Origin of the sequence: Frigoribacterium sp. PhB107 (assembly GCF_003751515.1) — a bacterium.
GTDB lineage: Bacteria > Actinomycetota > Actinomycetes > Actinomycetales > Microbacteriaceae > Frigoribacterium.
Genome location: NZ_RJKU01000002.1, coordinates 624,358 through 679,902 on the forward strand (window position 1 = coordinate 624,358; position 55,545 = coordinate 679,902).

Annotated in this window: 54 protein-coding genes, 1 tRNA gene and 1 pseudogene (2 of these 56 cut by a window edge); 30 read left to right on the top strand and 26 right to left on the bottom strand. The window is 72.8% G+C overall.

Annotated elements, in window-relative coordinates:
* The 3 genes and pseudogenes from ispF to rlmB all read left to right on the top strand — a co-directional run.
* A pseudogene (ispF, locus tag EDF18_RS11150) lies at window positions 1-430 on the top strand (2-C-methyl-D-erythritol 2,4-cyclodiphosphate synthase) (its annotated part extends 896 nt beyond the left edge of the window); the annotation flags it as partial.
* Window positions 431-564: 134 nt separating this feature from the next.
* A complete protein-coding gene (gene cysS, locus EDF18_RS11155) occupies window positions 565-1,983 on the top strand; it encodes a cysteine--tRNA ligase (RefSeq protein ID WP_123547865.1) in 1,419 nt (472 codons plus the stop codon).
* Window positions 1,980-3,020: a 23S rRNA (guanosine(2251)-2'-O)-methyltransferase RlmB gene (rlmB, locus tag EDF18_RS11160; protein WP_123547866.1), complete on the top strand. Its 1,041-nt coding sequence runs from the start codon at window positions 1,980-1,982 to the stop codon at window positions 3,018-3,020. The genes cysS and rlmB overlap by 4 nt, the downstream gene beginning before the upstream one ends.
* 111 nt (window positions 3,021-3,131) lie before the next feature.
* Here the strand turns inward: rlmB and EDF18_RS11165 are convergent, their stop codons facing one another.
* Window positions 3,132-4,448 (bottom strand): DUF4032 domain-containing protein, encoded by a 1,317-nt coding sequence (locus tag EDF18_RS11165; protein ID WP_123547867.1) that lies wholly within the window; start codon window positions 4,446-4,448, stop codon window positions 3,132-3,134.
* Window positions 4,449-4,651: 203 nt separating this feature from the next.
* Window positions 4,652-5,752, bottom strand: a complete 1,101-nt coding sequence (locus tag EDF18_RS11170) for an ABC transporter ATP-binding protein (protein ID WP_123547868.1) — start codon at window positions 5,750-5,752, stop codon at window positions 4,652-4,654.
* A gap of 276 nt (window positions 5,753-6,028) precedes the next feature.
* Here EDF18_RS11170 and EDF18_RS11175 point away from each other — a divergent pair, with 276 nt between their 5' ends.
* Window positions 6,029-7,003, top strand: a complete 975-nt coding sequence (locus EDF18_RS11175) for a thioredoxin domain-containing protein (protein WP_123547869.1) — start codon at window positions 6,029-6,031, stop codon at window positions 7,001-7,003.
* Here the strand turns inward: EDF18_RS11175 and EDF18_RS11180 are convergent.
* Window positions 7,000-7,551 (bottom strand): metallophosphoesterase, encoded by a 552-nt coding sequence (locus EDF18_RS11180; RefSeq protein WP_123547870.1) that lies wholly within the window; start codon window positions 7,549-7,551, stop codon window positions 7,000-7,002. The genes EDF18_RS11175 and EDF18_RS11180 overlap by 4 nt on opposite strands.
* A 31-nt stretch (window positions 7,552-7,582) precedes the next feature.
* Here EDF18_RS11180 and EDF18_RS11185 point away from each other — a divergent pair, with 31 nt between their 5' ends.
* The 4 genes from EDF18_RS11185 to EDF18_RS11200 all read left to right on the top strand — a co-directional run bounded on the left by EDF18_RS11185 (window position 7,583) and on the right by EDF18_RS11200 (window position 12,352).
* Entirely contained in the window at window positions 7,583-8,392 is an 810-nt protein-coding gene (locus EDF18_RS11185; RefSeq protein ID WP_233569100.1) for a glycosyltransferase family 2 protein, read from the top strand.
* An 83-nt stretch (window positions 8,393-8,475) separates the two neighbouring features.
* Window positions 8,476-9,618 carry an AI-2E family transporter gene (locus tag EDF18_RS11190; protein ID WP_123547872.1) on the top strand — a complete coding sequence of 381 codons (1,143 nt, stop codon included), beginning with the start codon at window positions 8,476-8,478 and terminating at the stop codon, window positions 9,616-9,618.
* Between the two features lie 282 nt (window positions 9,619-9,900).
* A complete protein-coding gene (locus EDF18_RS11195) occupies window positions 9,901-11,832 on the top strand; it encodes an MDR family MFS transporter (RefSeq protein ID WP_123548301.1) in 1,932 nt (643 codons plus the stop codon).
* A complete protein-coding gene (locus EDF18_RS11200; protein WP_123547873.1) occupies window positions 11,813-12,352 on the top strand; it encodes a MarR family winged helix-turn-helix transcriptional regulator in 540 nt (179 codons plus the stop codon). Before EDF18_RS11195 ends, EDF18_RS11200 begins: the two co-directional genes overlap by 20 nt.
* 219 nt (window positions 12,353-12,571) lie before the next feature.
* On the opposite strand, the gene EDF18_RS11205 is transcribed toward EDF18_RS11200, so the two are convergent.
* Together EDF18_RS11205 and EDF18_RS11210 are read right to left on the bottom strand one after the other, a co-directional pair.
* The gene (locus tag EDF18_RS11205; protein WP_123547874.1) at window positions 12,572-13,615 is read right to left on the bottom strand and encodes an NAD(P)-dependent alcohol dehydrogenase; all 1,044 of its coding nucleotides are present in this window, start codon (window positions 13,613-13,615) and stop codon (window positions 12,572-12,574) included.
* Between the two features lie 274 nt (window positions 13,616-13,889).
* A complete protein-coding gene (locus EDF18_RS11210) occupies window positions 13,890-14,879 on the bottom strand; it encodes an ROK family protein (protein WP_123547875.1) in 990 nt (329 codons plus the stop codon).
* A 140-nt stretch (window positions 14,880-15,019) separates the two neighbouring features.
* Between EDF18_RS11210 and EDF18_RS11215 the strand changes: the two genes are divergently transcribed.
* Window positions 15,020-15,910: a carbohydrate kinase family protein gene (locus EDF18_RS11215; protein ID WP_123547876.1), complete on the top strand. Its 891-nt coding sequence runs from the start codon at window positions 15,020-15,022 to the stop codon at window positions 15,908-15,910.
* A gap of 23 nt (window positions 15,911-15,933) precedes the next feature.
* Here EDF18_RS11215 and EDF18_RS11220 read toward each other — a convergent pair whose 3' ends face one another.
* From EDF18_RS11220 to EDF18_RS11230, 3 genes are all read right to left on the bottom strand, one after another.
* Window positions 15,934-16,935: an NADP-dependent oxidoreductase gene (locus tag EDF18_RS11220; protein WP_123547877.1), complete on the bottom strand. Its 1,002-nt coding sequence runs from the start codon at window positions 16,933-16,935 to the stop codon at window positions 15,934-15,936.
* A 191-nt stretch (window positions 16,936-17,126) separates the two neighbouring features.
* Window positions 17,127-18,023 (bottom strand): neutral zinc metallopeptidase, encoded by an 897-nt coding sequence (locus EDF18_RS11225; protein WP_123547878.1) that lies wholly within the window; start codon window positions 18,021-18,023, stop codon window positions 17,127-17,129.
* Window positions 18,024-18,141: 118 nt separating this feature from the next.
* A complete protein-coding gene (locus EDF18_RS11230; protein WP_123547879.1) occupies window positions 18,142-18,591 on the bottom strand; it encodes a DUF5997 family protein in 450 nt (149 codons plus the stop codon).
* A 136-nt stretch (window positions 18,592-18,727) separates the two neighbouring features.
* On the opposite strand from EDF18_RS11230, the gene EDF18_RS11235 reads away from it, so the two are divergent.
* The 8 genes from EDF18_RS11235 to EDF18_RS11270 all read left to right on the top strand — a co-directional run bounded on the left by EDF18_RS11235 (window position 18,728) and on the right by EDF18_RS11270 (window position 22,837).
* A complete protein-coding gene (locus tag EDF18_RS11235; protein ID WP_123547880.1) occupies window positions 18,728-19,501 on the top strand; it encodes a LysR family transcriptional regulator substrate-binding protein in 774 nt (257 codons plus the stop codon).
* 209 nt (window positions 19,502-19,710) lie between these two features.
* Window positions 19,711-19,953, top strand: coding sequence for a hypothetical protein (locus tag EDF18_RS11240; RefSeq protein ID WP_148050088.1), 243 nt, complete (start codon window positions 19,711-19,713; stop codon window positions 19,951-19,953).
* Window positions 19,954-19,970: 17 nt separating this feature from the next.
* Window positions 19,971-20,294: a hypothetical protein gene (locus EDF18_RS11245; protein WP_123547882.1), complete on the top strand. Its 324-nt coding sequence runs from the start codon at window positions 19,971-19,973 to the stop codon at window positions 20,292-20,294.
* A gap of 74 nt (window positions 20,295-20,368) precedes the next feature.
* Window positions 20,369-20,773 (top strand): SRPBCC family protein, encoded by a 405-nt coding sequence (locus EDF18_RS11250; protein ID WP_123548302.1) that lies wholly within the window; start codon window positions 20,369-20,371, stop codon window positions 20,771-20,773.
* 109 nt (window positions 20,774-20,882) lie between these two features.
* Window positions 20,883-21,647 (top strand): SDR family oxidoreductase, encoded by a 765-nt coding sequence (locus tag EDF18_RS11255; RefSeq protein ID WP_199732424.1) that lies wholly within the window; start codon window positions 20,883-20,885, stop codon window positions 21,645-21,647.
* Between the two features lie 146 nt (window positions 21,648-21,793).
* Complete coding sequence (locus EDF18_RS11260; RefSeq protein WP_233569101.1) at window positions 21,794-22,276, top strand: YdeI/OmpD-associated family protein; 483 nt, start codon at window positions 21,794-21,796, stop codon at window positions 22,274-22,276.
* Window positions 22,277-22,382: 106 nt separating this feature from the next.
* Window positions 22,383-22,589 (top strand): DUF2945 domain-containing protein, encoded by a 207-nt coding sequence (locus EDF18_RS11265; protein ID WP_123547883.1) that lies wholly within the window; start codon window positions 22,383-22,385, stop codon window positions 22,587-22,589.
* 11 nt (window positions 22,590-22,600) lie between these two features.
* Window positions 22,601-22,837 carry a hypothetical protein gene (locus tag EDF18_RS11270; protein WP_123547884.1) on the top strand — a complete coding sequence of 79 codons (237 nt, stop codon included), beginning with the start codon at window positions 22,601-22,603 and terminating at the stop codon, window positions 22,835-22,837.
* Here the strand turns inward: EDF18_RS11270 and EDF18_RS11275 are convergent.
* Window positions 22,828-24,138 (bottom strand): MFS transporter, encoded by a 1,311-nt coding sequence (locus EDF18_RS11275; protein WP_123547885.1) that lies wholly within the window; start codon window positions 24,136-24,138, stop codon window positions 22,828-22,830. The two genes, EDF18_RS11270 and EDF18_RS11275, sit on opposite strands and share 10 nt — an antisense overlap.
* Before the next feature lie 76 nt (window positions 24,139-24,214).
* On the opposite strand from EDF18_RS11275, the gene EDF18_RS11280 reads away from it, so the two are divergent.
* Window positions 24,215-24,907 carry a TetR/AcrR family transcriptional regulator gene (locus tag EDF18_RS11280; RefSeq protein ID WP_158614667.1) on the top strand — a complete coding sequence of 231 codons (693 nt, stop codon included), beginning with the start codon at window positions 24,215-24,217 and terminating at the stop codon, window positions 24,905-24,907.
* Window positions 24,908-24,919: 12 nt separating this feature from the next.
* On the opposite strand, the gene EDF18_RS11285 is transcribed toward EDF18_RS11280, so the two are convergent.
* Together EDF18_RS11285 and EDF18_RS11290 are read right to left on the bottom strand one after the other, a co-directional pair.
* Window positions 24,920-25,768 (bottom strand): ABC transporter permease, encoded by an 849-nt coding sequence (locus EDF18_RS11285; protein ID WP_123547887.1) that lies wholly within the window; start codon window positions 25,766-25,768, stop codon window positions 24,920-24,922.
* Window positions 25,765-26,793, bottom strand: coding sequence for an ATP-binding cassette domain-containing protein (locus tag EDF18_RS11290; protein ID WP_123547888.1), 1,029 nt, complete (start codon window positions 26,791-26,793; stop codon window positions 25,765-25,767). Before EDF18_RS11290 ends, EDF18_RS11285 begins: the two co-directional genes overlap by 4 nt.
* A gap of 216 nt (window positions 26,794-27,009) precedes the next feature.
* On the opposite strand from EDF18_RS11290, the gene EDF18_RS11295 reads away from it, so the two are divergent.
* On the top strand, window positions 27,010-30,498 hold the full coding sequence (locus tag EDF18_RS11295; protein ID WP_123547889.1) for a bifunctional proline dehydrogenase/L-glutamate gamma-semialdehyde dehydrogenase: 3,489 nt from the start codon (window positions 27,010-27,012) through the stop codon (window positions 30,496-30,498).
* Window positions 30,499-30,580: 82 nt separating this feature from the next.
* Here the strand turns inward: EDF18_RS11295 and EDF18_RS11300 are convergent, their stop codons facing one another.
* The 4 genes from EDF18_RS11300 to EDF18_RS11315 form a co-directional block, all read right to left on the bottom strand.
* Entirely contained in the window at window positions 30,581-31,564 is a 984-nt protein-coding gene (locus tag EDF18_RS11300) for an NAD-dependent epimerase/dehydratase family protein (RefSeq protein WP_123548305.1), read from the bottom strand.
* A 151-nt stretch (window positions 31,565-31,715) separates the two neighbouring features.
* Window positions 31,716-34,565 (bottom strand): alpha/beta fold hydrolase, encoded by a 2,850-nt coding sequence (locus EDF18_RS11305; protein ID WP_123548306.1) that lies wholly within the window; start codon window positions 34,563-34,565, stop codon window positions 31,716-31,718.
* A 5-nt stretch (window positions 34,566-34,570) separates the two neighbouring features.
* Window positions 34,571-35,533 (bottom strand): 3-oxoacyl-ACP synthase III, encoded by a 963-nt coding sequence (locus EDF18_RS11310; RefSeq protein WP_194614453.1) that lies wholly within the window; start codon window positions 35,531-35,533, stop codon window positions 34,571-34,573.
* Window positions 35,534-35,935: 402 nt separating this feature from the next.
* Window positions 35,936-36,217, bottom strand: a complete 282-nt coding sequence (locus EDF18_RS11315; RefSeq protein ID WP_133738362.1) for a hypothetical protein — start codon at window positions 36,215-36,217, stop codon at window positions 35,936-35,938.
* Window positions 36,218-36,307: 90 nt separating this feature from the next.
* Here EDF18_RS11315 and EDF18_RS11320 point away from each other — a divergent pair, with 90 nt between their 5' ends.
* Window positions 36,308-36,559: a hypothetical protein gene (locus EDF18_RS11320; protein ID WP_123547892.1), complete on the top strand. Its 252-nt coding sequence runs from the start codon at window positions 36,308-36,310 to the stop codon at window positions 36,557-36,559.
* On the opposite strand, the gene EDF18_RS11325 is transcribed toward EDF18_RS11320, so the two are convergent.
* The gene (locus EDF18_RS11325) at window positions 36,556-37,653 is read right to left on the bottom strand and encodes an FUSC family protein (RefSeq protein ID WP_148050089.1); all 1,098 of its coding nucleotides are present in this window, start codon (window positions 37,651-37,653) and stop codon (window positions 36,556-36,558) included. The two genes, EDF18_RS11320 and EDF18_RS11325, sit on opposite strands and share 4 nt — an antisense overlap.
* Before the next feature lie 123 nt (window positions 37,654-37,776).
* Window positions 37,777-37,850, bottom strand: a tRNA-Thr gene (locus tag EDF18_RS11330).
* A gap of 205 nt (window positions 37,851-38,055) precedes the next feature.
* Here EDF18_RS11330 and EDF18_RS11335 point away from each other — a divergent pair.
* Window positions 38,056-38,238, top strand: a complete 183-nt coding sequence (locus EDF18_RS11335; RefSeq protein WP_123547894.1) for a hypothetical protein — start codon at window positions 38,056-38,058, stop codon at window positions 38,236-38,238.
* Window positions 38,239-38,316: 78 nt separating this feature from the next.
* On the opposite strand, the gene EDF18_RS11340 is transcribed toward EDF18_RS11335, so the two are convergent.
* Window positions 38,317-38,877, bottom strand: a complete 561-nt coding sequence (locus tag EDF18_RS11340) for a nitroreductase family protein (RefSeq protein WP_123547895.1) — start codon at window positions 38,875-38,877, stop codon at window positions 38,317-38,319.
* Complete coding sequence (msrB, locus tag EDF18_RS11345) at window positions 38,877-39,305, bottom strand: peptide-methionine (R)-S-oxide reductase MsrB (protein WP_123548307.1); 429 nt, start codon at window positions 39,303-39,305, stop codon at window positions 38,877-38,879. The genes EDF18_RS11340 and msrB overlap by 1 nt, the downstream gene beginning before the upstream one ends.
* Window positions 39,306-39,462: 157 nt before the next feature.
* On the opposite strand from msrB, the gene EDF18_RS11350 reads away from it, so the two are divergent.
* From EDF18_RS11350 to groL, 5 genes are all read left to right on the top strand, one after another.
* The gene (locus EDF18_RS11350; protein WP_158614668.1) at window positions 39,463-40,425 is read left to right on the top strand and encodes a DUF2332 domain-containing protein; all 963 of its coding nucleotides are present in this window, start codon (window positions 39,463-39,465) and stop codon (window positions 40,423-40,425) included.
* Between the two features lie 91 nt (window positions 40,426-40,516).
* Window positions 40,517-40,810 (top strand): DUF3263 domain-containing protein, encoded by a 294-nt coding sequence (locus EDF18_RS11355; RefSeq protein ID WP_123547897.1) that lies wholly within the window; start codon window positions 40,517-40,519, stop codon window positions 40,808-40,810.
* A 26-nt stretch (window positions 40,811-40,836) separates the two neighbouring features.
* Entirely contained in the window at window positions 40,837-41,427 is a 591-nt protein-coding gene (locus tag EDF18_RS11360) for a LytR C-terminal domain-containing protein (protein WP_123547898.1), read from the top strand.
* A 192-nt stretch (window positions 41,428-41,619) separates the two neighbouring features.
* Window positions 41,620-41,823: a cold-shock protein gene (locus EDF18_RS11365; RefSeq protein WP_123547899.1), complete on the top strand. Its 204-nt coding sequence runs from the start codon at window positions 41,620-41,622 to the stop codon at window positions 41,821-41,823.
* Between the two features lie 134 nt (window positions 41,824-41,957).
* Window positions 41,958-43,577, top strand: a complete 1,620-nt coding sequence (gene groL, locus EDF18_RS11370) for a chaperonin GroEL (protein WP_123547900.1) — start codon at window positions 41,958-41,960, stop codon at window positions 43,575-43,577.
* 538 nt (window positions 43,578-44,115) lie between these two features.
* Here groL and EDF18_RS11375 read toward each other — a convergent pair.
* From EDF18_RS11375 to EDF18_RS11400, 6 genes are all read right to left on the bottom strand, one after another.
* On the bottom strand, window positions 44,116-45,876 hold the full coding sequence (locus EDF18_RS11375) for a HAMP domain-containing sensor histidine kinase (protein WP_123547901.1): 1,761 nt from the start codon (window positions 45,874-45,876) through the stop codon (window positions 44,116-44,118).
* 67 nt (window positions 45,877-45,943) lie between these two features.
* On the bottom strand, window positions 45,944-46,636 hold the full coding sequence (locus EDF18_RS11380) for a response regulator transcription factor (RefSeq protein ID WP_123355366.1): 693 nt from the start codon (window positions 46,634-46,636) through the stop codon (window positions 45,944-45,946).
* Between the two features lie 102 nt (window positions 46,637-46,738).
* A complete protein-coding gene (locus EDF18_RS16360; RefSeq protein WP_158614669.1) occupies window positions 46,739-47,308 on the bottom strand; it encodes a hypothetical protein in 570 nt (189 codons plus the stop codon).
* Window positions 47,305-48,939: a DNA repair helicase XPB gene (locus EDF18_RS11390; protein WP_123547902.1), complete on the bottom strand. Its 1,635-nt coding sequence runs from the start codon at window positions 48,937-48,939 to the stop codon at window positions 47,305-47,307. The genes EDF18_RS16360 and EDF18_RS11390 overlap by 4 nt, the downstream gene beginning before the upstream one ends.
* Before the next feature lie 37 nt (window positions 48,940-48,976).
* Window positions 48,977-50,836, bottom strand: coding sequence for a helicase-associated domain-containing protein (locus EDF18_RS11395; protein ID WP_123547903.1), 1,860 nt, complete (start codon window positions 50,834-50,836; stop codon window positions 48,977-48,979).
* 39 nt (window positions 50,837-50,875) lie between these two features.
* Complete coding sequence (locus tag EDF18_RS11400) at window positions 50,876-51,154, bottom strand: hypothetical protein (protein WP_148050090.1); 279 nt, start codon at window positions 51,152-51,154, stop codon at window positions 50,876-50,878.
* Window positions 51,155-51,246: 92 nt separating this feature from the next.
* Between EDF18_RS11400 and EDF18_RS11405 the strand changes: the two genes are divergently transcribed.
* Entirely contained in the window at window positions 51,247-51,624 is a 378-nt protein-coding gene (locus EDF18_RS11405; RefSeq protein WP_123547905.1) for a cold-shock protein, read from the top strand.
* Window positions 51,617-52,381 carry a DUF3027 domain-containing protein gene (locus tag EDF18_RS11410; RefSeq protein WP_123547906.1) on the top strand — a complete coding sequence of 255 codons (765 nt, stop codon included), beginning with the start codon at window positions 51,617-51,619 and terminating at the stop codon, window positions 52,379-52,381. The genes EDF18_RS11405 and EDF18_RS11410 overlap by 8 nt, the downstream gene beginning before the upstream one ends.
* A 116-nt stretch (window positions 52,382-52,497) precedes the next feature.
* On the opposite strand, the gene serC is transcribed toward EDF18_RS11410, so the two are convergent.
* Entirely contained in the window at window positions 52,498-53,610 is a 1,113-nt protein-coding gene (gene serC / locus EDF18_RS11415) for a phosphoserine transaminase (protein WP_123547907.1), read from the bottom strand.
* Between the two features lie 87 nt (window positions 53,611-53,697).
* Here serC and EDF18_RS11420 point away from each other — a divergent pair, with 87 nt between their 5' ends.
* Both EDF18_RS11420 and EDF18_RS11425 read left to right on the top strand, forming a co-directional pair.
* Window positions 53,698-54,390: a metal-dependent transcriptional regulator gene (locus tag EDF18_RS11420; protein ID WP_123547908.1), complete on the top strand. Its 693-nt coding sequence runs from the start codon at window positions 53,698-53,700 to the stop codon at window positions 54,388-54,390.
* 264 nt (window positions 54,391-54,654) lie between these two features.
* A protein-coding gene (locus EDF18_RS11425) for a C40 family peptidase (RefSeq protein ID WP_148050091.1) crosses the window boundary here: on the top strand, window positions 54,655-55,545 show its 5' portion. The gene runs 120 nt beyond the window's last position; 891 of the gene's 1,011 nt are visible here — the first part of the coding sequence; its start codon is at window positions 54,655-54,657; the stop codon falls past the right edge of the window.

A 55,545-nucleotide genomic window follows, 5' to 3' on the forward strand; every position in this document is an offset into this window, starting at 1 on the left:
CGTGCACGCCTTCGACGCGGACGAGCCGCTGCACCTCGGCCTCCTGCACTTCCCCGGCGAGACGGGCCTCGCCGGCCACAGCGACGGCGACGCCGTCGCGCACGCCGTGGTCGACGCCCTGCTCTCCGCCGCGGGCCTCGGCGACATCGGCTCCGTCTTCGGCACCTCCGACCCCCGCTTCGCCGGGGCGAGCGGCGAGGTGTTCCTCACCGCGGCGCTCGAGCGTCTCACGCACGCGGGCTTCGACGTCGTGAACGTCGCGGTCCAGGTCATCGGCAACCGTCCGCGGATCGGCGCCCGCCGCCTCGAGATGGAGGCGCGCCTCATCGAGGTCGTCGGCGCGCCCGTCAGCGTCTCGGCGACCACCACCGACGGGCTCGGCTTCACCGGTCGCGGCGAGGGCGTGACCGCGATCGCGACCGCGCTGGTGTCGGTGGTCGAGCCTCGGGAGCGGACCGCGCCTCCTCGGGGCACCTCGACGGCGGGCACCGGCGACCAGCGAGACCAGCCCGACCAGAGCGACCAGCCTGACCAGACCGACACCACCGAAACGGACCGATCCGCGTGACCATCCGCCTCTACGACTCGCGCGAGCAGGCGCTCGTCGACTTCGTCCCCCTCGTCCCCGGCAAGGTCGGGCTGTACGTCTGCGGGCCGACGGTCCAGTCGTCGCCGCACATCGGCCACCTCCGGAGCGCCCTCGTCTACGACCTGTGGCGCCGGTGGTTCACCTACCGCGGGCTCGACGTGACGCTCGTGCGCAACGTCACCGACGTCGACGACAAGATCCTCGCGCTGTCGAGCGGCACCGACGAAGAATGGTGGGCGCGCGCCTACCGCTACGAGCTCGAGTTCACGGCCGGGTACCAGGCGCTGGGCGTGCTCGCCCCGACCTACGAGCCGCGCGCGACCGCGAGCGTCACCGAGATGCAGCAGCTCGTCACGACGCTGATCGAGAAGGGCCACGCGTACGTCGCGCCCGACGACTCGGGAGACGTGTACTTCGACACGGCCAGCTGGCCGACCTACGGCGCCTTGACGAACCAGGGCCTCGACGACATGGCGCCGGCCGCCGACGCCGATCCCCGCGGCAAGCGCGACCCGCGCGACTTCGCCCTGTGGAAGGGCGCGAAGGCCGACGAGCCCGCGTCCGCCGTGTGGTCGTCGCCGTGGGGCGACGGGCGTCCCGGCTGGCACATCGAGTGCTCGGCCATGTCGCGCCGCTACCTCGGCACCGCCTTCGACATCCACGGCGGCGGTCTCGACCTGCGGTTCCCGCACCACGAGAACGAGCTGGCGCAGTCGACGGCCGCCGGCGACGCCTTCGCGTCCCACTGGCTGCACAACGGCCTCGTCGCGGTCGACGGACAGAAGATGTCGAAGTCGCTCGGCAACTCGATCTTCGCGAGCGAGTTCCTCGCCGCGGCCCGTCCGGTCGTCGTCCGCTGGTTCCTCAGCTCGGCGCACTACCGGTCGACGATCGACTACCACGACGGCGCGCTGCTCGAGGCCGAGGCGGCCCTCGACCGGATCGAGACTTTCCTCTCCCGTGCCGGTCGCCGCCTCGCCGGCACCCGCTTCGCCGGCGTCGGTGCGCGCGTCGTCCCCGACGACTTCGCCGAGGCGATGGACGACGACCTCAACGTGCCGCAGGCGCTGGCGGTGCTGCACGACGCCGTGCGCACCGGCAACTCCGCGCTCGACGACGGAGACCTCGACGCAGCAGCCCGCGAGTGGCAGCACGTGCAGGCCATGGTCGCGGTGCTCGGCGTCGACCCGCTCGCGCCCGAGTGGCGCGGAGCCGACGAGGGCGACGCGCACCGCGCGCTCGGTACCATCGTCGAGACCCTCCTCGCACAGCGTCAGCAAGCCAGGGCCGCGCGCGACTTCGCGCAGGCCGACCGCGTACGCGAGATGCTGGCGTCCGCCGGCATCACCATCGAAGACACCCCCAGCGGGTCGCATTGGAGCCTCGAACAGTGAAGAACACCAGCGGAGCGAACAAGGGGCGGCCGAGCAGCAGCGCCGTCCGCAAGGGCAGCAAGGGCAAGCAGGTCGGCAGCGGCGGCCAGGGGCGCCAGGCGCTCGAGGGCAAGAAGCCCACGCCCGCCGCGGAGGACCGCCCGTACCACCCCGCAGGCAAGGCGAAGGCGGCGCGCGAGCGCCTCGACGCCGCCCGCGGCCGCGCCGGCAACGGCCCGCGCGCCGGGTCGGCCGTGGCCGGCCGGGGCGGGCAGGAGGCGCCCCGTCGTCGCCCGAAGACGGCGGACGACAGCGAGATGGTCACCGGTCGCAACTCGGTGCTCGAGGCGCTGCGCACGCGCATCCCCGCCTCGACTCTCTACATCGCCGCGCGCATCGAGATGGACGACCGCACCAAGGAGATCCTCACGCTGGCGACCCGTCGCGGGCTGCCCGTGCTCGAGGTCATGCGCCCCGAGCTCGACCGCCTGACCGGTCCCGACTCCGTGCACCAGGGCGTGGCCCTCAAGGTGCCGCCGTACCAGTACGCGCACCCGATCGACCTGCTCGAGGCCTCGGTCAAGCGCCAGCAGACCCCGCTCTTCGTGGCGCTCGACGGCATCACCGACCCCCGCAACCTCGGCGCGATCATCCGCTCCGTGGGCGCCTTCGGCGGCCAGGGCGTCATCATCCCGCAGCGTCGCTCGGTCGGCCTCACCGCCTCCGCCTGGAAGACCTCGGCCGGTGCCGCAGCCCGCGTCCCCGTCGCGATGGCGGCGAACCTCACCCAGACGCTCAAGTCGTTCAAAGAACAAGGGGTCTTCGTGCTCGGCCTCGACGGCGGCGGCGACGTGATGCTGCCCGGCCTCGAGCTCGCCGACCGCCCGCTCGTCGTCGTCGTCGGCAGCGAGGGCAAGGGCCTCTCGCGCATCGTCGCCGAGACCTGCGACGCGGTGGTCTCCATCCCGATCACGACGGCCGTCGAGTCGCTCAACGCCGGCATGGCCGCGAGCGTGACGCTCTACGAGATCTCGAAGCTGCGCGCCGAGCGCAAGTAGCGCCTCCTCGGCGTCGTCCTGCTGCGAACACCCCGCAGTGGACGAAGCACCCCGTCGATGCGGGGTGTTCCGTCCACTCCGGGGTGTTCGGCTGTCCGGTGGCCGGCGGCGTCAGACCTTCGCGCGCCAGTCCTCGAGCTCGTCGTCCTCGGCCTCGGCCTCGTCGTCGTCCCCGTCGAGCTCGTCGTCGGGCAACCGGATCGACTCGGTCGCCGGCGCGATCACGGTCCGCTCGTCGCGGCGGTGGCGCAGCACGTCGTTGATGTACGAGGTCAGCGCCTCGGCGATCGGCACGTCGCGGCCCTCCTGCTGCGACTGGTACCAGCGGTGCTCGAGCAGCTGGTGGAACACCTCGGCGGGCTCGAGCCGGCCGCGCATCTCGCGCGGGATCGATCGCACGACGGGCTCGAAGACGCGGGCGGCCCACTCGTGCGCCACCATCTCCTCGTCGGCGTCGATCTGGCCGGTGCGCAGGCGGTAGGCGTCGAGGTCGTTCAGCAGGCGGCGGGCCTGGTTCTCCTCCACGTCGAGTCCCGTGAGGCGCAGCAGACGGCGCGAGTGGTGCCCGGCGTCGACGACCTTGGGCTGGATCCGCACTTGTGTGCCGCCTTCGGTGGTCTTGATCGCCAGCTCCTCGATGTCGAAGCCGAGGTCGTTCAGCCGCTCGACGCGGTCGTTGATGCGCCAGCGCTCCGAGCTGTCGAAGGTCTCGCTGCCGGTGAGCTCCGTCCACAGGCTGCGGTACTTGGCGACGATCCCGTTGCTCACGTCGACGGCGTCCAGGTTGTCGTCGAGGCGGCCGCCGGCCTCGAGGTCGAGCAGCTCGCCGGCGATGTTGACACGGGCGACCTCGAGGTCGTTCTCGCGCTGTCCGTTCGACAGGCCGCCCGGGTAGAGCTTGCCGGTCTCGGCGTCGACGAGGTACGCGGCGAAGGCCCCGGCGTCACGGCGGAAGAGCGTGTTCGAGAGCGACACGTCGCCCCAGTAGAAGCCGATCACGTGCAGGCGCACGAGCAGCAGGGCGAGCGCGTCGACGAGGCGCGTCGCCGTCTCGGGCCGCAGCGTCTGCGAGTAGAGCGCCCGGTAGGGCAGCGAGAACTTGAGGTGCCGGGTGACGAGCACGGGATTCAGCAGGCTGCCGTCGACGTCGTGCCGGTTCGTGATGACGGCGAGCGGGTCGACGCAGGGGATGTCCATCCGCTGCAGGGTGCGGAGCATCTCGTACTCCCCACGGGCCATCTCGCCCGAGGTCTCCTTGATCGCGATGACGTAGCCGCTGAGGTGCGCGAAGCGGACCAGGTGCCGCGAGATGCCCTTCGGCAGGGTCGCGATCGCGTCGTCGGGCCACTCGTCGAGGGGCAGGGCCCAGGGCAGGTCGAGGAGGGCAGGGTCGGCCGTGGCGGACGTGATGTTGAGGGAGTCGCTCATGGTCGCTTTCAGGGGGTGGCGGGACCGGGGGAGTGCGGGCGAGGAGGCCCGCCGTCCGGACGGGCGGCGGGCACGGGTGGGGCCAGTGTCGCAGGAGGCGCGGGCCGAGTCACGCAGGAGCTGCGGCCGCGGACAGCCGAACGGCCCGCCGAGGCGTGCGGAGCGCTGCTCCGGACGGTCTCGACGGGCCGATCAGGGTGTCGCTAGGCGCTGACGACGGCCTTGTCGCCGAGGCGCTCGCCGGACTCCGTGTCGAAGACGTGCACGTGGTGCGCCTGGGGCGTGATGTGGATGGTCTCGCCCAGCTTGGGGTGGTTGCGACCGTCGACGCGCACGACGATGTCGACGCGCTGGCCGCTCACCTCGGTGTGGCCGTAGAGGTAGCCGTCCGCGCCCAGTTCCTCGACGACGTCGACGGTGACCGCGAGGCCCTCGCCGGCGGTGTTGACGACGACGTCCTCGGGACGGACGCCGATGGTGACGCTCGTGCCGTTGGCCTGGCCGACGGTGTCGCGGTCGACGGCGGTGACCGCGGTGCCGAACTGGATGCCGCCGGCGACGACGTCGGCGGGCAGCAGGTTCATCGCGGGGGAGCCGATGAAGCCGGCGACGAAGACGTTCTGCGGCTTCTCGTACAGGTCGCGGGGGGTGCCGACCTGCTGGAGGACGCCGTCCTTGAGGACCGCGATGCGGTCGCCCATGGTCAGGGCCTCGGTCTGGTCGTGCGTGACGTAGACCGTGGTGACGCCGAGACGACGCTGGAGCGAGGCGATCTGGGTGCGGGTCTGCACGCGCAGCTTGGCGTCGAGGTTCGACAGCGGCTCGTCCATGAGGAACACCTGCGGCTGGCGCACGATTGCGCGGCCCATGGCGACGCGCTGACGCTGACCACCGGAGAGGGCCTTGGGCTTGCGCGAGAGGTAGGGCTCGAGGTCGAGCAGCTTGGCCGCCTCGAGGACGCGGGTGGCGCGCTCCTCCTTGCCGACGCCGGCGATCTTGAGCGCGAAGCCCATGTTCTCGGCGACGGTCATGTGCGGGTACAGCGCGTAGTTCTGGAACACCATCGCGATGTCCCGGTCTTTCGGGGGCACGTCGGTGACGTTGCGGTCGCCGATGAAGATGTCGCCGCTGTTGACCTCTTCGAGGCCGGCGAGCATGCGCAGGGTGGTGGACTTGCCGCAGCCCGAGGGGCCCACGAGGACGAGGAACTCGCCGTCGGCGACCTCGAGGTCGATCGCGTCGACCGCGGGTCGGGTCGAGCCGGGGTAGAGACGGGTTGCCTTGCTGAACGTCACGGACGCCATGATTCATTTCTCCTTCACCGGCAGGTACGTGCCGGACGATCCTTCGTGAACGGATTGGTGATCACCCTGGGTCAGCGGTGACCACTCCGCCCAGCATGCCACAGGAGGTGACTCATCCCCACCTCTCCGGGGGCCACGGAGTCACGATCCGGCCACGGGTTGTTTGGACTTTTCCCAGTCCGCGCTCGTACCATCGACCGGGCCCTCCACCTCCTCGGGCCCGTTCAGCCCCCTACGACGCGACCGCGACCTCGTCGCGCATCGGAGAACCGTTCCATGACTGACATCGGCCCCTCAGGCTCCGAGCCGCTGAGCAAGAACGCGACCAAGAACCAGCGCCGCGCAGCCGCCCGTGAGCGCGCCCAGCTCGCCCGCAAGAAGCAGAAGCGGCGCCAGAAGACGAGCCGCTGGCTGCTGCAGGGCGGCCTCGTCGTCGTCGTGCTCGCCATCGTCGTGGCCGTCGTCGTCGTGATCACCAACAGCATCCGTCCCGCAGGCCCCGGCCCCGCCAACATGGCCAGCGACGGCATCCGCATCGGCCAGGACTTCGTGGCCGAGACGACCCCGGCCCTCGGCGCCGACGACGAGCCCACGGCCACCGAGACGACCGCGTCGTCCGACACCGTCGACATCGTGATCTACCTCGACTACCTGTGCCCGATCTGCGGCGGCTTCGAGCAGGCGAACAACGAGTACATCGCCGGCCTCGTCTCGTCGGGCGCGGCCACGGTCGAGTACCACCCGGTGGCGATCCTCACCAACAGCTCCCTCGGCACGAAGTACTCGAACCGTGCCGCCAACGCGGCGGCGTGCGTCGCGAACTACTCGCCGAACTCGTTCTTCGACTTCAACACGGCGATGTTCGAGAACCAGCCAGAAGAGGGCACGCGGGGTCTCGACGACGCCCGCCTGGCCGAGATCGCGACCGGCGTCGACGGGGTCACGTCGGCGTCGCAGATCACCCGGTGCATCGACGACCAGGAGTTCGCGTCGTGGGTGGGCGCAGCCACCGAGCGCGCGCTCGACGGCCCCCTGCCCAACAGCAACGTCCAGTCGTTCCGCGGCACCCCCACCGTTCTCGTCAACGGCCAGCAGTACGAGTTCAGCCAGCCGTTCACCAACGACGAGTTCCGCAACTTCGTCGTGACCGCCGCCGGCAACAGCTACGCGGACGCCGCGACCGCGACGCCCACGCCCACGTCGACCGAGGCACCCGCCGAGGAGGCGCCGGCCGAGACCCCCGCCGGCTAGGTCGTCATCCGGGGGTGCGGCAGCACCCCGTCGAGCGCGTCGGTGCGCAGCGGCAGCTCGTGCAGCACGACGTCGCGCACCGCGCCGGCGTCGAGCGTGAGCGTGAGGTAGGTGGCCCGCGGCTGGCGCCGACGGTCGGTCGGCGAGCCGGGGTTCAGCAGCCGCAGGCCGGCCGGGGTCGTCGTGTCCCACGGGATGTGGCTGTGGCCGAAGAGGAGCAGGTCGGTCTCGGGGAAGGCACGGTCCATCCGGGTCTCGCGCCCCTCCTTCTGTCCTGTCTCGTGGACGACGGCGAGGCGGACCCCGTCGATCGTCGTCCGGGCCACCTCGGGCAGGCGGCCGCGCAGGTCGTCGCCGTCGTTGTTGCCCCAGACGGCGACGAGGAGGCGTGCCCTCGCCTCGAGCTCGTCGAGCAGCGGCACGCCGGTCCAGTCGCCCGCGTGGACGACGACGTCCGCCCTCTCGACCGCGCTCCACACGGCCGCGGGCACGGCCTTCGCCTTCTGCGGGACGTGGGTGTCGGACACGACGACGACGGAGGTGCTCATGGCGCCCAGGGTAGGCGGGCAGGATGGGGCCGTGCGTGTCTCCGTCGTGATCCCGGTCCGTGACGACGCACGTCACCTCGAGGTCTGCCTGCGGTCGCTGGCCCGCCAGACCGTGCTGCCCGACGAGGTCGTCGTCGTCGACAACGGCAGCTCGGACGACAGCGTCGCGGTCGCGCTGGCCGCGGGCGCCCGCGTGCTGCACCAGCCCGTCGTCGGCATCGCCGCCGCGGCCTCGACCGGCTACGACGGTGCGCTCGGCGACCTCGTGGGGCGCTGCGACGCGGACAGCGTGCTGCCGCGCACCTGGGTCGCAGAGCTGTCGCGCACCTTCGACGAGCACCCCGAGGCCGTCGCGGTGAGCACCGGCGCCCGCTTCTACGACGCCCCCGTGGGCCTGCAGCGGATCCTCTCGCTCGGCTACGTCGGGGCGTACCACGTGCTCGTCGGGGCCGGCCTCGCGCACTGGCCGCTCTTCGGCTCGACGATGATGATGCGGCGCTCGGCCTGGGAGGCGGTGCGCGACGAGGTGCACCGGCGCGACGTCGGACTGCACGACGACATGGACCTCGCGGTGCACCTGGGCGACCTCGTGCTCGGGCAGCCGGGGCGCATCGTGTGGCGCCGCGACGTCGTGACCGCGATCTCGGCCCGTCCGTTCGCGCGCGGCGGCCGGAAGTGGCTCCGCAGCACGCGCGCCGTCCGGTCGTTCGCGGTGCACGGACGGGACGGGGTGCCGTTCGTCCGCTGGTGGCGCCGCGACCCGTTCTCGCTGCGCGCGGGGCTGGCGGGCGGCGGACCGGGCGGGGCACGCCGGGTGAGATCCGGCCCTCGGGCACGCTGACGCGGTTCGATGGGTGCGGTCGACCGCCGGGGTCGACGACCCGTGCCGCCGAGACCGGCGCACCGAGACGAAGAGGACACCACGTGGCCATATTCCGCAGCCGCGAGGGCGACGCGACGGCCGACGCCGCGCAGGCAGTCGCCACCCAGGCCAACCAGTGGGGCGACCCGTTCGGCCGCCTCGCCACGCGCTCGATCCAGATCATCGTGGTCGTGGTGGTCGCCGCCGGCCTGATCTACTCGTTCAGGACCCTGAGCCTCGTCACCATCCCGGTGCTGCTCGCCCTCATCTTCGCGTCGGCCATGCACCCGGTGGTGTCGTGGCTGCGGCACCACCGGGTGCCCTCGCTGCTCGCCACGCTGATCGCCCTCGTCGGCATCCTCGGCGTGCTCGGCCTCGTCGGCTGGCTCGTCGTCTGGGCCGTCGAGAACCAGGCCTCGTCGCTCGTCTCGTCCGCTCAGAAGGGCATCGGCCAGCTGCAGGACTTCATCACGACGCTGCCGTTCTCGATCACCGACGAGCAGGTCGAGAACGTCCGCGACACGGTCGTCGACTTCCTGACGAGCGCCTCCTTCGGCTCGGGCGCCCTCGCCGGCGCGAGCGCGGTGGGCAGCTTCGCGACGGGCCTCGTGCTGATGATCGTGGTGCTGTTCTTCTTCCTCAAGGACGGGCCGGCCATCTGGGAGTTCATGCTCCGTCCGTTCCGCGGCCAGCAGTACGCCCGCGCCCGCCGCATCGGCGACAAGACGGTGTCGACCCTGGGCGGGTACGTGCGCGGCACGGCCACCGTCGCCGCCGTCGACGCGATCGGCATCGGCGTCGGCCTCTGGATCATCGGCGTGCCCCTCGCGCTGCCGCTGGCCGTGGTCGTGTTCCTCACCGCGTTCATCCCGCTGGTCGGCGCCACCGCCGCCGGCATCCTCGCCGCCCTCGTCGCGCTGGTCGCCAACGGCCCCATCGACGCCATCTGGGTCATCGCCGTCGTCGTGCTCGTCAACCAGCTCGAGGGCAACCTGCTGCAGCCCGTGCTGATGGGGCACACGCTGCAGCTGCACGGCCTCGTCATCCTCGTCGCGCTGACCGCGGGCACCGTGCTCGGCGGCATCGTCGGCGCCGTGATCGCCGTGCCGCTGACGGCCGTCGCCTGGGGCATCGTCGGCGTCTGGAAGGGCCCGGACCAGCCGGCCGAGATGTTCCGGCAGAAGAGACCGGAAGAAGTCCGCTAGCTCGCCGCTGGTGCGCGCAGGAGGCGCGGTGTCCGTTCGACGGGCACCGCGCCTCCTTCGTGTGGCCGCCCGGAAAGAAAAGTGCGCGATCTGCACGAAAATGGTTGCGGATCGTCAACTGAGGCGTATGGTTGTGGTTCTACAACTACCTGGCCGACGACGTCCGGGCCCCCACATCTCAGAGTCACCACGGAGCCGACCTTGTCGCAGACCACCACCACCGCCGCCGCGGGCGCGGGCACGAAGCCCGCCGCGCCGCACGAACCGGGCGAGGCGCCCGGCATGAGCCACCGTGAAGTCCTCACGGCCCTGTCGGGCTTGCTGATGGGCATGCTCGTGGCGATCCTCTCGTCGACCGTCGTGTCGACCTCGCTGCCGCGCATCGTCAGCGACCTGAACGGCAGCCAGACCTCGTACACCTGGGTCATCACGGCGACGCTGCTCGCGACCACCGTGAGCACGCCGCTGTGGGGCAAGTTCTCCGACCTGACGAACCGCAAGGTGCTGCTGCAGGTGGCGCTCGTGCTCTTCGTGCTCGCGTCGGTCGCGGCCGGGTTCTCGCAGAACACCGCGACGCTGATCACGTTCCGCGTGTTCCAGGGCCTCGGCGCCGGCGGCCTCACCGCCCTGGTGCAGGTCGTCATGAGCGACATCATCAGCCCGCGTGAGCGCGGCCGGTACATGGGCTACCTCGGCGCCGTGATGAGCGTCGGCACCATCGGCGGCCCGCTGCTCGGCGGCGTCCTGACCGACTCGATCGGCTGGCGCTGGAACTTCTTCGTCGGCGTGCCCGTCGGCGTCGCTGCGCTCATCGTCATCCAGCGCACCCTGCACCTGCCCCCGAAGCCCAAGAAGGCCGTCGTCGTCGACTACTGGGGTGCCGGGCTCATCGCCGGCGGCGTCTCGCTGCTGCTCGTCTGGGTGTCGCTCGGCGGCAAGCAGTTCGACTGGAACTCGACCACCAGCTGGCTGATGGGCGTCGGCGCGGCCGTGCTGCTCGCGCTGGCAGTCGTCGTGGAGTTCCGCTCGAAGGAGCCGATCATCCCCCTGACGCTCTTCAAGAACCGCACCTTCACCTTCGCGGTCGTCGCCTCGCTCAGCGTGGGCGTCGCGATGTTCGGCACCAGCGTCTTCCTCGGCCAGTACATGCAGCTGGCCCGTGGCCAGTCGCCCACCATGGCGGGCATCCTGACCCTGCCGATGGTGCTCGGCCTGCTGATCTCGTCGATGGTCGCCGGTGCGCTCATCTCGAAGTACGGCAAGTGGAAGCCCTACATGATCGTCGGCTCGGTCCTGCTGGCGGCCGGCCTGTTCCTCATGTCGACCATCGAGTACGACACGAACTTCGCGATCGTCTCCGTCTTCATGGCGATGATGGGCCTCGGCATCGGCATGGTGATGCAGAACCTCGTGCTCGTCGTGCAGAACTCGGTCGACGTCAGCGTCGTGGGCGCCGCCTCCTCGAGCGTCGCGTTCTTCCGCAGCCTCGGCGGCACCATCGGCGTCTCGGTGATGGGCGCCGTGCTCGGCACCAAGGTCTCCGGCTACATCACGGACGGCCTCACCGACGCGGGCGTCGACCCCAGCGCCCTCGGCAGCGGCGGCTCGACGAGCATCCCCGACCTCAGCACCGTTCCCGGCCCGATCCGCACCATCATCGAGTCGGCCTACGGCCAGGGCGTCGCCGACGTGTTCCTCATCGCGGCACCCCTCGCCGTCATCACCATCGTGTTCGTCTGCCTGCTGCCGAACGTCGAGCTCGGCACGAAGACCGGCATCCAGCGGGCTGCCGCGTCGGGTGACGGATCGGGTGCTGGTGCGGCTGGTGCCGGTGCGGCTGCTGCCGCGCCTGACGACGCCTCGGCGGTCGAGAAGGGCGTCGCGGCCACGGCGGGGCTCGCCCCGTCCGTGTCGAGTGCGCCCGCCACCACGACCGACGGCGCCTCGACGCCCGCTCCCACGTCGCCCGTCGACCAGGGCGACGACGAGCCCGTGATCGACCCGGCGGACACGACGACGGACACGCGCACGGCTCCGACCGCGGCCGCGCGACGCCACCACTCCCACGCCACGACGGGCACCGGTACCATCGACACGATCATCGCCACCGGCGCCGCCGAGGTGGCAGGCCACCCCGTGTCGGACGACGAACTGGCCGAGAGCCCGGTGTTCTCGTCCCTGGTCGAGGAGAAAGATGTCGCAGCCGACCGATGACGGCACGCCCGCGGGCGCGGTGATCGACGCACCGCGCCCGGCCGGCGCCGCCGCACCGCGCCTTCCCGGCCCGGACGACGACGGCCGCGAGGGCCTGATGGCGAGCGTCGTCGACGAGATCGGCTCGATGATGGTCGAGGCCAAGCGCACCATCGCCGCGGCGGCGTCCCGGTTCGACCCGGACGTGCCGCCCACCGCGTTCTACGTGCTCCGCTACGTGATGAAGCACCAGCCCTGCACCGCCGGCGACATCGTCAAGGCGATGGCGCTCGACAAGAGCGCCGTCAGCCGCCAGGTCGCCCTGCTGCGCGAGGCGGGGTTCGTCGACGTCGTCCCCGACGCCGCCGACGGACGCGTGATGACGCTCGGCAGCACCGACCGGGCCGAGGCGCGGATGCTGGAGGTGCGGCACGAGAACCGCGCCGTCTTCCGCAGCCACGTGGAGGGCTGGACCGACGACGAGCTCGCCGAGTTCGCCGGCTGGCTGCACCGCTTCAACACGCCCGCCGACCCGCGGTAGGCGACCCGCGCCTCCTCGGGGCTGCGTCGTCGACCTGGCCGGCTGGCCGGATCGGCGCTCACCGACGCGAAAGGGACAAGACGACGCGGGGCCCCGCGTCGTCTTGTCCCTTTCACGTTGGTTCGGGGTGGTCCGTCGGGGAGCCGACCCACGCATCCGTCTGCCACAGACGACGAAGGCCCCCTCCCGGTGCGGGAGGGGGCCTTCGTCGTGCAGGCGCTAGATCGTGGCCGTGTCGATCACGAAGCGGTAGCGGACCTTGCTGCCGACGACGCGCTCGTAGGCGTCGTCGATGTCGTCGGCGCTGATCGTCTCGATCTCGGCGCCGATGTGGTGCTCGGCGCAGAAGTCGAGCATCTCCTGCGTCTCGGGGATGCCGCCGATGTTCGAGCCGGCGAGGCTGCGACGGCCGCCGATGAGCGAGCCGGCGCCGAACGACTGCGGGTTCTCGGGCAGGCCGACGAACACCATCGTGCCGTTGAGGCGGAGGGTGCGGGCGTAGGCGTCGATGTCCATGTCGGCCGAGATCGTGTTGATGATCAGGTCGAACGAGCTGCGCAGCTCCGTGAACGTGGCCGGGTCGCTCGACGCGTAGTAGTGGTCGGCGCCGAGCTTCAGGCCGTCCTCCTGCTTGGAGAGCGTCTGGCTGATGACGGTGATCTCGGCGCCCATGGCGTGCGCGATCTTGACGGCCATGTGGCCGAGGCCGCCCATGCCGACGACGGCGACCTTCTTGCCGGGGCCGGCGCCCCAGTGCTTCAGGGGCGAGTAGGTCGTGATGCCGGCGCAGAGCAGCGGGGCGGCCTCGTCGAGCGCGATGCCCTCGGGGATCGACAGCACGTAGTTCTCGTCGGCGACGATCTGCTTGGCGTAGCCGCCGTAGGTCTCTTCGCCCGAGTACTGGCGGCCGTTGTAGGTGGGCACGTTGCCCTTGACGCAGAACTGCTGCTCGCCCGCGAGGCAGTTCTCGCACTCGCGGCAGCTGTCGACGAAGCAGCCGATGCCGACGCGGTCGCCGATCTGGTGCTTGCTCACGTCGGAGCCGACCTGGGTGACGACGCCGGCGATCTCGTGGCCGGGGACCATCGGGAAGATGGCCTTGCCCCACTCTTCGCGGGCCTGGTGGATGTCGCTGTGGCAGACGCCGGCGAAGGCGATGTCGATCTGGACGTCGTTCGGGCCGACGTCGCGCAGCTGGATGGTCGAGCGCTCGAAGGGCGCGCCGGCCGAGGGGGTCTGGATGACGGGGACGGTGGTGGGCATGGAGATACCTCCGTGTGGTGGCGGGTCGTGCGCACCCGGGTGCGGGCGCGCGGGATCCCGACGTCGTCGTGGGGATGCCTCCAGCCTAGGCACGGCCGCCGACACCGGCTCCTGACGGGAACCGTTCTCAGCGCGGCGACGAGGGGGCGCCGTGGGGTGCGGCGGGTTCCTGTGTGATGCGGCGGGTCCGTGCCCCCGGCGGCGGGCGGGCGCCGGCCCGCCGCGGGCGACGGCGGCCCGCCGACTCCCGGACGGACCCGCAGGAGGCGCGAGCTCAGCCGAGCAGGTCGGCCTGCCAGACGAGGGCGGCGGCCCCGACGAGCGGGCTCTCGTCGCTGAGGCCGGAGCGGACGACGCGGACGCGACGGGCGTAGCCGTTGACGGGCGCCTCCTCGACGGTGGCCCTGACCAGGTCGAGGTAGTCGTCGCTCACGCGCGAGAAGCCCCCGCCGATCGCGGCGACGTCGAGGTCGAGCAGCGTCGTCACGGACGAGATGGCCTCCCCGACGGCGTTCGCGGAACGACGCACGGCCGCGACGGCGATCTCGTCGCCGGCGACGTAGCCGGCGGCGAGGTCCTCGCCTCGCTCGCCCTGCCAGCCCTGCTGCTGCGCCCAGCGCACGACGTTGGGGCCCGAGGCGATGACCTCGAGGGTGGCCGCCCAGGCGGTCTCGCCCGCGGGGCGGTCGGCGATCTGGATCTGGCCGATGTGGCCGGCGTTGCCGGTGCCGCCCGAGAGGAGGCGGCCGTTCACGATGAGCCCGCCTCCGACGCCCGTCGAGACGGTGATCGCTACGGCGTTGTCGACGCCCTGCGTGGCGCCGACCCAGTGCTCGGCGAGGGCGAGGCTCACGCCGTCGAGGCGAAGGGTCACGGGGAGGTCGGCGGCGTCGGCGTCGGTGCTGGTGCTGGTGCTGGTGCTGGGGTCGGGCTTGTCTCCGGCCTCCGCCAGCAGCTCGACGACGAGCGCGCGCAGCGGGAAGCCGCGCCAGGACGGCAGGTTGATCGGCGAGACCGTGCCCTCGACGAGGTCGACCGGGCCCGCGCTGCCGATGCCGGCGCCGACGAGGACGTCGTCGTCGCCGAGCGCCGCGAGCGCGTGGCGGACGACGTCGCGGACGGCGTCGGCCAGCTGGTCGCTCGTCGAGTCGTGGCCGGTGGGGCGGCGGTCGCGGCTGCCGGGAGAGAGGACGCCGTCGGCCGCGACGAGCGCGGCCTCGACCTTGGTGCCGCCGACGTCGACGGCCAGAGCGTAGTCAGTCACCGCGCCAGCGTAGTGCGGCGCCCGGCCCGGGTGAGCGAGGGGCGGGGGCCGGCACGACGGGAGCCCGGTGCGGCGACGGCGCGCGCCCGCCCGGTGCGGCGACGGCCCTTGCCCGCCCGAGCCGCCCGTAGGGTGTCGACATGGACCAGTCTGCACGCCGCGTCGTCGTCATCGGCGACGCCCTCATCGACGAGCTGCGCGCCCCCTCCGGATCGGACGACCACGTCGGCGGAGCCGGCCTCAACGTCGCCGTCGGGCTCGCCCGGCTCGGCGTCGCCACCACGCTGCTCGCCTCGGTCGGCGACGACGCCGACGGGGCGTCGATCCGTTCGTACCTGGCCGAGCACGGCGTCGAGCTCGTCGCCACGACCAACCCGCTCGGCACCGGCCGCGCGGTGAGCGAGCGCGTCGACGGCGAGCCGACCTACGCCTTCAGCGACGCGGCCGTCGCCCGGGGCCTCGACTTCGGCGAGGCCCAGCTCGCCGCGATCGCGGTCGCGCCGCTCGTGGCCGTCAGCTCGTACCCGTTCGACGACGCCCGGCTGACCGAGCGGCTGCTCGCCGCCGTGGGCTCTGAGCCGCGGCGGCTCGTCGTCGACCCGAACCCGCGCCCCGGGTTCCTGCGCGACCCCGAGGCCTTCGCGTCCGGCTTCGCCGCCGCCGCCGCCTCCTCCTTGCTGGTCAAGATCGGCGAGGACGACGCGGCGCTGGTCGCCGGCGGCACGCTCGATGAGTGGCAGGAGGCGCTGCTCGCGTCGGGCGCCGGGGGAGTGCTCGCGACGCGCGGCTCCGACGGGGCCAGCCTGACCCTCGCCGGGCACGAGACGTTGCGGCAGGGCATCGCGTCGCTCGGCGGTGACGTCGTCGACACGATGGGCGCGGGCGACGCGACGTTCGCCTCCGTGGTGGCGTCGTCGCTGGCGCGGTCCGCGGACCCGGGCAGCGTCGACTGGGAGGCGGCCCTCGCGGACGCGATGCGGGTCGCGGCCGCGACGGTGCGCGCCCCCGGCGCCCTGCTCCGCCGCCCGTAGCTCTGGACCCCTGGCTCCCGGCCCTAGCCGCGCTGCTCGGCGAGCGTGCGGGCCTTCGCGGACAGGTACCAGTGCGAGCGGGCGCCGGTCTCGACGGGCTGCATGCCGACGACGACCTTGCCGCGGGAGTGGTGCTCGGCGAGGTCCTCGTAGGCCTGCGCGATGTTGTCGAACGGGTAGAAGCCCGAGATGAGCACCCGCACCTTGTTGTCGGCGATCAGCTTCGCGAGCGCCGCCAGGATCATCGACGGCTCGGTGTCGCCGCGCTCGGCGGTGATGAACCGGATCTCGACGTCGAGGCGGTGCTCGCTCGAGCTGAAGCGCGACTCGGGCACGCCGAGCTCGGTGCTGAGCGCCGGGTTGTCGCCGCCGAAGTTGTCGATGAACGCCGTGACCGGGCGGCCCGCGGCCTTCTCGATGCGCTCCTGGAGGCCCTCGCCGTAGTCGACGGGCGTGACGCCGATCTGGCGCAGGTAGTCGTGGTTCCCGGGGCTGCAGGTGCCGATCACCTTGGCTCCGGCGGCGAGCGCGAGCTGGCACTCGATGTGGCCGACGCCGCCCGCCGCAGCCGTGATGACGACGACGTCGCCCTCGCCGAGGTGCAGCGAGCGGACGATGTCGTAGGCGGTGGCGCCGGCGAGGTAGAGCCCGCCCGCGACCTCCCACGAGACGCTGCTGGGCTTGCGGACGACCGCGGTCGCCGGGACGGTGATCCACGTGGCGTGGGCGCCGCCGCCGACGGCGTGGCCGATCACCTCGGCGCCGACCGCGAGGTCGCGCACCGCGGAGCCGCGCTTCTTGACGATGCCCGCGAAGCACGAGCCCTGGTGGGCCGGGAACGTCTGCGGGAGGCGGTCCTGGAAGTCGCCCGCGCGGGTGAAGTTCTCGATGTGGTTGAGCCCGGCGCACACGACCTCGACGACGACCTCGTCGTCGGCCGGGGCCGGCAGCTGCTGCGGGACGAAGTGCAGCTCGTCGATCTCCCCGTACCGGTCGTACTCCACTGCTCTGCCTGTCTTGACCATGGCGTGCCTCCTCGCGACGTGAGCCGAGTCTGCTCCTGCGGAGGCGCGGCGGGTCGGGAACGGGCTGGGAGTTCTGCCGTGCGCTCTGCCCCGCGTCGCGTGCACTGCACCGGGACCAGATCGGGTGCAGCGCACGAGACGCGGCGCGGGAGCCGCCCGGCGCCGCAGGGTGGCGCCTGGTGCCGGTGCGGCTAGAGCTCGCTCGTCGGCACGCTGAAGGTGTCGCAGGCCGTCGGGCCCCCGACGCGACCGGCCTCGAACCACTTGGTGCGCTGCTCCGCGGAGCCGTGGGTCCAGGTGTCGGGGTCCACCCGGCCGCCCGACGCCTCCTGGATCCGGTCGTCGCCGACCGCGGCGGCGGCGTCGAGCGCGTCGGCGACCTGCTCGCGCGTCACGGGCTCGAGGAACGTCTCGCCGTACTCGTTCTGGATCGTCGTCGCGGAGCCCACCCAGGCGCCGGCGTAGCAGTCGGCCTGCACCTCGAGGCGGATCGTGTCGGAGCCGGGGCCCGTCTGGGTGCGGTCGGCGCGGTCGAAGGCGCCGCTGAGCTGCTGGACGTGGTGGCCCCACTCGTGCCCGACGACGTACATCTGGGCGAGGGGCCCGGCCGAGGCGCCGAACTGCTCGCGCAGCTGGTCGAAGAAGTCGGTGTCGACGTACAGCGCGCGGTCGGGCGGGCAGTAGAAGGGCCCGGTCGCGCTGGTCGCGCCGCCGCAGCCGGTGTCGACGGAGGCGGTGAACAGGAAGAACTCGGGGCTCGCGTAGCCCTGGATGCCCACCTCGGGGGCGGCCGAGGCCCAGTAGGTGTCGAGCGAGTCGGCAGCCCCCGCCATGCGGCAGTCGATGCTCGCGTTCGCGTCGGCGCCCGTGGAGCAGCCCTCGAGCGACTCGCCCTCGATCTGCTGTGCCGGGCCGACCTGTGCACCGCCGACGAGACCGGAGAGGTCGACGCCGGTGAACTGGCTGATCAGCGCGACGACGATGACGCCGACGATGCCGACCCCGCCCGCGGCGATGCCCGTCGTGCGGCCGCGGCCCGCGCGCTTGACCTTGCTGCTGTCGATGCGGGTGTCGTCGTTGAAGGACATGGAGCAGACGTTACTGCCCCGGCGAGACCGGGGACCGGAGCGGACGGTGCGGCCCGGACCGGGGACCGGAGCGGACGGTGCGGCCCGGGGCCGGGCCGGGGCCGGGGCCTGCGGGCCGCTAGAGGCCGCGGCGCTCCTGCTCGGCCTGCTCGGCGGCCTCGCGCTCGGCGCGCAGCACGGCACGGCCGGCGTCGCGCTCCTTGACGCGCAGCTCTTCGTCGCGCACCTCGGCGAGGTTGGCGCGCTCGGTGACCAGCCACTGCGGCATCTCCTCGAGGAGGGCGTGGATCTGGTCGGTGGTGAGCGCGTCGTCGACGCCGGCACGGGCGAGGCCCGAGATCGTGACGCCGAGCTTCTGCGCGACGACGGGGCGCGGGTGCGGGCCGGTGCGACGCAGCTCGGCGAGCCACTCGGGCGGGTTCGCGGTCAGCTCGGCGAACTCCTCGCGGGTGACGGGGCTGGCCTGGAACGACTCGGGGGTCGCCGGCAGGTGCACCCCGAGCTTCTTCGCGGCCGTGAAGGGCTTGAGGGTCTGCGGGCTCTTGCCGCTGGGGGTCTCCGAGGTCATCCCGCAAGGGTACCGCCCGGTCGGGCGGTAGCCGGGGCCGCCGCCCACGCCTGTGGACGGGCGACGCGGGCACCCGCCGCGGGCGGGGGCACGGGCCACGGGCAGGGGGACGCAGGCCGCCCGGTAGCCTGGCGCGATGACGACCGAGCCGAGCCGCGCCTCCTTCCGCATCGGCTTCGTGCCCGGCGTGACCCTCTCGAAGTGGTCGCGGCTGTGGGAGGAGCGGCGCGCGGACCTGCCCCTCGACGTCGTCGAGGTCAGCGGCGACGCGACCGGAGACGTGCTCGACGTGCTCCGCGGCGACGACCGCGTCGACATGGTGCTGGCCCGGCTGCCGCTGGCGCTCGGCGACGACTTCTCGTCCATCGCGCTCTACGAGGAGCGCGCCGTCGTCTGCTTCGGCAAGGAGCACCCGCTGGCCGCCGCGGGCAAGGACGACGAGCTCTCGCTGGCCGACCTCTCCGGCGAGGTGCGGCACGACCTCGACCCGGCCCTCGACGAGGCGCAGGCGATCGAGGTGGTCGCGACCGGCTCCGGCGTCGCCGTGATGCCGCAGTCGCTCGCCCGGCTGCACGGACGCTCGGGCGTGACGCACCGGTTCCTCTCCGACGTGCCGCCGACGACGATCGCGCTCGTCTGGCCGATCGGCGAGCTCGACGACGACATCGACGACTTCATCGGGGTCGTCCGCGGACGCACCCGCAACAGCAGCCGGTCGAGGAGGCGCGACGACGACGCGCAGGAGGCGCCCGCCGCCAAGGCGAAGGGTCCCGGCAAGGGCGGCGCCGCGGGCGGCAAGGGCGCGGCCGGCGCACGCGGCTCGGGGCCCGGCCAGAAGAAGACGCCGCCCGGCGGTCGCGGCGGGCCACAGCGGGGCACCGGCCGCAGTCGCCCGCGCCGCGGCCGCTGACCCGCGCCTCCTGCGCTCCCGCACCGCGCCTCCTGCTCCTCTCCTCATTCAGGAAGACGAGTCCTGATCCTCGCGAGAGGGGGACTGAACGCCCTGAGTGGTGCACGGATCAGGACCGGAGCGCCGCCGCTTCCTGAACGACGAGGAGGCGAGGCCACGAACCACGAGGGCTGCTCCACCAGCCCGACCGGCCTGGCATGCTGGCGCACATGAGCGAGAGCACCGACAGCGAGAAGCCGGTCCCGAGGCGGTTCAGACGCCTGAAGGTCAACCCCCTGCGCGACGTCCTGCCCTGGGTGGCGGTCGTGGTCGGATTGGTCCTCGTCGTCCGGGCGGCGCTCGGTCGCAGCCCCGGCGACGACACCGTGTGGCTGGTCATGGGCCTCGTGCTGGCCGCCGTCGGCATCGTGGTCTTCTTCGTCAACCGCTGGCAGGCGCGGCGCGGGCACTAGGGGAGGACGTCGACGACATGAGAGAAGGCGTCCGCCGCCACCGGCAGACCGTCGCGGCGGTCCTGGCCGTCCTCACCGCGGTCGACCCGTACGGTCTCGAGCCCGGCACGCCGGAGGGGCCTCCGGCAGACGAGTACGAGCCGGAGGCTCTCGACCTGGCCCGTGTGCTCGTCGCAGAGGGGGCCGTGACCGTGCGTGACGTCGAGGACGTCTGGGCGCACTGGTTCTCGGAGTCCCTCGTGCTCAGGCTCGGAGTCGACCGGACGGCCCGGCTGGTCGACGAGCTCAACGCGCTCGTCCCCGCCGCAGGGGCGAGTGGCTTGCCACTTCGCGGGGCCTGACGGGGCCCAGGAGCCCGCGAAGGGGCAACTCGAGCGTCGTGGCGGTGCGGCCGGCGCGCTGGTACCGTCCCCGCATGACCTGGCCCGCCGTGCACGTCTCCCGTCCGATCGAGCACGACGTGGCTGCCGTGTCGCGGGTCGCGGGCGACCCGGCTCAGCTGCCCTCGTGGGCGGCCGGCCTCAGCAGCGGCGTCCGGCACGAGGGCGGGCGGTGGCTCGCCGACTCGCCGATGGGCATCGTCGAGGTGGCGTTCACCGGGCCCGTCGAGCTCGGCGTGCTCGACCACGACGTCACGCTGCCCGACGGCACCGTCGTGCACAACCCGCTGCGCGTGCTGGCGAACGACCGGGGCAGCGAAGTGGTCTTCACCCTCTTCAGGCGGCCTGGCACCTCCGACGCCGACTTCGCGGCCGACGTCGCGGCCGTCGAGCGTGACCTCGACCGGCTCGCCGCCCTGCTCGACGACCTCGCTCCGTGACCTCGTGCGACGAGCTCGCCCGCTGACTTCGCTCGACGAGCCGGGCGAGCGCGAGGGCGAAGGAGAACGTGGACGTCGCGCGAGGCGGCGAGCCCCCTACGCTGGCACCATGTCGATGAAGACCTGCCTCCTGACCGGCGCCGGACGACGCGAGAGCATCGGGCGGGCCGTCGCCCGCGACCTCGCCGCCGACGGCTGGGACCTCGCCCTCGCGACCTGGGACCCGTACGACGACTCCATGAGCTGGGGCGCCCGCCCGGGCGACCTCTCCGAGCTGGTCGCCGAGGTCGTGGGCCTCGGCCGGAGGGCCCGCGTCTACCAGGCCGACCTCTCCGACGCGGCGACCCCCGCCCGTCTCCTCGCGCAGGTGAACGCCGACCTCGGGCCCGTCTCCGGCCTCGTCCTGTCGCACTCGCAGAGCGTCGACTCGTCGATCCTCGACACCTCCGTCGAGGCCTTCGACCGGCACTTCGCCGTCAACACCCGCGCCGCCTGGCTGAGCATCAAGGCGCTCGCCGAGCAGCTGCCTCCCCTCGACGAGCTGCTCGACGGGGCCCGCGTCGTGGCGCTCACGAGCGACCACACCGTGCACAACCTGCCCTACGGCGCGAGCAAGGGCGCCCTCGACCGCATCGTGATCGCCGCGGCCCGCGAGCTGGCCCACCTCGGCATCTCGTCGAACGCCGTCAACCCAGGACCGGTCGACACCGGCTGGATGGACGACGACACCCGCCGCACGCTGACCGCGATGCAGCCGACGGGCCGCCTCGGCACCCCCGAAGACGTCTCGCGCACCGTCCGGTTCCTGATGTCGCCCGAGGGCCGCTGGGTCACCGGCCAGCTGATAACGACCGACGGCGGCATCTCCGTCTGACGATGAGGCGCGGGCCGGGACGAGGAGGCGCGGTCACGGTCGAGGATGCGCCGGCACCGACGAGGAGGCGCGGCCGCAGTCCCGCAGGCGCCACCGTCCTCGTCTGCGCCCTTCCCCGCAGACGCGCGGGGCCCTACCCTCTGCCCATGACCGACTCCGTGCCTGACGTCACCTTCCCCACCGTCGTCTTCGAGGCCCGCCCGGGCGTCACCGGACTCGTGGTGCCGCCCGAGGAGCTCGCAGGGCTCGGCGCCGGGAAGCGCCCGGCCGTCGTCGTGTCGGTGCACGGCATCGGCGGCGCCCCCACCGAGCCGTACAGCTACCGCAACACGGTCGGCAGCATGGGCGGCCGGTCCCTCGTGTCGCTCAGCGCCGAGCACCGTCGGGCATCCGGGCTGGTCGGAGGCCAGCAGGTGGAGGTGACGCTGGCGCTCGACACGGATCCCCGGGTCGTCGAGGTGCCCGCCGCGCTCGCCGAGGCGTGGGCCGGAGACGACGCCCTCCGCGCCTCCTTCGACGCCCTGTCGCCCAGCAGGCAGAAGGCCCTGACGCTGCCGATCGCCGACGCGAAGACGGACGCGACCCGCGAGCGGCGCGTGGCCGCGGCGCTCGACGCGCTTCGCGGCTGACGCGGTCGGGCACGCAGCGGGCGGAGCGCCCTGCCTGTGCCCCGCCCGGGAAGGCCCGAGGAGGCGCGGGTACCGTCCAGCGCATCCGACAGCCTGAGGAGGCACGATGACGTTCAGCAAGGGCGACCACGTGACGTGGAACACGCCGCAGGGCGAGACCCACGGCACCGTGGTGGACAAGCGCGTGAAGGAGTTCCAGTTCGACGGCCAGACCTTCAAGGCCTCGGGCGACGAGCCGTACTTCATCGTGAAGAGCGACAAGACCGACGCGGAGGCGGCTCACAAGGAGTCAGCCCTCTCGAAGAAGAAGTAGGGGACAGCACCATGGCAGATCTGACCGACGTGACCTGGAACCAGGAAGCCCGCGACAAGATGCTCACCGACGCCGACCGCGTGCTGCAGGACGCCGTCCGCGAGGTGGCGGCCGAGCACGAGGGCGACGACTGGGAGCCCGCCTTCGCCGCGCTGAACGAGCGCCTCAAGGGCCGCTTCATCGACTACGAGCCCGGACCGGACGTGCGCAAGTACGCCGAGGCGATCGCGCGCGGCGACTACCGCTGATCGGACGGCTGCTGACCGGACGGCCCGTGGCCGACCCGCTCGTCCGCTGACAGGACCGCGGGTGCGTCGATGCGGCGCACCCGCGGACTGACGGCCACCCCCACCGCCACGACGGCGATCAGGCCGGCCAGCCCCAGCAGGGCCCCCGGCGTGCCGAACTGGTCGGCGAGGGGCCCGACGACCAGCTCGCCCACGGGGATCCCGGCCAGCGTCGCGAGCGTCAGGGCCCCGAAGACCCGGCCGAGGTAGGCCCTCGGCACGAGGGTCTGGATCGCCACGTCGAGCGGGACCGTGAACAGCTCGAGGCCGACGCTCGACATGAAGAGGCCGAGGCAGAGCCAGAACGCCCAGTGCAGCGGGTCGACGTACGGCGCGTCCAGCACCTCGGGCTGGTCGACGTGCGCACCGGCGAGCAGCACCAGGGGCAGCACCAGGGCCGACGTCGCCAGGCACGCGACCGCGAGCCGCAGCCGCCCGCGCAGCCGGCCCGCCCAGACGGCGCCGACGACGAGGCCGAGGGTCTGCACCGCCCCGGCGAAGCCCCAGAGCACCCGGCCGAACGACTCGTCCGCCACGAGCGGCCCGATCACCTGGACCCCGCCGGCGAAGCTGAGCTGGTGCACGAACGCCAGCGCCATCGTCGCCCGGAGCCACGGCGACCGCGCGACGAAGCCGATGCCCGAGCCCAGGTCGTGCAGCAGCGACCCCGAGCCGGAGGCGCCGGTCACCGACCGCGGCACGCGCGCGAACGCCAGCGCGGCCGCCACCGACAGCCCGGCGCCGACGAGCAGCGCGCTGCCCGTCCCTGCGACGCCCACGAGCGCGCCGCCGAGGGCCGTGCCGACGATCAGGCCGACGTTCATGCTGATCCGCGCGAGCACGGTGCCGTCGCGCACGAGGGGCTCGACGAGAACGTCGCGGAGCATCGCGCTCGAGGCGGGGCCGAAGAACGCCGCGGCCGCGCCCGTCAGGGCAGCCGCGACGGCCAGCGTCACGAGGGTCTCGCTCCCCGTCAGCAGGAGCACCCCCGCAGCGACCAGGGAGGCGGCCGAGACCACCGAGGAGGCGGTGGCCACCAGGCGCCGCGGCAGCCGGTCCGCGAGGGCGCCGCCCACGAGGACGAGCACGACGTTCGGCACCGCACGGGCCGCCACGACGAGGCCCAGCTGCGTCGCGTCCGCGCCGAGGTCGACGGCCGCGAAGACCAGGGCGAGGGGGGCCAGGCCGCCGACCACCCACGACAGCAGGCGTCCGACCCACAGGGCGCGGAACGCCGGGATGCGCAGCAGCGACCACCTCACGCGGTGAGCCTACGCTCGGCGCATGGGGGCACCCGAGGCGGTGCGATCGTCCGCAGCCCGCCCTAGGCTGGCCCCGATGTCCGCACTCGACGAGCCCGCCGCCGCCTCGCACGAGTCCGTCGTCGAGCAGCCGCCCGCCGCCCCGCCCGGCCGCTACCGCAAGGGCGTCGCCAAGCGCGAGGCGATCCTCGAGGCGGCGCTGCCCGTCTTCGGCAAGGTCGGGTTCCACGGTGCCTCCCTGCGCGAGATCGCCCGCAGCTGCGGGGTGTCGCACCAGTCGCTGATGCACTACTTCGCGACCAAGGACGAGCTCCTCATGGCCGTCCTCCGTCGACGCGACGAGCGCCTCCGGCAGCACTTCGACGACGAGGGCGGGATGCGCCTGGCCGAGCTGGTCGCGCTGGCCGAGTACAACGTCGACGTGCCCGCTGTCATCTCGCTCTTCATCACGGCGTCGGCCGAGGCGACGTCGAGCGACCACCCGGCCCACGACTACTACGCCGACCACTACGACCGCATCATCGGCTCGACCTCGGCCTACCTCGCGGTCGCGGAGGCGCGCGGCTGGCTGCGGGACGGGTTCACGGCCGAGTCGGCAGCCCGCGTCGTGCTGGCCGTGCAGGACGGGCTGCAGCTGCAGTGGCTGTACCGACGCGACGAGGTGCAGGTGGCCGACCTGATGCGGCTCGTCATCGGCACGGTCGTGACCGTGCCGACCGAGGAGCTCGACGACGCCGTGCGCGAGCAGGTCGCCGCAGCCCCGAGCTGATCCGCCAGTGCCCTACTTCGAGCTGATCCGCTGGAACTTGCGGATGCTCAGCGGCACGAACACCACGAGCATGACCGCGAGGCCGACGAGCACGGTGACGTACGGGTGCTGCAGCGTCCAGATGTCGGGCACGGGGGTGTCGCCGAGATTGCCGAACGACGTGCGGGCGGCCTGGACCAGCGACGACACCGGGTTCCACTCGGCGAAGACGCGCAGCACCGTCGGCAGCGTGTCGCTCGGCACGAAGGCGTTCGAGATGAACGTCAGGGGGAACAGGATCATGAACGACGCGTTGTTGATCGTCTCCGGCGTCTTGACGCTCATGCCGAGCAGCGCCATCACCCAGCTGAACGAGTAGCTGAAGAGCAGCAGCAGCGCGATGCCCCCGAGGAACATCAGCGGCGGCGTGTTCACCCGCCAGCCGACCGCGAGGCCGGTGAGCATCATGATGACCATCGAGATCGAGTTGAGCGCGAGGTCGCTGTTCGTCCGGCCGATCAGCACCGCCGACGGGCTCATCGGCAGGGTGCGGAACCGGTCGATGATGCCCTCCTTCAGATCTTGCGCCATGGCGGCGCCCGAGAAGGTCGAGCCGAAGACGACGGTCTGGGCGAAGATGCCCGCCATCAGGAACTGCGTGTAGTCCGTGCCCTGCACGGCGATCGCGCCGCCGTAGACCTGGCTGAACAGCAGCACGAACATGATCGGCTGCAGCACCGCGAAGATCAGCATGTCGGGCGAGCGCTTGACCTTGATCAGGTTGCGCTTCGTCACGGTCCACCCGTCGGAGGCCCAGGTGCCGAGCCCCGTGGGGCCCACGGGCGTGAGGGTCTGCGCGAGCGCGCTCGTCGTCGTGGTCATCGCCGCGCCTCCTTCTTGCTCGTCCTGCTCGTCTTCCCCGTCGCGATCGAGGCCGTGTCGGGGTCGTCGTCCTCGTCGACGGCCTTGCGCCCGGTGAGCTGCAGGAACACGTCGTCGAGCGTGGGGCGACGCATGCCGGCGTCGTGCAGCTCGATGCCCGCGGCGCCGAGGTCGGCCAGGGTGCGCTGCAGCGCGGTCGGGCCGTCGGTGACGGCGACCTCGACCTGACGGCCGTCGCTGCCGAGCGTCGGCTCCGCGTCGCCGTGCCGTCGCAGCACCTCGAGCGCCTGGTCCGCACGGGCCTCGTCGACGAGCGCGACGACGAGGCGGTGCCCGCCCACCTGCGCCTTGAGGTGGTCGGCGGTGCCCTCGGCGATGACGCGCCCGCCGTCGATGACGGCGATGTCGTCGGCCAGCCGGTCCGCCTCCTCCAGGTACTGGGTCGTCAGCAGCACCGTGGTGCCGCCGGCGACGAGGGAGGTGATGATGTCCCACAGGGCGAGGCGGCTGCGGGGGTCGAGCCCGGTCGTCGGCTCGTCGAGGAACAGGACGCGCGGGTTCGTCACGAGGGCGCCCGCGAGGTCGATCCGTCGGCGCATGCCGCCCGAGAAGCCCTTGACCGGGCGATCGCCGGCGGCCGAGAGGTCGAACACGTCGATCAGCTCGCGGGCCCGCTCGCGCGACACCTTCGCGCCGAGGTGGTAGAGCCGGCCGATCATGTCGAGGTTCTCGAAGCCGGTGAGGTTCTCGTCGACGGCTGCGTACTGGCCCGAGACCCCGATGGAGCGGCGGGTGGCCTGCGGGTCGGCGACGACGTCGATCCCGGCGATGTGCGCCGTGCCCGAGTCGGGCACCTCGAGCGTCGTCAGCATCTTGACCACGGTCGTCTTGCCGGCGCCGTTGGGCCCGAGCAGCGCCTTGACGGTGCCCTCGGGCACGGTGAGGTCGAAGCCGGTCAGCGCGTGCACCGGGCCCGACTTCGAGCGGTAGGTCTTCGTCAGGCCCGAGGCCTCGATCATCGCCATCTGCGCGCCTCCGACGTGGGGTGACGTCGCCGGACCCCCTGGTTCGGCGACGAGGCGAAAGTACCAGCCGCAGGGCTCTCCCACCAGAGGACGGGTCGGTCGCGGACCCTGCCGAGGAGGCGTCGGTCGCCTGTGCAGGAGGCAGGGGCAGGCCGCCACGTTACGGTCGTGTGTCAAACCTTGCCGACTGGCAAGTTCCGGACTTATCGTGACCGCATGACCACCATCGACCAGCCGGCCCGGCCGGCAGCTGCAGCCCTCCCGGAGTCGATCGGCGACGACGCCGTCGCCCTGGCCCGCCGCTGGGCGCACGAGGCGTCGTCGGCGCCCAGCACCGACTCGGCCCACCTGCTCGCGCAGGTGCTCAAGGACGAGTCGGGCCTCGCCTTCACCATCGGCTTCGTCGACCGCGTCGTCCGCCCGGAGGACCTCAGCGTCGCCGCCCGCAACCTGTCGCGCCTCGCCTCGCAGGTGCCCGCCTTCCTGCCCTGGTACATGCGCGGCGCCGTCAGGGTCGGCGGCGTCGTCGCCCCCGTGCTGCCCGGCGTCGTCGTGCCCGTCGCCCGGCGCGTGCTGCGCGGCATGGTCGGCCACCTCATCGCCGACGCCCGCCCGGCGAAGCTCGGCGCGGCGATCAGCAGCATCAAGGCCGAGGGCACGCGCCTCAACCTCAACCTGCTCGGCGAGGCCGTGCTCGGCGACGCCGAGGCCGAGCACCGCCTCGCGGGCACCCGAGCCCTGCTCGAGCGCGACGACGTCGACTACGTCTCGATCAAGGTGTCGTCGATCGTCAGCCAGCTCTCGATGTGGGCTTTCGACGAGACCGTCGAGCGGGTCGTCGAGAAGCTCACGCCCCTCTACGAGCTCGCCGCCCGCTCGCGCGAGCCCAAGTTCATCAACCTCGACATGGAGGAGTACCGCGACCTCGACCTGACGATCGCGGTCTTCACTCGCCTCCTCGACCAGCCGCAGCTGCAGGGCCTCGAGGCCGGCATCGTGCTGCAGACGTACCTGCCCGACGCCCTCGGCGCCCTGCAGGGTCTGACCGAGTGGGCGACCCGACGGGTCGACGCGGGCGGGGCGTCGATCAAGGTCCGCGTGGTCAAGGGCGCCAACCTCGCCATGGAGACCGTCGACGCCGTCGTGCACGAGTGGCCGCTCGCCACCTACGACACGAAGCAGGCCAGCGACACGAACTACAAGCGCGTGCTCGCCTGGGCGCTGACGCCCGAGCGCGCGCGCGCGGTGAAGATCGGCGTCGCGGGCCACAACCTCTTCGACATCGCCTTCGCGCACCTCCTCGCCGAGGCGCGAGGCGTCGGCGGCCGCGTCGAGTTCGAGATGCTGCTCGGCATGGCCGAGGGTCAGGCCGAGCTCGTCAAGGCCGACGTCGGCGGGCTGCTGCTCTACACGCCGGTCGTGCACCCGCGCGAGTTCGACGTCGCCATCAGCTACCTGATCCGCCGCCTCGAGGAGAACGCCTCGAGCGAGAACTTCATGTCGGCCGTCTTCGAGCTCGCCTCGAACGAGGCGATGTTCGAGCGCGAGAAGGGCCGGTTCCTCGCCTCGCTCGCCGACGTCGACGTCGAGGCGCCCGCCCCGCACCGCGTGCAGAGCCGGCTCGACGACGCCCAGGCGCTCCGGCCGCGCGACGCCGGCAGCGGCTTCGACAACGAGCCCGACACCGACCCCGCCAAGGCCGACAACCGCGCCTGGGGCCGCGAGATCCAGCGTCGCTCGACCGACTCGGTGCTCGGCGTCGACCTCATCGAGCAGGCGCGGGTGACCGACGCCTCCGTGCTCGACGAGATCGTCGCCGGCGCGGTCGCGGCACAGCCCGCCTGGGCGGCACGAGGAGGCGCGGGCCGGGCCGAGGTCCTCCGTGCCGCCGCCGTCACGCTGGCCGCCCGACGGGCCGACCTGATGGAGGTCGCCGCGAGCGAGACCGGCAAGACCGTCGCCGAGGGCGACGTCGAGGTCAGCGAGGCGATCGACTTCGCCAACTGGTACGCCCACCTCGCCGAGGAGCTGGACGTCGTCGACGGCGCCGACTTCGTGCCCGAGCGCCTGACGCTCGTGACCCCGCCGTGGAACTTCCCCGTCGCGATCCCCGCCGGCTCGACGCTCGCGGCGCTCGCCGCGGGCAGCAGCGTCGTCGTGAAGCCGGCCGGCCAGGCGAAGCGCTGCGGCGCCGTCATGGTCGAGGCGCTGTGGGAGGCCGGCGTGCCCCGCGACGTGCTGCGGCTCGTCGACGTGGACGAGGGCGACCTCGGCCGCCACCTCGTCTCGCATCCTTCCGTCGACCGCGTGATCCTCACCGGTGCTTTCGAGACGGCCGCGCTGTTCACGAGCTGGCGCACCGACCTGCCGCTGCTCGCCGAGACGAGCGGCAAGAACGCCATCATCGTCACGCCGAGCGCCGACCTCGACCTCGCGGCCGCCGACGTGATCAAGTCGGCGTTCGGCCACGCCGGGCAGAAGTGCTCGGCCGCGAGCCTCGTGATCCTCGTCGGCTCGGTCGGCACCTCCGAGCGGTTCCGTCGCCAGCTGGTCGACGCGGCCTCGACCATGCGCGTCGGCTACCCGTCCGAGCCCACGACCCAGATGGGCCCGATCATCGAGCCTGCGTCGGGCAAGCTCGAGCGCGCCCTGACGACCCTGGGCGCGGGGGAGTCCTGGCTCGTCGCGCCCCGTCGGCTCGACGACAGCGGCCGCCTCTGGTCGCCCGGCGTGCGCGCCGGGGTGGCCGCGGGCAGCGAGTTCCACCTGACCGAGTACTTCGGCCCGGTGCTCGGCGTCATGACGGCCGCGACCCTCGACGAGGCGATCGCGCTGCAGAACGCCACCGACTACGGCCTCACCGCCGGGCTGCACACCCTCGACCCTGCCGAGCTGTCGACCTGGCTCGACGGCGTCGAGGCCGGCAACCTCTACGTCAACCGCGGCATCACCGGCGCGGTCGTCCGACGCCAGCCGTTCGGCGGCTGGAAGAAGTCGTCGGTCGGCGCCGGAGCCAAGGCCGGTGGCCCGAATTACCTCGTGCACCTCGGGTCGTGGACGCCGACGACGCTCGCCGGTGCTGCCTCGAAGGAGGCGCGGCCCGCGAAGCCCGTCGCCGCCGCCCTCCGCGCCGCGACCCCGTCGCTCGGAGCCGACGCCGACCTGGTCGCGGCGGCCGTCGCCACCGACGAACACGTCTGGGCCTCCGAGTTCGGCGTCGCCCGCGACGTCAGCCAGCTCGGGCTCGAGCGCGACCTGCTGCGCTACCGCCCGCTCGCGGTGACGGTGCGCGCTGCCGAGGGCGCCTCCCTCGCCGACGTGGTGCGCGTGCTGCTCGCCGGCCTCCGCTCGGGGTCGCCTTTCACGGCGTCGGTCGCCACGGCCCTGCCCGAGCCGTTCGTCTCAGCGCTCGGCCTCGGCGTCGGAGCGATCCGGGTCGAGAGCGACGACGCCTGGCACGACCGCGTCCGGGCGGGCGGGCTGCGGACCGAGCGCGTGCGCCTCGTGACGGGTGCTGCCGACGGGGGCGCCGCCTCCTCGGCCCTCGCCGACGCGCTCGGCGGCGACCCGGCCGTCGCGGTCTTCGCCGCACCGGTCACGCCGACCGGACGACTCGAGCTGCTGCCGTTCCTGCGCGAGCAGGCCGTGTCGATCACAGCGCACCGCTTCGGCAACCCCGACGGCTGGAGCGACGCGGTCATCTAGCCCGGTCGGGATCGAGGTGACGCTCCGAGGGCGTCTCGTGTCGCAAGACCCCTGCGGAGCGTCACCTCGATCTCGCTGGTCGTCAGACTGCGGGGCTGCCCGCGTCGTACCAGGCGGCCAGGCGGCGGAGGCCCTCGTCGACCGACACCTCGGGCGTCCACCGGAGGTCGTGCTGCGTGCGTCGCTGATCGAACCAGTGCGCCGTCGAGAGCTGCTCCGCGAGGAACCTCGTCATGGGCGGCTCGTCGGCACCGGGCCGCACGGCCCAGACGCGCTCGACGAGCGAGCCCGCGAACCGGGCGAGCCCGGCGGGCACGCGGAGGCGCGGCACCGGCGCGCCGCCCGCGGCGCAGATCCCCGCCATCAGGTCGGCGACCGTGCGCGGCTCGCCGTTGGTGATCACGTAGGCGCGGCCCGAGAGGACGTCGACCCGCTCAAGCGCGGCGGCGATGCCCGAGGCGGCGTTGTCGACGTAGGTCGAGTCGATCAGGGCGGCCCCGTGGTCGAGCAGCGGCAGCCGCCCCTGTCGGGCCCGCTCGACGATGCGCTCGACGAGCTGCGTGTCGCCGGGCCCCCAGACCAGGTGCGGGCGCACGGCGACGACGCGCAGGTCGTCCGTCGCGGCGGCGAGGGCGAGCAGCTCGGCCGCGGCCTTCGTGCGGGCGTAGTCGCCGCGTGCCCGCGAGGGGGACGCCGGCGCGGCGTCCTCGCCGACGATCGACGCGCCTCCGTGAGCCACCGAGGGCGACGAGACGAAGACGAGGCGGGCCACGCCGGAGGCGCGCATCGCGTCGAGCAGGGAGCTCGTGCCCCCGACGTTGACGGCCTCGAAGTCGGCGGGGTCGCCGGCCAGCGAGACCTTGGCGGCCAGGTGGACCACCGCCTCCTGCCCGTCGACCGCCGCCGAGACGGCCGCGGCGTCGGTCATCGAGCCAGCGACGTCGCGCACCCCTGCGATGCCCGAAGGTCGACGCTGGAACGTCGTGACCTCGTGCCCGGCCGCCGCGACGGCCCGGGCGACCGCACCGCCGAGCAGGCCGCTCGCGCCCGTGACCAGCACCCTCACGGGCGCGGCCCCGCGGCAGGTGCGGCGGGTGCGGGAGCTGCGGAGACTGCGTGCACGGTCGTGTCCGTCGCGCACGGGCGGCCACGACGGCCCGCCGACGACGAACCCGCCCGCCCGTCGGGCGCGGGCCGGGGCGTGGGCGCGGTCACCCTCACGGGCGGCGCATCCGTCCGCCCGACAGCACGGACGCCGCCCACGTCGCGAGGCGCGCGCGGTCGATCTTGCTGTTGTGGCGCACGTCGGTCGGCAGCACCGGCACGACGAGCACGGCGGCGACGCGGTGGCCGACGGCGTCGAGCACGGCCGCCCGCACGTCGGCGGCGAGGTCGGCGGCCGCGAGCCCGGGACGCCGGACGGCGGGGGATCCCTCGCAGACGACGACGACCTGCTGCGTGCCTGCCGGTCCGACGCCGACGACGGCCGCCCTCGCGACGCCGGCGAGCGACTCGGCGGCCTGCTCGGCGGCGACCGGGGTCAGGGGGCCGGAGGCGGTCGTCACGACGTGCGGCAGGCGCCCCTCGACCCAGAGCCGGCCCTGCTCGTCGAGGTGTCCGACGTCGCCGGTGCGGTGCCACCGACCGGACGACCCGGCCGAGGAGGCGTCGGTCCCGACGGCAGCACCGCCCACGCCGGTCGTGTCGCCCACGCCGCGCACGCTGGCCCGGTCGGTCAGCCACAGCCGGTCGTACCCGTGCTTGAGGTGCGGCGCCGACACGACGATCTCGCCCGTGACGCCGACGGCGTCGGAGAACGCGTCGGAGGCGCGCCCCGCCTCGTCGAGCGGAGCGACGCGCACCTGGACGGTCGGCGCAGGCCGTCCGACGCAGACCCCGTTCGCCGACGGGTCGCTCGCGGCCTCGCGGACCTCGTCGAGCGTGACGTCGGTCATCAGGAGGCCCTCGGTCATGCCGTAGGGGGTGTGCGGCACGGCTCGCGGCATGAGGTCGCCCGCGGCGGCGAGCAGCGTCGCCGAGACGGGGGCGCCGGCCGACAGGAACGTCGACACCCCGGCGAGTGCCCGGCGACCGGCGTCGTCGAGCTGGTCCGCGGTGGCGACCACGTTGGTCAGCGCGGCGGGGGAGAGGAACACGACCGTCGCGTCGACCGCCTGGGCCGCCGCCGCGACGGCACGGGCGGTCAGCGTGCGGGGCGAGGTGACGTCCATGTCGGGCGTCACGCTCGTCGCGCCGAGCGCGGGGCCGAGCAGGGCGAAGGGGGCGAAGCCAGCGACGAGGCCGGTGCCGGGTCCGACGCCGTACCGGTCGGCGAGTGCGTCGCGCAGCGCGGTCAGCTGGCCGTGCCGGTAGACGACGCCCTTGGCGGGCCCCGTCGAGCCGGACGTGAAGAGGATCGCGGCGGGTGCCTCGGCCGCGGGCGGCTCGGGCAGCTCGGCCATCGCGGCGTGGGCACGACGACCGAGGGCGGCGATCTCGGGCAGTGATGTCTCGACGCCGAGCGAGCGGGCCAGGACGGGCGAGAGGCGCTGGGTCGAGACGACGCGTCCCGGCCAGCCGAGGGCGCGTGCAGCGGTCAGGCCGGGCAGCTGGCCGATGACGTGGTCGGGCCAGGCGCCGCGCACGGCACGGGTGAGCCCGCGGACGCCGAGCCCGGCGTCGGCGACAACGACCACGGCCCCGATCCGCACGCAGGCGTAGAGCACGGCGGTGAGGTCGGCCCCGGGCTGCACGAGCAGCGACACCCGGTCGCCCGGTCGCACGCCGTGCTTGCGGAGGCCGAGCGCGATCTCGTGCACGCGTCGGCTGAGCAGCCGCCAGCTGACCCGGCGGGGGCCGGAGCCGCGCGCGGCCCCGTGCGGCACCATCTCGAGCAGGGCGGCCTCGGGGCTGTCGGCCAGGGAGTCGAGGTGCGACCAGAGCGGGCGGTCCTGGGCGGTGCCGGGCGCCTCCTCGGCGGTCGTCGCCGCCGTGCCTCGCGGGTCGGTGGCCATGGGCGCGGGGGTCGTCGCCACTGCACCGTCGCCGGTCGAGGCGGCACGGCCGTCACCGGCCGAGGAGGCGCGGGTCGGCCCCTCGGGGAACCGGTCGCCCAGCCAGGTCAGCACGGCAGCCGCGTAGTCGACGTCCTCGGCGATCATGTGCCCCGCGCCCTCGAAGCGGTGCACGTCGGCGTGCGGGAGGCGGTCGGCGAGGTCGTCGAGGTAGCGATCGCCGAAGATCGGGTCGCGCGGTCCCCAGAGCATCAGGCTCGGCACCGTGAGGTCGCGCAGGGCGGCGGCGATCCGGTCGAGCTCGGCGCGGCTCGGGTGCTGCTGGCCCGTGGGGATGTCGGCCACGAACCCGCCGACGCCGCCACGGCGCGCAGCCGACAGGTAGGGCGCGCGGTAACCGGCACGGACGGTGTCCGTGAGCCGCGGGTGGGCGAGCCCGAGCGTCACGTCGATGAACCCGGTCGTCGCGACCGTCGCGCGTCCCAGGACGCCGCGGGCGAGCGTCAGGCGGAGGGGCGCCGGGATCGGCTCGTCGGCCGGCTGGTGGATCGCCGTGTTGAGCATCGTCACGGCTGCGAGCTGGCCGGGGTGGTCGACCGCCCAGCCCATCGAGACGACGCCGCCCCAGTCGTGTCCGAGCGTGACGACGGGGCCGTCGAGGCCGAGCTCGGCGGTCAGCGCGGCGAGGTCGGCGATCCGCTGAGGCAGCCCCCGCTCGACGCCGGTCCGCTCCGAGAAGCCCATGTCGAGCTGGTCGACGGCGACGACCCGCCACGCGGGCCGGCCGGCCGCGGCGGCCTCGGTCGCCTGCGCCACGAGACGACGCCAGAGGTACGACCAGGTCGGGTTGCCGTGCACGCAGAGCACGGTGCCGACGGGAAACGCCCCGAGTTCCTCGAGCGAGGCCGCGTTGTCGAGGAGGTGCCACGTGCGCTCGACGCGCTCGACGCCTCCTGCAGGCACGGTCACCAGCCGCGACCACGACGGGTCGAGGCCGTCGAGCCCGGCCGGGGGGAGCGTCGCGGGCGACGTCGCCCGCGCGGCCGAGGGCAGGCGACTCACCAGGCGAGCTCCATCATCGCGGTGTTGATGCCCGAGCCGACGCCCATCAGCAGCACGCGGTCGCCCTTGGAGAGGGTGCGCGACTCCTCGACGAGGGTGATCGGGATCGACGCCGGGCCGACGTTGCCGAGGGTGGGGTAGGTGAGCGGGACGCGCTTGCGGTCGATGCCCGCGGCCTTGACGAAGGCACCGGTGTGCACGTCGCTGACCTGGTGCATGATGTAGCGGTCCATGCGCTGCCAGTTCCAGTCGCGGGCCGCCTCCTTCCAGGCCGAGACGACGAGCTCCATGCCGCGCTTGAGGAGGGCCTTCGCGTCGGTGAACATGCCGTCGACGCTGCCGACGCAGAGGTCGTAGTTCTCGGTCGCCGCACGGGTGACGCCGCCGAGGATGCGGTGCCCCTCGGGGTGGCGGTCGGCACGGCCGATCACGGCCGCCGCGGCGCCGGAGCCGAGCGTCAGGCTCGCGAACTCGCTCATGAAGTCGTCGCGCTCGTAGCCCTTGGTCAGGAGGCGGTCGATCGTATTGACCTGGACGTCGTCGGCGTCCTCGCCGTCGATGATCACGGCGTAGTCGATCTGGCCGGCGTCGATCAGCTGCGCGGCGAGCGTCATGCCGTTGACGAAGCCCAGGCACGCGTTCGCGATGTCGAAGTTCGTGGCGGACGAGGGCAGCCCGAGACCGTGGTGCAGCCGGACGGCCACCGAGGGCTCGAGATGCGGCCTCGTCACGGAGGTGTTGATGAGCAGGCCCACCTGGTCGGGCCGGACGCCGGCCTCGGCCAGCGCCCGCTTGCCGGCGTCGATCGCGGCCTCGTCGAAGCTCTGGCCCTCGGCCCAGTTGCGGCGCTCCTCGACGCCGGCGACGCGCTGCAGCAGGCCCGTGGGCAGCTTGAGGCGCTTGAGCACCGGGCGGAGCTTCTCGTCGATGCTGGCGGAGGTGGTCACGCGGGTCGCCATGGTGCTCGCGACGCTGAGCAGCGCGACGTTGCGGTGGCGCGTGGTGGCGTTGCCGGCCCCCACGGCGGGGACCGCGGTGCCGTCGTCCCGTGCGGCTGCGGAGGCGGCACCTGCCTCGCGCTCGGCAGCGTCGGCCTCGAGGGTCGCGTCGTCGGCTCCGAAGAAGGCGGCGTCGGTGGGCGCCGCGCCTGTCGTGGCGTGTCCTGTCAACGGGACTCCCTGTCGAATTGTCTCGGGCGTGTGCACCGGCTCGGGCGACGAACGGTGGTCGTCGGCAGCCGGGAGATCGTGAGCACCGGTCGGGTGCATCGGTCGAGTTTACGGCGCAGTTCTCTGTGCGGTTGCCAGGATCGCGGGGCACGAACATGCCCTCGCGAGCATGTCTCGAGGGTCGGAGAGGTGTCAGCTGTCCGGGTCGCGCGGCAGCCGGACGATGCGGCGACGACCGCCGAGGGTCCACCAGACGACGTCGACGACGGCCCAGGCGGTCACCGCGACGGCGGCGACGAGCAGCAGCACGGCGACGACGGTGAGGCTGCCGCCCCCGACGAGCAGGCTCGTGAGGATGCTGGCCGCGAGCAGCCCGGCGGAGAGGACGGTCACGACCGGCCGCACGAGGCCGCCGTCCTTCGTCAGCAGCCAGTTCGGGACGTCGGGGTCGACGCGCACCTGCCTGGTCCTCACGATGGCCTCCTGTGTCGTGCCGCGCGGCGGCGTGCGTGTCGCCGTCCGGGGGCGCCCCGGTCGAGGATACGTCCTCCCTAGACTCGGACCATGAGCGAACTCCGCCGCCCCTGGTTCACGCTGACGAAGACCGGCACCGTCCTGCCTCCTGTCTTCGAGATCGTCCTCGGCGTGCTCGGGCTCGTCGTGCAGCTGCTGACCCTCACCTCCGGCGGGCCGGTCGAGACGATCACGCTGATCGTGTCCGTCGTCGCCGTGCTGCTCATCGCGCAGGGCGTCGCGGACCTCGTCTGGTGGTCCCGGGGCGACCGTCGGGCGCGCGCCCAGGCTGACGCCTCCTAGACGGGCCTGGCGGACGTCCTGTCCGACGCCGGCGTGCTGCGGAGCCGGTGCGTCGCGAGGAGCACCAGCACGACGATGCCCACCCCGATCGCCGTGTCGGCGCCGCGGGCCGCGATCAGGGCCCCCACGTCGACGGGCCCGCCCCCGATCGCGGGCATGCCGAGTGCCATCGGCGTGATGAACACCAGGGCCAGGCCGTAGTTCCGCGCGACGACGAGCTCGGTCGCGAACTGGAGCACCCCGAAGGCGACGACGAGCGCGACGGCGCTCGGCTGCAGGACCAGGAGCAGGGCCGCGAGGCCCAGCCCCACGACCGTGCCGAGGAGGCGGTGGCCGGCTCGCAGCAACTGGGCCGACGTCGCGCGGCCCACGACGGGCACCACGGCGGACACCATCGCCCAGTACGGGTTCTGCAGCCCCAGCCCGACGCTGAGGAGACCGGCCGCGAGCGAGGCCACCAGGCAGACGCCGGCGTGCAGGAGGGCACGGCGCAGGTCGACGGCGATGACCGGACGCGCGACGACCCGGGCGCCGGGCTCCGCGAGGGCCCGTCGGCCGGAGCGGCGGACCAGGCCGACGAGCGAGGTCGCGAGGGCGACCAGCACGCTCAGGGACGACACGACCGCCGCGACGCCGATGCTCGACGGCAGGGCCGGCACGAAGGCGCAGACGCCGAGCCCGAAGACCGGGAAGAGGGGGCCGGGCGGGTTCCAGCCGCGCACGTCCGCGACCACGGAGGCCGCCCCCGCCACGAGCGCCACGACCGGCACCAGGGCCACGGCGGGCAGCTGCACCGCCGAGAGGACCGTGCCGAGCACGACGACCCCGACGAGCAGCGCGCCCGCCTCGAGCTGCATGCCGAGGCGCTGCACGCGTCCGAGTCCGCGGCCGAACGCCGAGGCGAACGCGCCGAAGGTCGCGTAGGGCGCCCACTCCGCGTGCCCGATCGCGACGAGCACGGCGAGCGGCAGCACGACCGAGACGGCCACGCGGAGGGCGGGCAGGTGGGCGCCGTCGTGCGGCCCCACGCGCAGCAGGTCTCGGGGACGGGGGAAGGGGCTGCCGGAGGCGGCGGCGGGCGGGCGGGACGGCACGGTCGAGAGGTCCTCTCGTCGGGAGCGCACGTCGTCGGGTGCTGCGGGGCGGGGTGGCAGGGTGAGGGCTGAGGCGGCACGGGGAAGGCCCCGCCTCGCCGAGGGGCGGGACGGGGCCGGGGGAGCCGCCTGTCGGATTCGAACCGACGACCTTCGCTTTACAAGAGCACTGCGCTACCGGACTGCGCCAAGGCGGCGGGCGGGACCATCTTACCGATCCGACGTCCGACAGGCGACGGGCGAAGGCGACGGACGAGGGCAGCGAGCACGGGCCGGGGCACGGCTGGCGGCCTGCACGCCACGCAGGATTGGCGCAGACCCGGCGCAAGTGGTGAAGTAGGAGCTGCAGCGACCCGTGCGGTCGCGCCCGGTCGCCCCGGGCACCGACCACGAGGAGCTCCCATGACCAACGTCCTGACCGCCATCGGCTCGATCATCCTGCTGCTCGCGAGCTTCGCGCTCTTCGCGTACTCGTTCGGCCAGGACGAGCCCAACGCCTTCGTCTTCTTCGCGGGCATCGTGCTCATGACCGGCTCGTTCTGGCTGCCGATCACCGTCGTGGGGCAGAGCCGCAAGTCCTGGTAGACGCAGCCTGGTAGACGCAGCCTGGTAGTCCACAGCCTGGTGAGCACCGCCTGCCAGGCGCAGCCTGTCTGCTGAGGCCTAGGCCGTCGCCGAGCCCGGTGCGCTGACGAAGCGCCCGGGCTCGAGCAGCTTGCGGGGCTTCTCGTCGCGCTCGGTCCGCCCGCCGACGTAGAGCCAGCCGAGCAGCTTCTCGTGCGGCGCCAGCCCGTGGGCCCGGTGCACCGCCTCGTGGCGGGTGTCGGTGCCGGTGCGCCAGAACACGCCCCAGCCCTCGTCGTCGAGCACGAGCGACAGCAGGTGGGCGACGCCCGAGGCGACGCTCTCCTGTTCCCACTCGGGAACCTTGCGGCTCTCGACGGGCGACAACACGACGGCGAGGACGAGCGGCGCCCGCAGGGCCTTCTGCTCGAGCTTCTCGGCAGACTTCCCGTCGGCACCGCTCGCCTCGGCGAGCCCTCGACCGATCAGCAGACGGTCGTCGCCGCGCAGCTCGATGAGGCGCCACGGCCGCAACGACGAGTGGTCGGCCACCGTCGCGGCCGCCTGCACGAGCTCGAGCAGCTGCTCGTGTCCGGGCGCCTCGTCGGTCACCTTCGAGCGGGACCGTCGCCGGCGGGCAGCGTCGGCGACGGCGCCCATCAGGCCTGGGCCTGGTCGCCGGCCGAGGTGCCCTCGGCCTTGAAGTCGAGCGAGATCGAGTTCATGCAGTAGCGGTCGCCGGTCGGGGTGCCGAAGCCGTCGGGGAACACGTGGCCGAGGTGCGACCCGCAGGTCGCGCAGCGGACCTCGGTGCGGACCATGCCGAGCGAGTCGTCCTCGATCAGCTGGACGGCCTCCGGGTCGACCGACTCGTAGAAGCTCGGCCAGCCGCAGCCGCTGTCGAACTTGGTGCCGCTCTTGAAGAGCTCGGCGCCGCAGGCGGCGCAGGCGTAGACGCCGGCACGGCTCTCGTCGAGCAGCTCGCCCGTCCACGGCCGCTCGGTGGCCGCCTGGCGGAGCACCTGGTAGGCCTGGGGGTCGAGCTCACGACGCCACTCTTCGTCGGACTTCTCGACCTGGTACGACACGGGCTCGTTCGCCATGGTGCACTCCTCTGCGTCAGGGGGGACTCGCAGGCGTCGGGGCCTGCTCGTCGGGGACTCTCCATTGAACACCGCGCCGCCGACGCCCATTCCGCGCCGCCGCCTCCTCGGGGCTGCCTCCCAGGGGTGCGAGACTCGGCCGGTGACCTCGCCGCCGACCCTCTCCGACCGCTTCGCCGCCTACGCGGACGCCGTCCTGCTCGAGGGCTCGCCGGCCTGGGCGTCCGCGGCCCGGGGCGTCGCCGCGGACGCCGAGGTGCTCGCGCTGGTCGAGCGAGCCGAGGAGGCGCGGCGCCAGCCGGTGCTCGTGCTCGCCGTCGCGAGGTGGCTGGGTGCGCCCCCCGGCCCCTGGCCTGAGCTGCGGCGCTGGCTGCTCGACCACCCCGACCGGTTCCTCGACGAGCTCGGCCGGCGGCTCACGCAGACCAACGACGTGCGGCGCACCAGCCCCGTGTCGCTCGCCCTCGCCCGGGTGGAGGGGCCGGTGGCCCTGCTCGAGGTCGGCGCCTCGGCCGGCCTCGGCCTGCTGCCCGACCGCTACGGGCACCGCGCGGACGACGTCCGCTGGGGCGCCCCGGACAGCCCCGTCCAGCTCGAGGTCGTCGTGCACGGCGACCTCGGCGAGGTTCGGCTGCCCGAGGTCGTCTGGCGCGCGGGACTCGACCTCGACCCGCTCGACGTGCGTTCCGCCGAGGACGTGGGCTGGCTCGAGGCGCTGCTCCCGCCCGGGGCGACGGGCCGGGCCGCCCTGCTGGGGCAGGCTGTCTCGGTGGCCGCCGACGCGCCTCCTCGGGTCGAGCGGGGCGACGCCCTCGACGACCTCGTGCGGCTCGCGGCCGAGGCTCCCCGGGACGCGACGCTCGTCGTCGTCTCGACCGGCACGCTCGTCTACCTGCCCGGACGCCGTCGGCAGGAGTTCGTCGACCTCGTGCGCGGCCTGGGTGCGCGGTGGATCTCGTACGAGCGGCGGGGCCTGCTGCACGACGTGCCGGTCGTCCTGCCCGACGGGGTGCCCCAGGACGAGTCCTTCGCCGTGCTCGCCCTCGACGGGCGTGCGCTGGCGGTGGGTGACGCCCACGGCACCCGCCTGTGGACGACCGGCTGACGGCTGTGGGCGGACCGGCCGAACCGCCCTGCGCCTCCGCGGCTGCTCCGCCGCCCGCCCCTAAGCTGGCCGGGACCGAGAGGGCGGGGCAGTGAGCGACGAGGGCAGCGGCAGCGGGGACGTGCGCACGAGCGCGCTGTCCGAGCGCGACCGTGCCCTGCTCGACTTCGAGCAGCGTGCCCCTTCCTCGTCCGGACAGAAGGAGGCGGCGGTGCGGCGCGAGCTCGGCCTCACGACCGCGCGCTATCAGCAGATGCTCGGCTCCCTCCTCGACAGACCTGCTGCACTTGCCTACTCGCCCATGCTCGTGGGGAGGCTCCTGCGACTGCGCGAGGAGCGCTCGCGGGCGAGGGCCGCCCGCTCGTTCGGGCCGACCGACCGCTGACCCACACGGAAGACCGACACCACACCATGGCGAAACACCCCCGCGACCGATTCGACGAGGTGCCCGGCGACCTGCACAGGGTCGGGGCCCACCGAGCCGTGGCACGGCGAGGTCGCGGCTGGGTCGTCTTCGCGTGGTGCGCCCTCGCGGTCGGCGTCCTCGTCGGCGCGGGCGTCGTGTACCTCGGCGTCGCGAACGACAGCTTCCAGTTCGTCTCTCCGACCTCCGACGAGACGGCCGAGGCCGGGTCGGAGACGCCGGCCGACGACGCGACGGACGGGACTGCCGCCCCCACGACGCCGGCCGAGACCGTCGCCCCCGCCGACCCGGCGTCCGTCGACCCCGACGTCACCACGATCACCGTGCTCAACGGCACGACGACGAGCGGGCTCGCGAGCAGCGCGTCGCTGGCGCTCGCCGAGACCGGCTGGACCGTGGCCGGCCAGGGCAACGCCGACGGCACCGTGCCCTCGACGATCGTCTACTACGCCGACGCGGCCGACGAGGCCGTGGCCCGCGGCGTGGCCCGCGACCTCGGCGCGACCACGGTCGAGCTGAGCGACGCGTTCCCCGACTCGTCGGTGACCGCGGTGCTGGGGGCGGACTACGCGCCCTGAGGCGCGCCTCCTCGTTGCCTTCCCGTTGCGGCCGTGTTGCCGCCTGGTTGCGGAACGTGTGAATTCGTCACTTCTGACGGGTTAACCCGGCGCCCGGGCCTTCTGCGGGCCTGCGTGCCCTGGCTAGCATCTGGTCCCGGCACTGGCACCACCGCACGCGCCGCACCAGAGCACAGCAAGGGGAACGACACCATGGCACAGGGCACCGTCAAGTGGTTCAACGCGGAGAAGGGCTACGGCTTCATCACCGTGACGGACGGCGGACAGGACGTCTTCGTCCACTACTCCGCCATCGACATGAACGGCTACAAGGTCCTCGAGGAGGGCCAGGCGGTCGTCTTCGAGGTCGGCACGGGCGACAAGGGGCCGCAGGCGGAGAGCGTCCGCCTGGCCTGACCCCTGCCGGGCGTCATGAGGTGCGGGGCTCACTTGCACTCCATAGGTGAGAGTGCCAGAATCGTCCCTGGCACTCGCCGTTGGTGAGTGCCAATGCTTCTGCTTCATGACGTCCGGGAGGGACGAGGAAACACATGGCTAAGATCATTGCTTTTGACGAAAAGGCCCGTCGTGGCCTCGAGCGCGGCCTGAACATCCTGGCCGACGCGGTGAAGGTCACGCTCGGCCCGCGCGGCCGCAACGTCGTGCTCGAGAAGAAGTGGGGCGCCCCCACCATCACGAACGACGGCGTCTCCATCGCCAAGGAGATCGAGCTCGACGACCCGTTCGAGAAGATCGGTGCCGAGCTCGTCAAGGAGGTCGCCAAGAAGACGGACGACGTCGCTGGCGACGGCACGACCACCGCCACCGTGCTCGCCCAGGCGCTCGTCCGTGAGGGCCTCCGCAACGTCGCCGCAGGCGCCGACCCCATCTCGCTGAAGCGCGGCATCGAGAAGGCCGCCGCCGCCGTCTCGGCCCAGCTCCTCGCCGACGCGAAGGACATCGAGACCAAGGAGCAGATCGCGGCCACGGCCTCGATCTCCGCCGCCGACCCCACCATCGGCGCGCTCATCGCCGAGGCCATCGACAAGGTCGGCAAGGAGGGCGTCGTCACCGTCGAGGAGTCGAACACCTTCGGCACCGAGCTCGAGCTGACCGAGGGCATGCGCTTCGACAAGGGCTACCTGTCGCAGTACTTCGTGACCGACCCCGAGCGCCAGGAGGCTGTCTTCGAGGACGCCTACGTGCTCATCGTCAACTCGAAGATCTCGAACATCAAGGACCTCCTCCCCGTGGTCGACAAGGTGATCCAGAGCGGCAAGCAGCTGCTCATCATCGCCGAGGACGTCGACGGCGAGGCGCTGGCGACCCTGGTCGTCAACAAGATCCGCGGCATCTTCAAGTCGGTCGCCGTCAAGGCCCCGGGCTTCGGCGACCGTCGCAAGGCCCAGCTGCAGGACATCGCCATCCTCACCGGTGGCCAGGTCATCGCGGAAGAGGTCGGCCTCAAGCTCGAGAACGCGACCCTCGACCTGCTCGGCCGTGCTCGCAAGGTCGTCATCACCAAGGACGAGACGACCATCGTCGAGGGCGCCGGCGACCCCGAGCAGATCGCGGGCCGCGTCCGTCAGATCCGCTCCGAGATCGAGGCGACCGACAGCGACTACGACCGCGAGAAGCTCCAGGAGCGCCTCGCCAAGCTCGCCGGCGGCGTCGCCGTCATCAAGGCCGGCGCGGCCACGGAGGTCGAGCTCAAGGAGCGCAAGCACCGCATCGAGGACGCCGTCCGCAACGCGAAGGCAGCCGTCGAGGAGGGCATCGTCGCCGGTGGTGGCGTCGCCCTCATCCAGGCCGGCAAGACCGCTCTCGCCGAGCTGCACCTCGAGGGCGACGAGGCGACCGGCGCGAACATCGTGCGTGTCGCCATCGACGCTCCGCTGAAGCAGATCGCCTTCAACGCGGGCATGGAGCCCGGCGTCGTCGCCGACAAGGTCCGCAGCCTGCCCGTCGGACACGGCCTCGACGCCGCGACCGGCGAGTACGTCGACATGATCGCCGCCGGCATCATCGACCCGGCCAAGGTGACCCGCTCTGCCCTGCAGAACGCCGCCTCCATCGCTGGTCTGTTCCTGACCACCGAGGCCGTCGTCGCCGACAAGCCCGAGCGCAACCCGGCCCCGGCCGGCGACCCCTCGGGCGGCATGGACTTCTAGTCCGCGACCGCACCAGTCACACCGCAAGGGCGGCTCTCCTCCGGGGGAGCCGCCCTTCGGCGTTGCCGTGCGTGCGGACGCTCTTCCGCAGATGCCGACCGAGAGGTGTCTTCGCGCGTCCGGACAACGGGAGAAGCCGTTCTTGTGAGCGTGCAGGTCGGCTTCTGCGGGGACTCGGCTGTGCGCGTGTGCGCGGAAGCCGCAAAACCCGACTGCAGCGTGCTCGGAGGCGCCGCGGTACCCGGCTTTCCCGGTACAGCAGGCTCGCCGGTCGGCATTTGCGGAGTCCCCGAAATTTGAGAGTGATCCGCGTGCGGCGTCGGTCTCCGTGCAGGAGGCGCGGCGCCGGTCAGGCGGATGGCTCGCGGATCACGGGTGGGCGCGTGCGCAGAGAAGGGCCGCGGCTGCGCCGCACCGCTCTGAGAGGCGTGGGACCGCAAAGCGAGAGTGATCCGTGCGGCGCAGGCCTCGGTGAACGGCCTCTGCGGCGTTCGGACGACGGATCACGCGCAAATTTCGGGTACGACCCCGGCAGCGACTAGGAGGCGGGCGTCGTGGGCGGCTGGTCGGCGGCAGGGGCGGCCGTCGTGGCAACTCCAGCAGCACCGCCCGCGCCCGCGACCTCGGGGAACAGCGGCAGTGCGACCCGGAAGGTCGCACCGCCTCCGGGGGTGTCGAACACGTCGACGCTGCCGCCGTGCGCGGACACGATGCCGGAGACGATGGCCAGGCCGAGGCCCGAGCCGCCCGTGTCGCGGGTGCGCGACGAGTCGGCACGCCAGAAGCGCTGGAAGATCTTCTCCCGGATCTGCGGCGGGATGCCCTCGCCGTGGTCGACGATGTCGATCGTCGCGACGCCGCGGCCCGGGTCGGACTGCACGGCGAGCTCGATCGGGCTGTCGTGCTCCGTGAAGCGCATCGCGTTGCCCATCAGGTTCGTGATCACCTGGCGCAGCTTGTTCTCCTCGCCGAGCACCACGGCCGGCGCCTGCGGGCCGTGGCCGGACAGGTCGCCCGTCTGCCCGTCGTCCACGGGATCGCCCGCCCTGACGGCACGGGCCCGCAGGCCACGGAGGCGCGCGAGGGTGGCACCCGCGAACGAGATCGCCCCCGTCGACCCGGGCGGCACGGCTGCGGCGTCGTCCGGCGCGGCAGGGAGGGCGGCGACCGGTGCCTCATCCGCAGCGTCGCCGACGACCGGGTCGTGCACGACCACGGCGATGTCGCGGTCCGGGTTGGACGCCATCGTGTCGAGGGCCGAGTCGCGGGCGATGGCGACCAGGTCGACCGGGCCGAGCTCCAGCGGCTTCGACTCGTCGAGACGGGCGAGCGCGAGGAGGTCCTGCACGAGGACGCCCATCCGGATCGCCTCCTTCTCGATGCGGTCCATGGCCTGGGCGACGTCCTCCGGCTTGGTCAGCGCGCCCATCCGGTAGAGCTCGGCGTAGCCGCGCAGGCTGACGAGCGGGGTGCGGAGCTCGTGGCTGGCGTCGCCGACGAAGCGCCGCATCTGGTCGATGGTCCGTGACCGGTCGTCGAAGGCCGAGTCGATCCTGCTCAGCATCGTGTTGAGCGAGCGGTTCAGCCTGCCGACCTCGGTGTTGGGCGTCGTCGAGTCGAGCCGCTGGCTGAAGTCGCCGTCGGCGAAGCGGGCGGCCGTGGCCTCGACGTCGCGCAGGGGAGTGAAGGTCGACGTGACGAGCAGTCGGGTCAGGGCGGCGCCGAGCACGATGACCGAGACGCCGAAGCCCAGGAAGATGCCGCTGAAGCGCCCGATGACGGCGTTGGTGCTGGCGAGGTTGGTGCCGGTGACGATCGTGGCGTCGATCTGCTCGACGACGCCGGTCGTCTGGTCGCGCTGCGTCAGGGTCTTGTCGAACGCGTAGATGCGCCACTGCTGGTCGTGGTCGGAGTTGTAGACGCTCATCGGCTCGGCCGTGGTGCCGGCCTTCGGGAGGTCGACAGCCGAGAGATCGGGCCCGGTGCCGCCCTGCAGCTCGTCGGCGTTGTCGCAGATGCGCGTGCCGTCCTCACGGAAGAGCGCGACGAAGCTGCTGCTCGTCGCCCCGAAGGTGACGGTGCACGACTGGGCGTTCGTCGCGCTCGGCGAGGCACCCGTGAAGCTCTCGGCCGCCGACTTGAGCGACAGGTCGACCTGGCCGTAGAGGTACGTGCTGAGCACCGTCATGGTGCCGAGGCCCGCCACGAGCAGACCGAGGGTCACCAAGGTGACCGTGATCCCGGTGATCTTGGTGCGGATGGAGATCTCGTTCCACCACTGCGACAGGCGTTCGTGCATGAGAAGCGAAGATACCGGTGGCGCCTGGGAGCCGAGGCTCCCGGGCGCCACCGGTGATCGTTCCGCGTCAGGCCTTGGCGGCCTTGAGCATGTAGCCGAAGCCGCGCTTCGTCTGGATGATCGGCTCGGCCGAGAACTGGTCGAGCTTGCGGCGCAGGTACGAGATGTAGCTCTCGACGATCCCGGCGTCGCCGTTGAAATCGTACTCCCACACGTGGTCGAGGATCTGGGCCTTCGACAGCACGCGGTTGGGGTTCAGCATGAGGTAGCGGAGCAGCTTGAACTCGGTGGGGCTGAGCTCGATCGCGGTCTCGCCGATGGTGACCTCATGGGTGTCCTGGTCCATGGTGAGCTCGCCGGCGCGGATGATCGCGTCCTCGTCCTCGTTCATGGTGCGGCGGAGGATCGCCTTGATCCGGGCGACGATCTCGTCGAGGCTGAACGGCTTCGTCACGTAGTCGTCGCCGCCGACGGTGAGGCCCGTGATCTTGTCCTCGGTGTCGTCCTTCGCCGTGAGGAACAGGATCGGCGACGTGTAGCCCGACGAGCGGAGGCGCTTGGTGACGCCGAACCCGTTCATGTCGGGGAGCATCACGTCGAGGATGATCAGGTCGGGCTCTTCTTCGAGGACCGCGGAGATCGCCTGCGCGCCGTTGCCGACCGCTCGCACGGCGAAGCCGGCGAACCGGAGGCTGGTGGTCAGCAGGTCGCGGATGTTGGGCTCGTCATCGACGATGAGAATCTTGGGGCCGTCGCTCATGGCCCCAGTATCTGTCCGCGCCCTCGGTGTTCCCTGTGAGTCGTGAGTGCGCCGACCGCGTGCGAGCAGCGAGCGCGCCGTCAGCGAGCCGTCAGCCGGCCGTCAGCGCCCCGCGTCGTCCCACTCGGTGTTCGGCACGAGCGCGATGCGCGTCGTGAACTCGAGCAGCTCGTCCGGGACCGCGAGCGTGAAGGCGACGCCGTCGCGCTGCTCGAGCACGGCCGTGTAGCCGGAGGCGCGGGCGATCTCCCATCCCGGGAACCGCTCGACCGGGGCCGTGACGACCCGCGCCTCCTCGGCGTCGTCCAGCTCGCCGAGCGCGCTGAGGCCCGCGTAGAGGTGGTCGACGACGGGGGAGCCCGCGAGCAGGTCGCTGCGCTCGAGGACCTCGGGGTCGCGGGTCCACGTCACGACGCTCAAGCTCGCGCCGGCGTGCAGGCCGCCCTGCACCTCGTACGTGCGCTCGACTGCGACGACGACCGTGTCGTCCCACGGCGCGGTGCGCGAGCGCTGGCCCCGGTACTCGACGGCCTCGTGGTCGAGGGAGGCGACCAGCGGCCCGAAGGCCGCCCACGGCGACTGGTCGGCCAGGAACACTCGGCGCAGGCCGTCGCGCCAGAGCTCGTCGTCGCCGAGGGGGACGTCGCCGGGCCCGAGGTCGGGCGCGCTCACGCGGCCAGCACCGGGGAGTCGAGGATCGTGTAGCTGTAGCCCTGCTCGGCCAGGAACCGCTGGCGGTTCTGCGCGAAGTCCTGGTCGACCGTGTCGCGGCTGACGAGCGTGTAGAACGACGCGGGCAGGCCCGACTTCTTCGGCCGCAGCAGGCGCCCGAGCCGCTGCGCTTCTTCTTGCCGCGAGCCGAACGAGCCGCTGACCTGGACCGCGACCGTCGCCTCCGGCAGGTCGACCGAGAAGTTGGCCACCTTCGAGACGACCAGCACCTTGATCTCGCCCGAGCGGAAGGCCTGGAACAGGCGCTCGCGCTCGTCGATCGGCGTCGCGCCCGTCAGGGTCGGGGCGTCGAGGACCTCGGCGAGCTGGTCGAGCTGGTCGAGGTACTGGCCGATCACGAGGATCTGCTCGCCCTCGTGCCGCTCGACGAGGTGCTTGACCACGTCGAGCTTGGCCGGCGCCGTCGCGGCGAGTCGGTAGCGCTCGTCGTCGGGGGCGGCCGCGTACTCGAGCCTGTCCTGCTGCGGCAGGTCGACCCGGACCTCGAAGCAGCTCGCGGGCGAGATGTAGCCCTGCGCCTCGATCTCCTTCCAGGGAGCGTCGAAGCGCTTGGGCCCGATCAGGCTGAACACGTCGCCCTCGCGGCCGTCCTCGCGCACGAGGGTGGCGGTGAGGCCGAGGCGGCGGCGCGCCTGCAGCTCGGCCGTCAGCTTGAAGACGGGGGCAGGCAGGAGGTGCACCTCGTCGTAGACGACGAGGCCCCAGTCGAGGGCGTCCAGCAGCGACAGGTGCGTGTACTTGCCTGCTCGGCGGGCGGTGAGGATCTGGTAGGTCGCGATCGTGACCGGCTTGACCTCCTTGACGGAGCCCGAGTACTCGCCGATCTCGTCCTCGGTCAGCGAGGTGCGCTTCAGCAGCTCGTCGCGCCACTGCCGTGCGCTCACCGTGTTCGTGACGAGGATCAGCGTGGTCGTGCCGGCGGCGGCCATCGCCCCGGCGCCCACGAGCGTCTTGCCGGCGCCGCAGGGCAGCACCACCACGCCCGAGCCGCCCGAGAAGAACTCGTCGATCGCCTGCTGCTGGTAGCCGCGCAGCTGCCAGTCGGTCTGGTCGAGCTCGATGGCGTGCGGGGTGCCGGGCGTGTAGCCGGCGTGGTCCTCGGCGGGCCAGCCGAGCTTGACCAGCTGCTGCTTGATCTCGCCGCGAGCCCAGGGGAGCAGCTCCCACACCGTGTCGCTCCGGCGGATGCCGAGCAGCTCGCCGATCTTCTTGACGCGCGTGACCTCGCGCAGCACGGCGTCGTCGGTGCCGCGCAGCACGAGCGTCTCGCCGTCGCGCTCGATCACGATCCGCCCGTAGCGGGCCACCGTCTCGGCCACGTCGACCGTGACGCTCTGCGGCACGGGGAACTTGCTGTACTTCTCGAGCGTGCCGAGCATGTCGTCGGCGGTGTGGCCCGCCGCGCGCGCGTTCCAGAGGCCGAGGCGCGTGATGCGGTACGTGTGCACGTGCTCGGGGGCGCGCTCGAGCTCGGCGAACACGCTCAGGTCGTGGCGCGCGTCCTCAGCCTGAGGGTGCGCCACCTCGAGCAGGACGGTGCGGTCGCTCTGCACGATCAGGGGGCCGGTCATGAGGGTCGAGTCTAGGCGCGCCCTGCCTGGGTGCGACTCAGGCCGAGCTCGACACCGAGACGACGTGCGACAGCGGCAGCGTGCGCTCGACGTCCGACTTCTTGTCGCGTCCGCGCACGCGTCCGCCGCCGACGCCCGTGGGCTCCATCTCGAGCTGGCTCGTGCTGCCGTCGGGCATCGCGATGGCGATCGTGACGGTCAGGCGGCCCTTGACCGCGGCGTCGAGCTGACGGGTGATCCAGGCGCGGTCGGTGGTCTCGCTGCTGGCCTCGCTGCCCGCGGTGAGCCGCTCGACCATGTCGCGCACCGCGTCGCGCGGCGGCACGGGCGTCGGCCGGTGCAGGCGACGTCGCGCCGGGGGAGTCGCCTCGCCGCCGTCGTCGACCACGACGACCGGGTACCGCTCGTCGCTGAGGGCCCAGAAGACGGTGTCGCGGTCGAACGTCGTGGCGACGCGCCCCGCGTCCACCCGCTGCAGCGCCAGGGGCGCGAGGGCGTGGTCGACCTCGAGCGTGTCGACGCTCGCCCGCTCGTCGGAGCTGACGACCGTGACCGCTCCGGCAGGCAGGTCGGCGCTGCCCACCACGCGCTCGACCCGGTACCGGCCGTGCCGCTCGGCGGACTGCTGGAGGAGGTAGTCGAGCGGCTGCGGGACGCCGGTGAGGCTGATGCCCTCGAGGAACGACCGCAGGCTGTCGGCCGTCTCGCCGGCGGTGAGGGCGCGCTGGATGCCGCCCTCGGTGATGCGGTAGGTGGCGGCGAGGCCGGCGCTCTCGACATCGGCGATGACCCGGAGACGGGCGTCCAGCCCCGGGGCCAGCGGGCCGGGCGCGACGACGGTGAGGTCGTGCTGCAGGTAGACCTGCTCGATCGCGTCGGGCAGCAGGTCGGCCACGCGGGCCCTGGCCGCCTCCGGCCCCTCGCGCAGCAGCGAGATCGCCGCGCGGGTCGGCGCCTGGCCGCTCGTCAGCCCGAGCAGCTCGGCCGCCCGGGCGAAGACCGCGAGGCGCTCGGGGATCCACGCGTCGCCGGCCGGGTAGGCCCAGCGCGCGTACTCGGACAGCGGCTCGCCCCACGAGGTCTCGACGCGCTCGTGCAGCACCGCGAGGATCTCGGCCGGCAGCGAGGCGAGCCACGCGCGGGTCAGCGACTCCCAGCGGTCGGGCCACGAGGAGGCGAGCCAGGCCGCCGCCTCCTGCGTGCTCGCGACGCCCTCGGGACCGGCGGCCGCGAGGCCGGCGCGGGAGGCGATGGCCACGACGGTCGGGACGTCGTCGACGTCGAGACGGGCGGCCTCGGCCAGGCGCCGCACCTCGGGCAGGGCGAGCCCGCCCTTGGCCAGCTCGCGGGCCGGCGACCGGTCGAGCGCGCGGAGGATCTCGGCGACCTCGATCACGACGGCGTAGAGACGCTCGGCCGACCGGGCGTCGGTGGCGTCGCGGTCGACGTCGGCCACGGCCTCGAGCACGACGGGCGGGTGCTCGGCGCCCAGTCGGCCGGGCGAGAGCGCCGGGTCGTCGTCGAGCCGGTCGCCGACGCCGTCGAGGGTGCTGACGCTCGCGGTCGACCCGTCGCCCTGGCGTACGACGAGGAACAGCTCGACGAGGTGGTCGACCGCGACGGCGACCGCACCGCGGCCGATGTCGAAGACCGCGTCGATGCGGGCGACGAGGGCGTCGAGGTCGCCCGGCGTGCGGGCGGCGTGCAGCACGAGCAGCTCGGTGCGGTCGAGGTGCGACAGCGCGTCGCGCACCGACGAGGGGTCGAGCAGCGTGTCGGCGAGGTCGAAGGCGTCGTTCACCGAGGAGGCGCGGAGCAGCCGGGCGGAGAGCAGCCGGACGAGGTCGTCGGGCGCGGAGGAGCGGAGCACGCCCGCGAGGTCGAGTGCACTGGACATGGGCATGGCCTCCTGGTGGTGAGCAGCGCGGTGCTGCGTCTACCGTGTGGTGTCGCGACTCGCCCTGCTGCGACGGACGACCCCGACCACCACCGACGCGATGATGAGCAGGATCGCGAGCGGCAGCCCGATCAAGGGGAGGATCGTGACCATCGGCCACGCCCCGCCCGAGTAGTCGTCGACGCCGACGACTGCACCCACGAGCCGCGCGACGAACGCGGCGATCGAGAGGCCGACGATCGTGACCATCATGACGATCAGCACGCGTTCAGTACGATGGACGCCCTGAGGTGCGTTCTGCTCGTTCTTGTCTGCCACCTCCACAGGATAGTGGCTGACCGCCGGGCAGGGCGGTCCCGCACCTCGCGTCCTGGCTCAGGACGCACCCCCACACCACGAGGAGTCACATCGTGCCCACCGGCAAGGTCAAGTTCTACGACGACGAGAAGGGCTTCGGCTTCATCAGCAGCGATGACGGCCAAGAGGTCTTCCTCCACGCGTCCGCGCTGCCCGCCGGCACCGTCGGCGTCAAGGCGGGCACCCGCCTCGAGTACGGCATCGCCGACGGCAAGCGCGGTGCGCAGGCGCTCTCCGTGCGCGTGCTGGAGGCCGCCCCGAGCCTCGTCAAGCGCAGCCGACGCAGCGCCGACGACATGGCCGTCATCGTCGAGGACCTCGTGAAGGTGCTCGACCAGGCCGGCGGCGACCTGCGCCACGGCCGCTACCCGCAGAACGGCGCCAAGCTCGCCGTGCTGCTGCGCACCGTCGCGGACCAGTTCGATGCCTGACGCCGCCTCGATGCCTGACGGCGCCGCGACGCCCGACGCCGCCGCGACGCCCGACGCCGCCTCTACGCCCACCGCGGCGACGGACGGGCCCCGCACCTCGCCCTTCGCCGGGCTGGCCCGCACCGCCCTGCTCGAGATCACCCCCGACGAGACGATCGGCGCCGAGGCGCCCCCGGTCGACGAGGTCGACGGCGTCATCTCCGTCCGCTTCGCGACCCTGCTGCCCGGCTACCCCGGCTGGTTCTGGACGGTCAGCGTCGCCCAGGTCGAGGGCTCCGAGCCCACCGTCCTCGAGGTCGAGCTGCTGCCCGGCGACCATGCCCTGATCGCGCCCGACTGGGTGCCGTGGGCCGATCGCCTCGCCGAGATGAAGGCGCAGGAGGCGGGCGACGCGGACTCCGAGGACGACGAGTCGGACGACGACGACGACGACGATGAGGACTCGGACGACGACTCGGGCGAGGACGACGACTCGGACGACGACGAGTCGGACGACGATGACGACGACTCCGACGAGGACGACGGCCCACGGCCCGTCCACGGCGGCGACGTCGACGGCGTCGACATCGACGACCTGGACGACGAGGACGACTCCGACGAGGACGACTCCGACGACGAGGACTCCGACGGCGACGACTCCGACGGCGACGAGCCCGTCGTACCGGCCGCGCACCCCGAGGCGGACGCCGACGACGACTCGCACGACGGCGACTGGGACGGCGAGGACGAGGACCCGCTGCCTCGTCGACGTCGCTGACCTGGCCGACGCGGCCCGCGCCTCCTCGGCTCGGTCCTGCTGACGACCGGCGCTGCTGACGCACGGAGGCCCCGACACCTGCTGGTGTCGGGGCCTCCCGCGTGCGGGGGCGGTGCCTAGAGGGCGCCGACCACGTGCTCGATCGAGCGGATCAGCTGGCGCACGTCGTCGGGCTCGATGGCCGTGAAGGTCGCGACCCGCAGCTGGTTGCGGCCGAGCTTGCGGTACGGCTCGGTGTCGACGATGCCGTTCGCACGGAGGGTCGCGGCGATCGCGGCGGCGTCGATCGACTCGGCGAAGTCGATCGTCGCGACCACCTGCGAGCGGTGCGTCGGGTCGACGACGAAGGGCGTCGCGTACTCGGAGGCGGTGGCCCAGTCGTAGAGCGCTGACGACGACTCGCGGGTGCGCGCGTCGGCCCACGAGAGGCCGCCGTTCTCGAGCATCCAGCGGGTCTGGTCCTCGAGCAGCAGCAGCGTCGTGAGGGCCGGGGTGTTGAGCGTCTGGTCGAGCCGGGAGTTGTCGACGGCGTTCTTGAGGCTGAGGAACTCGGGGATGTACCGACCGCTCGCGGCGATCCGCTCGATCCGCTCGATCGCCGCGGGCGACATGAGGGCGAACCAGAGGCCGCCGTCGGAGGCGAAGTTCTTCTGCGGCGCGAAGTAGTAGACGTCGGCCTGCGAGGCGTCGAAGTCGATGCCGCCCGCGGCGCTCGTGGCGTCGACGACGGTGAGGGCGCCCGGGTCGCCCACGACGCGGGTGACCGGGGCCATGACGCCGGTCGAGGTCTCGTTGTGCGGCCAGGCGTAGACGTCGACCCCCTCGACGACCTCGATCTGGCTGAGCGAGCCGCCCTCCGCGGTGCGGACGACGGGAGCCTCGAGCCAGGGGGCGGCGACCGCCTTCGCGAACTTGGAGCCGAACTCGCCGAACGACAGGTTCTCGGCGCGCTTCTCGACGAGCCCGAACGCCGCTGCGTCCCAGAACGCCGTCGACCCGCCGTTGCCGAGCACGACCTCGTAGCCGTCGGGCAGGCGGAAGAGGTCGGCGAGGTCGGCGCGGACGCGGCCGACGAGCTGCTTCACGGGGGGCTGGCGGTGCGAGGTGCCGAGGATCGTGGCGCCGGCGGTGACGAGGTGCTCGAGCTGGGCGCCCCGGATCTTGGACGGGCCGCAGCCGAAGCGCCCGTCGCGGGGGAGGAGGTCAGTGGGAATCGAGAGGTCCGCCATGGCACGATCCTAGTGACGCGGCACGGGCGGCCCCGCGCAGCCGGTAAGCTGACGAGGTAGTCCACGCGTTCCACCGGGAGGCCCCTGTTGACCGATCTCGTCGACACCACTGAGATGTACCTGCGCACGATCCTCGATCTCGAAGAAGAGAACATCGTGCCCCTGCGGGCCCGCATCTCCGAGCGACTCGGCCACTCCGGCCCGACGGTGTCGCAGACGATCGCGCGCATGGAGCGCGACGGGCTCGTCGTCGTCTCCGGCGACCGCCACCTCGAGCTCACGCACGACGGCCGGTCGAAGGCGACCCACGTCATGCGCAAGCACCGCCTGGCCGAGCGCCTGCTCGCCGACGTGATCGGGCTCGACTGGGCCTACGTGCACGACGAGGCCTGCCGGTGGGAGCACGTGATGAGCGAGCAGGTCGAACGCCGTCTGCTCGAGATGCTCGACCACCCGACCGAGTCGCCCTACGGCAACCCGATCCCAGGTCTCGACGAGCTGGGCGACTCGCCTGCCGGCCGGTTCCTCGACGGTGTCGTCAACCTCGTGCAGGTGCTGGCCGAGAACCCCGAGGGCGTCACGCGCCCCGTGCGTCGCCTCGCCGAGCCCGTGCAGTTCGAGCCCGAGCTGCTCCAACAGCTGCAGGACGCGGGTGTGACCCCCGGTGGCGTCGCGACGGTCACGTCGGCCGGCGCCTACGTGCTCGTGAAGGTCGAGGGGCACGACGACGGCCTCGAGCTGCCGACCGAGGTCGCGCAGCACATCTACGTCTCGGCCTGAAGCCTCCCTCGTACCGGGGGTTCCCAGGTCACGTATAGGTTTCTGATTGCTGACGCAATGGCCGTTACCAATTCGAGACGAATATCCCTCTCCAGGATGATTTCCCGGCGGCGATGACGTAGCGTCGCAGGGTCCCCGAGCCAGGAATCCGGCCGCGGGGCCCGTGGCAGGACGTCTCGTGCATCCGTCTCCTGCCGTGAGAAGGCGATCTGACGTCGGACGGAGCACCTCCCTAGGGTGACGAGGCGCAGGAGACCCGACCTCTTGACCACTCCCGTTCTTCCCCCCGAAGGAGGCGGCAGCGCAGCCCAGCGCGCCGACTCCGCCGAGTTCCCCACCCGCTCTTCCGTGCGCCGTGCCGAGGCCGCCGCCGCGGCGGCCGCCTCCGGGCGTCGCGGCTCGGCGTCGTCCGTCCCCGCCGCGCGACGTGTGCTGCGCTCCGAGCTCGTCGCGCGCCGTGCCGCCGAGCACCACGCCTCGACGACCGCCGCCGCGGTGCCCGCGACCCGGTCGCGCCTGTCCGTCCGTCGCAGCGTCGTCAGCGTCACGGTCATGACCGTCACCGCGGGGCTCTTCGGCACGGTGGCGCTGCCCGCCTTCGCCCTCGACCAGGACGACCCGGCCACGAGCGAGGCAGCGGCAGCAGCCGCCGTCACCGATGCCCGGGTCGCCGGCGGGCAGACGCTCGCCGTCGACGCCGCCGTGACCGGGGTCGACGCCACCCGCGCCGACTGGTCGGCCACGTCGCAGGCCACGCTCGACGCCGCCGCGGCAGCGGCCGCCCAGGCGCTCGCCGCCCAGCAGCAGGCGGCGCAGGCCAGCGCGGCAGCCGCCGCGTCGTCGTCGGCCTCGTCGTCAGCCAGCTCGGCGGGCACCGGCTCCGGGTCGTCGCGCTCGATGGCCACCGAGGCCATCGCCTCCTCCGGGTCGACCGGACAGGCCGCCGTGTACCAGGCGGCCCTGCAGTACGTCGGCACGCCCTACGTCTTCGGCGGCGCCACGCCCGCCGGCTTCGACTGCTCCGGCTTCGTCATGTACGTCTACGCGAAGTTCGGCGTCTCGCTGCCGCACTCGGTCGGCAGCCAGGCCGCCCTCGGCACGACGATCTCGGCGTCCGAGGCGCGCCCCGGCGACGTCGTCGTCTTCAACGACGGC

Coding starts and splice junctions, on each gene's coding strand:
- EDF18_RS11165 (WP_123547867.1), bottom strand. CDS start 4,448: ATGAGCGACTCCCTCAACATCACGTCCGCCACGGCCGACCCTGCCCTC.
- EDF18_RS11170 (WP_123547868.1), bottom strand. CDS start 5,752: ATGGCGTCCGTGACGTTCAGCAAGGCAACCCGTCTCTACCCCGGCTCG.
- EDF18_RS11175 (WP_123547869.1), top strand. CDS start 6,029: ATGACTGACATCGGCCCCTCAGGCTCCGAGCCGCTGAGCAAGAACGCG.
- EDF18_RS11180 (WP_123547870.1), bottom strand. CDS start 7,551: ATGAGCACCTCCGTCGTCGTCGTGTCCGACACCCACGTCCCGCAGAAG.
- EDF18_RS11195 (WP_123548301.1), top strand. CDS start 9,901: ATGAGCCACCGTGAAGTCCTCACGGCCCTGTCGGGCTTGCTGATGGGC.
- EDF18_RS11200 (WP_123547873.1), top strand. CDS start 11,813: ATGTCGCAGCCGACCGATGACGGCACGCCCGCGGGCGCGGTGATCGAC.
- EDF18_RS11205 (WP_123547874.1), bottom strand. CDS start 13,615: ATGCCCACCACCGTCCCCGTCATCCAGACCCCCTCGGCCGGCGCGCCC.
- EDF18_RS11215 (WP_123547876.1), top strand. CDS start 15,020: ATGGACCAGTCTGCACGCCGCGTCGTCGTCATCGGCGACGCCCTCATC.
- EDF18_RS11220 (WP_123547877.1), bottom strand. CDS start 16,935: ATGGTCAAGACAGGCAGAGCAGTGGAGTACGACCGGTACGGGGAGATC.
- EDF18_RS11225 (WP_123547878.1), bottom strand. CDS start 18,023: ATGTCCTTCAACGACGACACCCGCATCGACAGCAGCAAGGTCAAGCGC.
- EDF18_RS11230 (WP_123547879.1), bottom strand. CDS start 18,591: ATGACCTCGGAGACCCCCAGCGGCAAGAGCCCGCAGACCCTCAAGCCC.
- EDF18_RS11235 (WP_123547880.1), top strand. CDS start 18,728: ATGACGACCGAGCCGAGCCGCGCCTCCTTCCGCATCGGCTTCGTGCCC.
- EDF18_RS11240 (WP_148050088.1), top strand. CDS start 19,711: ATGAGCGAGAGCACCGACAGCGAGAAGCCGGTCCCGAGGCGGTTCAGA.
- EDF18_RS11245 (WP_123547882.1), top strand. CDS start 19,971: ATGAGAGAAGGCGTCCGCCGCCACCGGCAGACCGTCGCGGCGGTCCTG.
- EDF18_RS11250 (WP_123548302.1), top strand. CDS start 20,369: ATGACCTGGCCCGCCGTGCACGTCTCCCGTCCGATCGAGCACGACGTG.
- EDF18_RS11255 (WP_199732424.1), top strand. CDS start 20,883: ATGTCGATGAAGACCTGCCTCCTGACCGGCGCCGGACGACGCGAGAGC.
- EDF18_RS11260 (WP_233569101.1), top strand. CDS start 21,794: ATGACCGACTCCGTGCCTGACGTCACCTTCCCCACCGTCGTCTTCGAG.
- EDF18_RS11265 (WP_123547883.1), top strand. CDS start 22,383: ATGACGTTCAGCAAGGGCGACCACGTGACGTGGAACACGCCGCAGGGC.
- EDF18_RS11270 (WP_123547884.1), top strand. CDS start 22,601: ATGGCAGATCTGACCGACGTGACCTGGAACCAGGAAGCCCGCGACAAG.
- EDF18_RS11280 (WP_158614667.1), top strand. CDS start 24,215: ATGTCCGCACTCGACGAGCCCGCCGCCGCCTCGCACGAGTCCGTCGTC.
- EDF18_RS11285 (WP_123547887.1), bottom strand. CDS start 25,768: ATGACCACGACGACGAGCGCGCTCGCGCAGACCCTCACGCCCGTGGGC.
- EDF18_RS11290 (WP_123547888.1), bottom strand. CDS start 26,793: ATGGCGATGATCGAGGCCTCGGGCCTGACGAAGACCTACCGCTCGAAG.
- EDF18_RS11295 (WP_123547889.1), top strand. CDS start 27,010: ATGACCACCATCGACCAGCCGGCCCGGCCGGCAGCTGCAGCCCTCCCG.
- EDF18_RS11310 (WP_194614453.1), bottom strand. CDS start 35,533: ATGGCGACCCGCGTGACCACCTCCGCCAGCATCGACGAGAAGCTCCGC.
- EDF18_RS11320 (WP_123547892.1), top strand. CDS start 36,308: ATGAGCGAACTCCGCCGCCCCTGGTTCACGCTGACGAAGACCGGCACC.
- EDF18_RS11335 (WP_123547894.1), top strand. CDS start 38,056: ATGACCAACGTCCTGACCGCCATCGGCTCGATCATCCTGCTGCTCGCG.
- EDF18_RS11340 (WP_123547895.1), bottom strand. CDS start 38,877: ATGGGCGCCGTCGCCGACGCTGCCCGCCGGCGACGGTCCCGCTCGAAG.
- EDF18_RS11360 (WP_123547898.1), top strand. CDS start 40,837: ATGGCGAAACACCCCCGCGACCGATTCGACGAGGTGCCCGGCGACCTG.
- EDF18_RS11365 (WP_123547899.1), top strand. CDS start 41,620: ATGGCACAGGGCACCGTCAAGTGGTTCAACGCGGAGAAGGGCTACGGC.
- groL (WP_123547900.1), top strand. CDS start 41,958: ATGGCTAAGATCATTGCTTTTGACGAAAAGGCCCGTCGTGGCCTCGAG.
- EDF18_RS11375 (WP_123547901.1), bottom strand. CDS start 45,876: ATGCACGAACGCCTGTCGCAGTGGTGGAACGAGATCTCCATCCGCACC.
- EDF18_RS11380 (WP_123355366.1), bottom strand. CDS start 46,636: ATGAGCGACGGCCCCAAGATTCTCATCGTCGATGACGAGCCCAACATC.
- EDF18_RS11390 (WP_123547902.1), bottom strand. CDS start 48,939: ATGACCGGCCCCCTGATCGTGCAGAGCGACCGCACCGTCCTGCTCGAG.
- EDF18_RS11395 (WP_123547903.1), bottom strand. CDS start 50,836: ATGTCCAGTGCACTCGACCTCGCGGGCGTGCTCCGCTCCTCCGCGCCC.
- EDF18_RS11410 (WP_123547906.1), top strand. CDS start 51,617: ATGCCTGACGCCGCCTCGATGCCTGACGGCGCCGCGACGCCCGACGCC.
- serC (WP_123547907.1), bottom strand. CDS start 53,610: ATGGCGGACCTCTCGATTCCCACTGACCTCCTCCCCCGCGACGGGCGC.